51 protein-coding genes and 3 tRNA genes (1 of these 54 running past the window's edge) are annotated in these 55,328 nt (G+C 71.0%); 35 read left to right on the top strand and 19 right to left on the bottom strand.

The window, feature by feature from the left end; genetic code table 11:
* The 3 genes from FBZ83_RS19350 to dctP all read left to right on the top strand — a co-directional run.
* On the top strand, positions 1-623 hold the 3' portion of the coding sequence (locus FBZ83_RS19350) for an HpcH/HpaI aldolase/citrate lyase family protein (protein ID WP_145687108.1). 274 nt of this gene lie to the left of the window's left edge; the window shows 623 of its 897 coding nt (coding positions 275-897); its start codon lies beyond the left edge, outside the window; it ends in the stop codon at positions 621-623.
* A gap of 53 nt (positions 624-676) precedes the next feature.
* Positions 677-1,879: an MFS transporter gene (locus FBZ83_RS19345; RefSeq protein ID WP_186466135.1), complete on the top strand. Its 1,203-nt coding sequence runs from the start codon at positions 677-679 to the stop codon at positions 1,877-1,879.
* A gap of 131 nt (positions 1,880-2,010) precedes the next feature.
* On the top strand, positions 2,011-3,042 hold the full coding sequence (gene dctP, locus FBZ83_RS19340; protein WP_145677815.1) for a TRAP transporter substrate-binding protein DctP: 1,032 nt from the start codon (positions 2,011-2,013) through the stop codon (positions 3,040-3,042).
* A 79-nt stretch (positions 3,043-3,121) separates the two neighbouring features.
* Here the strand turns inward: dctP and FBZ83_RS19335 are convergent, their stop codons facing one another.
* From FBZ83_RS19335 to FBZ83_RS19325, 4 genes are all read right to left on the bottom strand, one after another.
* On the bottom strand, positions 3,122-3,823 hold the full coding sequence (locus FBZ83_RS19335) for an SDR family oxidoreductase (protein WP_211101678.1): 702 nt from the start codon (positions 3,821-3,823) through the stop codon (positions 3,122-3,124).
* A 140-nt stretch (positions 3,824-3,963) separates the two neighbouring features.
* Positions 3,964-4,089 (bottom strand): hypothetical protein, encoded by a 126-nt coding sequence (locus FBZ83_RS32370; RefSeq protein WP_257722163.1) that lies wholly within the window; start codon positions 4,087-4,089, stop codon positions 3,964-3,966.
* A gap of 207 nt (positions 4,090-4,296) precedes the next feature.
* Positions 4,297-5,427 carry a glycosyltransferase family 9 protein gene (locus tag FBZ83_RS19330; RefSeq protein ID WP_145687102.1) on the bottom strand — a complete coding sequence of 377 codons (1,131 nt, stop codon included), beginning with the start codon at positions 5,425-5,427 and terminating at the stop codon, positions 4,297-4,299.
* A complete protein-coding gene (locus FBZ83_RS19325) occupies positions 5,424-8,063 on the bottom strand; it encodes a tetratricopeptide repeat protein (RefSeq protein WP_145687100.1) in 2,640 nt (879 codons plus the stop codon). The genes FBZ83_RS19330 and FBZ83_RS19325 overlap by 4 nt, the downstream gene beginning before the upstream one ends.
* Positions 8,064-8,311: 248 nt before the next feature.
* Between FBZ83_RS19325 and FBZ83_RS19320 the strand changes: the two genes are divergently transcribed.
* The 3 genes from FBZ83_RS19320 to FBZ83_RS19310 are packed head-to-tail and all read left to right on the top strand — an operon-like array spanning position 8,312 to position 9,776.
* Positions 8,312-8,884 carry an RNA polymerase sigma factor gene (locus tag FBZ83_RS19320; RefSeq protein ID WP_247888377.1) on the top strand — a complete coding sequence of 191 codons (573 nt, stop codon included), beginning with the start codon at positions 8,312-8,314 and terminating at the stop codon, positions 8,882-8,884.
* Positions 8,881-9,312, top strand: coding sequence for a hypothetical protein (locus FBZ83_RS19315; protein WP_145687098.1), 432 nt, complete (start codon positions 8,881-8,883; stop codon positions 9,310-9,312). Before FBZ83_RS19320 ends, FBZ83_RS19315 begins: the two co-directional genes overlap by 4 nt.
* Positions 9,309-9,776 carry a periplasmic heavy metal sensor gene (locus FBZ83_RS19310; RefSeq protein ID WP_145687097.1) on the top strand — a complete coding sequence of 156 codons (468 nt, stop codon included), beginning with the start codon at positions 9,309-9,311 and terminating at the stop codon, positions 9,774-9,776. Before FBZ83_RS19315 ends, FBZ83_RS19310 begins: the two co-directional genes overlap by 4 nt.
* On the opposite strand, the gene FBZ83_RS19305 is transcribed toward FBZ83_RS19310, so the two are convergent.
* Together FBZ83_RS19305 and gcvA are read right to left on the bottom strand one after the other, a co-directional pair.
* Positions 9,773-10,303 carry an ankyrin repeat domain-containing protein gene (locus FBZ83_RS19305; protein ID WP_145687095.1) on the bottom strand — a complete coding sequence of 177 codons (531 nt, stop codon included), beginning with the start codon at positions 10,301-10,303 and terminating at the stop codon, positions 9,773-9,775. The two genes, FBZ83_RS19310 and FBZ83_RS19305, sit on opposite strands and share 4 nt — an antisense overlap.
* Positions 10,304-10,332: 29 nt before the next feature.
* Positions 10,333-11,265: a transcriptional regulator GcvA gene (gcvA, locus tag FBZ83_RS19300; RefSeq protein WP_247888376.1), complete on the bottom strand. Its 933-nt coding sequence runs from the start codon at positions 11,263-11,265 to the stop codon at positions 10,333-10,335.
* 105 nt (positions 11,266-11,370) lie between these two features.
* Here gcvA and FBZ83_RS19295 point away from each other — a divergent pair, with 105 nt between their 5' ends.
* Positions 11,371-11,583 carry a DUF1127 domain-containing protein gene (locus tag FBZ83_RS19295; protein ID WP_145687090.1) on the top strand — a complete coding sequence of 71 codons (213 nt, stop codon included), beginning with the start codon at positions 11,371-11,373 and terminating at the stop codon, positions 11,581-11,583.
* A gap of 13 nt (positions 11,584-11,596) precedes the next feature.
* On the opposite strand, the gene FBZ83_RS19290 is transcribed toward FBZ83_RS19295, so the two are convergent.
* Together FBZ83_RS19290 and FBZ83_RS19285 are read right to left on the bottom strand one after the other, a co-directional pair.
* Positions 11,597-12,526, bottom strand: coding sequence for an MBL fold metallo-hydrolase (locus FBZ83_RS19290; protein ID WP_145687088.1), 930 nt, complete (start codon positions 12,524-12,526; stop codon positions 11,597-11,599).
* A gap of 102 nt (positions 12,527-12,628) precedes the next feature.
* Complete coding sequence (locus FBZ83_RS19285) at positions 12,629-13,024, bottom strand: hypothetical protein (protein WP_145687086.1); 396 nt, start codon at positions 13,022-13,024, stop codon at positions 12,629-12,631.
* Between the two features lie 191 nt (positions 13,025-13,215).
* Here FBZ83_RS19285 and FBZ83_RS19280 point away from each other — a divergent pair, with 191 nt between their 5' ends.
* The 3 genes from FBZ83_RS19280 to FBZ83_RS19270 are packed head-to-tail and all read left to right on the top strand — an operon-like array spanning position 13,216 to position 15,831.
* Positions 13,216-13,611 carry a VOC family protein gene (locus tag FBZ83_RS19280; protein ID WP_145687084.1) on the top strand — a complete coding sequence of 132 codons (396 nt, stop codon included), beginning with the start codon at positions 13,216-13,218 and terminating at the stop codon, positions 13,609-13,611.
* Between the two features lie 53 nt (positions 13,612-13,664).
* Complete coding sequence (locus tag FBZ83_RS19275) at positions 13,665-14,231, top strand: Twin-arginine translocation pathway signal (RefSeq protein WP_247887884.1); 567 nt, start codon at positions 13,665-13,667, stop codon at positions 14,229-14,231.
* A 28-nt stretch (positions 14,232-14,259) separates the two neighbouring features.
* The gene (locus FBZ83_RS19270; protein WP_145687082.1) at positions 14,260-15,831 is read left to right on the top strand and encodes a GMC family oxidoreductase; all 1,572 of its coding nucleotides are present in this window, start codon (positions 14,260-14,262) and stop codon (positions 15,829-15,831) included.
* 83 nt (positions 15,832-15,914) lie between these two features.
* On the opposite strand, the gene FBZ83_RS19265 is transcribed toward FBZ83_RS19270, so the two are convergent.
* Positions 15,915-16,307: a ribbon-helix-helix domain-containing protein gene (locus FBZ83_RS19265; protein ID WP_145687080.1), complete on the bottom strand. Its 393-nt coding sequence runs from the start codon at positions 16,305-16,307 to the stop codon at positions 15,915-15,917.
* Positions 16,308-16,882: 575 nt separating this feature from the next.
* Between FBZ83_RS19265 and glf the strand changes: the two genes are divergently transcribed.
* From glf to FBZ83_RS19245, 4 genes are all read left to right on the top strand, one after another.
* A complete protein-coding gene (gene glf / locus FBZ83_RS19260; RefSeq protein WP_145687078.1) occupies positions 16,883-19,198 on the top strand; it encodes a UDP-galactopyranose mutase in 2,316 nt (771 codons plus the stop codon).
* A gap of 161 nt (positions 19,199-19,359) precedes the next feature.
* Positions 19,360-20,523: a beta-glucosidase gene (locus FBZ83_RS19255; protein ID WP_145687076.1), complete on the top strand. Its 1,164-nt coding sequence runs from the start codon at positions 19,360-19,362 to the stop codon at positions 20,521-20,523.
* A complete protein-coding gene (locus FBZ83_RS19250) occupies positions 20,520-22,286 on the top strand; it encodes an ABC transporter ATP-binding protein (RefSeq protein WP_145687074.1) in 1,767 nt (588 codons plus the stop codon). The genes FBZ83_RS19255 and FBZ83_RS19250 overlap by 4 nt, the downstream gene beginning before the upstream one ends.
* 220 nt (positions 22,287-22,506) lie before the next feature.
* Positions 22,507-25,461 (top strand): PAS domain-containing protein, encoded by a 2,955-nt coding sequence (locus FBZ83_RS19245; RefSeq protein ID WP_145687072.1) that lies wholly within the window; start codon positions 22,507-22,509, stop codon positions 25,459-25,461.
* Positions 25,462-25,530: 69 nt separating this feature from the next.
* On the opposite strand, the gene FBZ83_RS19240 is transcribed toward FBZ83_RS19245, so the two are convergent.
* Complete coding sequence (locus FBZ83_RS19240) at positions 25,531-26,841, bottom strand: solute carrier family 23 protein (RefSeq protein ID WP_145687070.1); 1,311 nt, start codon at positions 26,839-26,841, stop codon at positions 25,531-25,533.
* A 266-nt stretch (positions 26,842-27,107) separates the two neighbouring features.
* On the opposite strand from FBZ83_RS19240, the gene FBZ83_RS19235 reads away from it, so the two are divergent.
* Entirely contained in the window at positions 27,108-28,124 is a 1,017-nt protein-coding gene (locus FBZ83_RS19235) for a sensor domain-containing diguanylate cyclase (protein WP_145687068.1), read from the top strand.
* A 21-nt stretch (positions 28,125-28,145) separates the two neighbouring features.
* Here the strand turns inward: FBZ83_RS19235 and FBZ83_RS19230 are convergent, their stop codons facing one another.
* Positions 28,146-28,625 carry a hypothetical protein gene (locus FBZ83_RS19230; RefSeq protein WP_145677789.1) on the bottom strand — a complete coding sequence of 160 codons (480 nt, stop codon included), beginning with the start codon at positions 28,623-28,625 and terminating at the stop codon, positions 28,146-28,148.
* A gap of 566 nt (positions 28,626-29,191) precedes the next feature.
* Between FBZ83_RS19230 and FBZ83_RS19225 the strand changes: the two genes are divergently transcribed.
* Positions 29,192-30,259 (top strand): Ldh family oxidoreductase, encoded by a 1,068-nt coding sequence (locus tag FBZ83_RS19225; RefSeq protein WP_145687066.1) that lies wholly within the window; start codon positions 29,192-29,194, stop codon positions 30,257-30,259.
* 37 nt (positions 30,260-30,296) lie between these two features.
* Complete coding sequence (locus FBZ83_RS19220) at positions 30,297-31,637, top strand: amidase (RefSeq protein ID WP_145687064.1); 1,341 nt, start codon at positions 30,297-30,299, stop codon at positions 31,635-31,637.
* Positions 31,638-31,688: 51 nt separating this feature from the next.
* Here FBZ83_RS19220 and FBZ83_RS19215 read toward each other — a convergent pair whose 3' ends face one another.
* The 7 genes from FBZ83_RS19215 to FBZ83_RS19185 form a co-directional block, all read right to left on the bottom strand.
* The gene (locus FBZ83_RS19215) at positions 31,689-33,272 is read right to left on the bottom strand and encodes a gamma-glutamyltransferase family protein (protein WP_145687496.1); all 1,584 of its coding nucleotides are present in this window, start codon (positions 33,270-33,272) and stop codon (positions 31,689-31,691) included.
* Positions 33,273-33,305: 33 nt separating this feature from the next.
* Positions 33,306-33,563, bottom strand: coding sequence for a hypothetical protein (locus FBZ83_RS19210; protein ID WP_145677783.1), 258 nt, complete (start codon positions 33,561-33,563; stop codon positions 33,306-33,308).
* A gap of 116 nt (positions 33,564-33,679) precedes the next feature.
* A complete protein-coding gene (locus tag FBZ83_RS19205) occupies positions 33,680-34,819 on the bottom strand; it encodes a DUF1513 domain-containing protein (protein ID WP_145687062.1) in 1,140 nt (379 codons plus the stop codon).
* Between the two features lie 3 nt (positions 34,820-34,822).
* On the bottom strand, positions 34,823-35,935 hold the full coding sequence (locus tag FBZ83_RS19200; protein ID WP_247888375.1) for an imelysin family protein: 1,113 nt from the start codon (positions 35,933-35,935) through the stop codon (positions 34,823-34,825).
* A gap of 33 nt (positions 35,936-35,968) precedes the next feature.
* On the bottom strand, positions 35,969-37,225 hold the full coding sequence (locus FBZ83_RS19195; protein WP_145687060.1) for a di-heme oxidoredictase family protein: 1,257 nt from the start codon (positions 37,223-37,225) through the stop codon (positions 35,969-35,971).
* 181 nt (positions 37,226-37,406) lie between these two features.
* On the bottom strand, positions 37,407-38,687 hold the full coding sequence (locus FBZ83_RS19190; protein ID WP_145687058.1) for an imelysin family protein: 1,281 nt from the start codon (positions 38,685-38,687) through the stop codon (positions 37,407-37,409).
* A gap of 174 nt (positions 38,688-38,861) precedes the next feature.
* Positions 38,862-40,031 (bottom strand): cytochrome-c peroxidase, encoded by a 1,170-nt coding sequence (locus FBZ83_RS19185; RefSeq protein ID WP_145687056.1) that lies wholly within the window; start codon positions 40,029-40,031, stop codon positions 38,862-38,864.
* Positions 40,032-40,751: 720 nt separating this feature from the next.
* Here FBZ83_RS19185 and FBZ83_RS19180 point away from each other — a divergent pair.
* The 17 genes from FBZ83_RS19180 to FBZ83_RS19100 all read left to right on the top strand — a co-directional run bounded on the left by FBZ83_RS19180 (position 40,752) and on the right by FBZ83_RS19100 (position 53,568).
* Positions 40,752-40,967, top strand: coding sequence for a Flp family type IVb pilin (locus tag FBZ83_RS19180; RefSeq protein ID WP_145677766.1), 216 nt, complete (start codon positions 40,752-40,754; stop codon positions 40,965-40,967).
* A 36-nt stretch (positions 40,968-41,003) separates the two neighbouring features.
* Entirely contained in the window at positions 41,004-41,576 is a 573-nt protein-coding gene (locus tag FBZ83_RS19175) for a prepilin peptidase (protein WP_145687054.1), read from the top strand.
* Complete coding sequence (gene cpaB / locus FBZ83_RS19170) at positions 41,567-42,445, top strand: Flp pilus assembly protein CpaB (protein ID WP_211111505.1); 879 nt, start codon at positions 41,567-41,569, stop codon at positions 42,443-42,445. The genes FBZ83_RS19175 and cpaB overlap by 10 nt, the downstream gene beginning before the upstream one ends.
* Before the next feature lie 31 nt (positions 42,446-42,476).
* Positions 42,477-43,919, top strand: a complete 1,443-nt coding sequence (locus tag FBZ83_RS19165; protein ID WP_145687052.1) for a type II and III secretion system protein family protein — start codon at positions 42,477-42,479, stop codon at positions 43,917-43,919.
* Between the two features lie 23 nt (positions 43,920-43,942).
* Positions 43,943-44,623 (top strand): CpaD family pilus assembly lipoprotein, encoded by a 681-nt coding sequence (locus tag FBZ83_RS19160; RefSeq protein WP_247888374.1) that lies wholly within the window; start codon positions 43,943-43,945, stop codon positions 44,621-44,623.
* Positions 44,620-45,831 (top strand): AAA family ATPase, encoded by a 1,212-nt coding sequence (locus tag FBZ83_RS19155; RefSeq protein ID WP_145687048.1) that lies wholly within the window; start codon positions 44,620-44,622, stop codon positions 45,829-45,831. The genes FBZ83_RS19160 and FBZ83_RS19155 overlap by 4 nt, the downstream gene beginning before the upstream one ends.
* Complete coding sequence (locus FBZ83_RS19150) at positions 45,828-47,228, top strand: CpaF family protein (protein WP_186466134.1); 1,401 nt, start codon at positions 45,828-45,830, stop codon at positions 47,226-47,228. The genes FBZ83_RS19155 and FBZ83_RS19150 overlap by 4 nt, the downstream gene beginning before the upstream one ends.
* A 16-nt stretch (positions 47,229-47,244) precedes the next feature.
* Positions 47,245-48,210, top strand: a complete 966-nt coding sequence (locus FBZ83_RS19145) for a type II secretion system F family protein (protein WP_145687046.1) — start codon at positions 47,245-47,247, stop codon at positions 48,208-48,210.
* A complete protein-coding gene (locus tag FBZ83_RS19140) occupies positions 48,207-49,229 on the top strand; it encodes a type II secretion system F family protein (protein WP_145687043.1) in 1,023 nt (340 codons plus the stop codon). The genes FBZ83_RS19145 and FBZ83_RS19140 overlap by 4 nt, the downstream gene beginning before the upstream one ends.
* On the top strand, positions 49,226-50,074 hold the full coding sequence (locus tag FBZ83_RS19135) for a tetratricopeptide repeat protein (RefSeq protein ID WP_247888373.1): 849 nt from the start codon (positions 49,226-49,228) through the stop codon (positions 50,072-50,074). Before FBZ83_RS19140 ends, FBZ83_RS19135 begins: the two co-directional genes overlap by 4 nt.
* A gap of 9 nt (positions 50,075-50,083) precedes the next feature.
* Positions 50,084-50,653, top strand: a complete 570-nt coding sequence (locus tag FBZ83_RS19130; RefSeq protein WP_145687041.1) for a TadE/TadG family type IV pilus assembly protein — start codon at positions 50,084-50,086, stop codon at positions 50,651-50,653.
* Between the two features lie 5 nt (positions 50,654-50,658).
* On the top strand, positions 50,659-51,267 hold the full coding sequence (locus tag FBZ83_RS19125) for a TadE/TadG family type IV pilus assembly protein (RefSeq protein WP_145687039.1): 609 nt from the start codon (positions 50,659-50,661) through the stop codon (positions 51,265-51,267).
* A complete protein-coding gene (locus FBZ83_RS19120) occupies positions 51,264-52,721 on the top strand; it encodes a TadE/TadG family type IV pilus assembly protein (RefSeq protein ID WP_145687036.1) in 1,458 nt (485 codons plus the stop codon). The genes FBZ83_RS19125 and FBZ83_RS19120 overlap by 4 nt, the downstream gene beginning before the upstream one ends.
* Before the next feature lie 154 nt (positions 52,722-52,875).
* Positions 52,876-53,250 (top strand): response regulator, encoded by a 375-nt coding sequence (locus FBZ83_RS19115; RefSeq protein ID WP_035682866.1) that lies wholly within the window; start codon positions 52,876-52,878, stop codon positions 53,248-53,250.
* 82 nt (positions 53,251-53,332) lie between these two features.
* Positions 53,333-53,408: transfer RNA gene (locus FBZ83_RS19110), tRNA-Asn, on the top strand.
* Between the two features lie 4 nt (positions 53,409-53,412).
* A tRNA-Asp gene (locus FBZ83_RS19105) sits at positions 53,413-53,489 on the top strand.
* A gap of 4 nt (positions 53,490-53,493) precedes the next feature.
* Positions 53,494-53,568, top strand: a tRNA-Gly gene (locus FBZ83_RS19100).
* Positions 53,569-53,665: 97 nt separating this feature from the next.
* Here FBZ83_RS19100 and FBZ83_RS19095 read toward each other — a convergent pair.
* Complete coding sequence (locus tag FBZ83_RS19095) at positions 53,666-54,433, bottom strand: AraC family transcriptional regulator (RefSeq protein WP_145687034.1); 768 nt, start codon at positions 54,431-54,433, stop codon at positions 53,666-53,668.
* 83 nt (positions 54,434-54,516) lie between these two features.
* Here FBZ83_RS19095 and FBZ83_RS19090 point away from each other — a divergent pair, with 83 nt between their 5' ends.
* The gene (locus FBZ83_RS19090) at positions 54,517-55,143 is read left to right on the top strand and encodes an MSMEG_1061 family FMN-dependent PPOX-type flavoprotein (RefSeq protein WP_145687032.1); all 627 of its coding nucleotides are present in this window, start codon (positions 54,517-54,519) and stop codon (positions 55,141-55,143) included.
* Positions 55,144-55,328: the final 185 nt, after the last annotated feature.

Raw genomic sequence — 55,328 nt, 5'->3', positions numbered from 1 at the left:
ACATCCTCGCGCTGACCGATCTGCCGGACGGCGCGGCGCCGCGCTGGGCGGGAATCCTGCTGCCGAAGGTGGACGGGGCCGAGGACGTCCGGCTGGCCGCCGGGCTTCTCGACGAGCGCGGCCTGCCCGGCGCGCTCGGCGCGCTGATCGAGAGCGCCGACGGGCTGGAGAACGTCATGGCGATCGCCGCGGCCTCCCCCCGCCTGTCCTTCCTGATGTTCGGCGGGGGCGACCTGTCGGCGGAGCTGCGCGTGCCGCTGTCCTGGGAGCCGCTGGTACAGGCCCGCACCCGGATCGTGCACGCCGCCGCCCGCTTCGGGCTGGACGCGCTGGACATGCCGTGGATCGCGCTGGACGATGAGGAGGGCTACCGCCAGGAGCTGGCGCGCAGCGTCCTGCACGGCTTCACCGCGCGCTCGGCCATCCACCCCAAGCAGATCGCCGCCATTCACGACGCCTACACCCCGTCGCCGGAGGCGGTCCTCCGCGCCGGGCGGGTCCTGGCCGCCTTCGAGGCCGCGGGCGGCGGGGTCTGCGTTCTGGACGGCAAGCTGGTCGAGCGGCCCCTGGTGCTGGGGTCCCATCGAATCCTGGCATTGGCCCGCCGCGCCGGAATGCTGTAGCCAGGGATTGCCCGTTCATGCGCCCCGCGCCATCGCCACTTGTCCGGACTCCCATGACCACGCAAGAAACCCCGCCCGCCCCCTTTCCCCTCCTGCTGGCGGAGGTGACCAGCGTCCAGACCGTCGCCACCCTGTCGGTCCTGACGCTGGCGACGGTCGCCCCGCTGGCCGCGGCCTCGCTGGGGGTGGGGTCGGAGGCGGTCGGCTACCAGATCAGCGTCATCTACAGCGCCGCCGCCCTGGTGTCGGCCTTCGCCGGGCTGGTGGTCCGCCGCTGGGGCGCCGGGACGGTGGGCGTCCTGGCGCTGGCGCTGGGGCTGATCGGTTGCCTGGGACTCGCCACCGGCTATTTGTGGGTCGCGGCGCTGGCGTCGGTGCTGCTCGGCATCGGCTACGGGCTGGTCAACCCCTCCTCCTCCCACCTGCTGAACCGCTTCACCCCGCCGGCCCGGCGCAATCTGGTCTTCTCGCTGAAGCAGACCGGCGTGCCGCTGGCCGGCGTGCTGGCCGGGCTCACCCTGCCGGGGATCGGCGAGATCGCCGGCTGGCGGGGAGCGGCGCTGGCGGTGGCCGCCATGTTCGCCCTGCTGCTGGTCATCTTCGCGCCGGGCCGCCGGGTGTGGGACGACGACCGCAGCCCCGGCCTGCCGATTCGCGGCAACCTGATGGAGGGGCCGAGGCTGGTCTGGCGGGTGCCGGCGCTGCGCGGCTTCGCCCTGATGGGCTTCTTCTTCTCGGCAATCCAGCTGTCGCTGATGGCCTTCACGGTGAACATGCTGGTGCACGATCTGCACTGGTCCATCGTGTCCGCCGGGCTGGCCGTGTCGGTGATGCAGGCGGCGGGGGCGGCCGCGCGAATCGGCTGGGGGCTGCTGGCCGACCGGCTGCGCTCCGGCGTGGCGGTGCTGGGCGGCATCGGCGGGCTGTCCGCCGCCTCCGCCCTGGCCACCGCCGGCCTGGGGCCGAGTTGGCCGGTGCCCGCGGTGATCGGCGTACTGACGGTGTTCGGCGTCGCCGCCATCGGCTGGAACGGCGTGTTCCTGGCGGAGGTGGCGCGGGTCGCGCCGAAGGGCACGGCCAGCACGGCGACGGGCGGCGCCTTGATGTTCACCTTCTCCGGCGTGGTCGTCGGGCCGGCGCTGTTCGCCACCCTGTTCAACACCGTCGGCAGCTATGGCGAGACCTTCGCCCTGATGATGGCCTTCCCGCTGGCCGGGGCGGCGGCCGTCCTGTTCTGGTCGCGCCGCAAAACATAAGGGCGGCGCGGGATCAGCTCATCGCGCCGAGTTGTCCGTACAATAATGTTGGCGTACCGCACAGTTTTCCCCTATGATCGTTCGGACAAGCGGGCCAGAAGCGTCCGAACGCAATCATGGGAGGGAAGCCGATGTTCAATCCGTCACTGTTCAGGCCGTTCTGGGCGAAGACGCTGCTGGTCGGCATGACCGTGGCCGGGCTGGCCGCCGGGACGCCGGGCCAGGCCCGCGCGCAGGCGGCGCCGGTCGAGATGGTGATGACGGACGAGATCGCGACGTCCCACTGGACCGCCAAGATGATGGACGAGTATGCGGCCCTCATCGAGGAGCGCTCGCAAGGCCGCATCAAGCCGAAGGTCTTCCATTCCGGCACGCTCTACAAGGACAAGGACGCCGTCGCCGCCCTCGGGTCGGGCGCCGTGCACATGGTCTGGCCGGTCAGCGTGCAGCTTGAGAGCATCGCCCCGCAGTACGGCGTGGTGAACCTGCCCTTCGCCGTCACCGACGCCGCGATGTCCAAGCCGGAAACCGCGCAGGAGGTCTCCAAGCTGCTGTCCGGGCTGGTGTCCGACAAGGGCATCCGCGTCATGGGGCTGATGCGCACCGCCGACCTGATCTTCCTCTTCAAGGACAAGGAGGTCGACTCCGTCGGCGACCTGAAGGGCAGCAAGATCCGCCTGACCGGCGGCCGCGTCCTACAGCTTCTGATGCGCGACTTCGGGGCCAGCCCGGTGTCGATGCCCGCCTCCGAAATGGCGGCTGCGCTGATGCAGGGGGCCATCGACGGCATCTACACCTCCGCCGGCGGCTGGGAGATGGTCGGCACCAACGCCGCCAAGGTCGCCTCGCTGGTGCCGGGCATGAGCCTGCTCACCTACTCGGTCCTGGTCGACGACAAGTGGATGAAGGGCCTGCCCGACGACCTGCGCCAGGTGGTGGAGACGACCACCAACGAGATCATCGCCAAGCAGTGGCAGCGCGCCATCGACGCCGACAAGAAGACCATGGACCAGATGATCGCCCAGGGCGGGCGTCTGGCCGTGGCCCCCGAGGCCGAGCAGGCGAAGTTCCGCGAGATCGCCAACAAGGTCAACCAGGACTACGTCCGGCGTTACCCTGAGATCTGGAAGCAGTATCAGGCCATCGTCGGCAACAAGAGCTGAGGCGATCCCCCTCGCTTCACCTCGCGGTGCGGGCGGCGTTCCGGAAGGAGCGCCATCCGCACCGTTTTTTTATGCGTGCTCAGACCGACCGCATGAGGCCGCCGTCCACCCGGATGTTCTGCCCGGTGATGTAGCCGGCCCCGTCGGAGGCGAGGAAGGCGACGGTCGCCGCGATCTCCTCGCTCTTGCCGTAGCGGGCCATCGGCACGCCCTGGCGCCGCTCCTCGGTCGCCGGCAGGCTGTCGATCCAGCCGGGCAGCACGTTGTTCATCCGCACATTGTCGGCGGCGTACTGGTCGGCGAACAGCTTGGTGAAGGAGGCCAGCCCGGCCCGCGCGACGGCGGAGGTCGGGAACATCGGGCTCGGCTCGAAGGCCCAGGCGGTCGAGATGTTGATGATCGTCCCGCCCTTCTGCCCGACCATGACCGGGGTCACCAGCCGCACCGCCCGGACGACATTCAGGAAATAGACCTCGATCCCCTTGTGCCAGTCCTCGTCGGTCAGTTCCAGCAGGCCTTTTCGCGGGCCGTGGCCGGCGCTGTTCACCAGCGCGTCGATGCGGCCCCAGCGCTCCATCGTCCGGGTCACCAGACGCTCCAGATCCTCGGCGGACTGGTTCGAGCCGGTCACGCCGATCCCGCCCAGTTCCTCGGCCAGGGCCTCGCCCTTGCCGGAAGAGGACAGCACCGCGATCTTGAATCCGTCCGCCGCGAGGCGCCGCGCCGCCGCGGCCCCCATGCCGCTGCCGCCCGCGGTGATGATGGCAACCTTATCGCCCATGATTCGTCATCCCTCTCCTGCCGGAACGGTTCGTCCGTTCCTTCTCTCCTTCTGTATCGCACCGGACGCAGGACGGGGCCAAGGGAAGCGTGCGTGTGGCTTCGGGCGCCGATCAAGGACAGCGCCGGATTCAGGGCCGGTCAGAGGGTGAGCAGGAAAGCCAGAGACGCGACCGGAGCCGCCGTGACGAAGCCGACGGCGACGAAACGCTCGACCGGGCTCCAGGACGCCCAATCCCGCTGAAGCGAGGACAAGAACGACTTCATGATCCCTCACGGACCGGCTGATGTTGCAATGCATATAAGATACGGTTTCCGAGGGCGTTCGTGCCAGGGGCGTGGCTTCCGTATCGCGAAATATCGGGGGGTGATGCAGCCCTGCCACAGGCCGGAAAGCGGCACTCCAAAAGGGCTTCGCCGAGCCGGCGCCGTCAAAGGTTGCCCATCGGCCACAGGGACCGAGGGGCGGACAAATCACGGCGACGCCCCGCCGCTCTCGCCGAACAGGGCGAGAATGCGCGCCGCCGCCTGCTCCGGCGGGATCGAGGCGATGCAATGCGCCTCCGCCGCCGTGCAGCTTTCCGGTGGACAAGGCGGAAGCGCCGCCGCGGGCCGCAACACCAGCGCCCGCGCGCACCAGGGGCGGAAGCGCTCCGGCGCGTGGAAGTGGTTGGGGTCCCCACCTTCCGGATGGCAGGAGAAGACGGCAACCGGCACGCCCATGGCGGCCCCGAGATGGGCCGGGGCGGAATCCATGGCGATCAGCCCCGCCGCCCGCTCGATCACCGCTGCCGCCAAGCGCAGGCCGGTCCGCCCGGTCAGGTCGATCACCCGCCCCGGCAGGGCCGAGGCGATCCGGTCCGCCGCCGCCCGCTCCAGCTCCGTGCCGAGAACCGCCACCCGCGCGCCGAGCGCGATCGCCACCACGGCGACCACCGCCGCCAGCCGCTCCGGCGGGTATTCGCGGCGGACAGCGGCGGCCCCCGGCGCCACGGCGATGATCCGCTCCCCCACCGCATCAGCCAGCCGACGGGCCGCCTCCTCCCGGTCCTCCGCGGTCAGGCGCAGTTCCACCCCGTCGCCGTCCGGTTCACCGCCGGCGAAGCGCAGCAGGGCGAGGGTCTGCTCCACCTCGTGGCGTCCCGGCGGGGGCGTCAGCCGGTGGGTGTAGGCGCGGTCGAAGCCGGCGTTGCCCGACGCCTTCCAGGGCGTGACCGTCTCGGAGAATCCAACAACGGCGCGGGCGCGGCTGTTCGCGGCGAGCGCCGTGGCGCCGTGGCGGTCGAAATCGTAGCGGGGGACCAGAGTCAGGTCGAAGCCGGCGCGGAACGCCTCCGCGAAGGCCGCCGCACCGCCCGGCGTGACGCCGCGCAGGTCGATGCCTCCGCCCGGCTTCGGCTGCGGCGCCACCACCGCGTCGACGTGCGGGCAGGTCTCGGCGAGGTCGGCGACGGCGGGGCGCACCGCGAGCAGGATGCGCGCCTGCGGCGCCGAAGCCCGCAGCCCGCGCAGGAAGGGTGTGGCGAGCACGAAGTCGCCCGCCTCGTCCAGCTTGACCACCAGGATGCGCCGGGCGGACGAAAGGTCGAACACGGCGTCCGTCATGCCGGGCTCATGTCGATGCGGGCGGGCGGCAGGCCGGCGCACCAGCGCCGCCACGCCAAGCGGTAGCCGGCTTCGACCGCCCGGACGTACCCCGCCTCGTCCATCAGGGGGGAGCGCGCCATCCGCTCGCGCAAGCCCGCGCGCTGCGCCGCCAGGAAGGCGCGGTCGGTGGCCAGCCGGACGGCGAGCGCCACGTAATCGTCCTCGCGCTCCACCACCAGCCCGCCCAGCCCGACGCTGCCGAGCATGGTGGCGCCCCAGCGGGAGATCATCGCCTCCCCGGCGATGGACAGCACGGGAACCCCCATCCACAGCGCGTCGCAGGTCGTCGTGCCGCCGTTGGCGAAGACGGGGTCCAGCGCGCAATCGAGCAGCCGGTAATCCTCGTAGGGGTCCGGGGCGGTGCCGCGCAGCAGCAGCCGCGACTCCTCAACCCCATGGGCGGCGAAGGCGTCCAGCACCCGCCGCGCCACCCCGCCGCCGGACAGCCCCCGCCATTTCAGCATCAGCCGCGCCTCCGGCACCGCCGCCAGCACCCGCCCCCACAGCGCCAGCGTCGAGGCGTTCAGCTTGGTCAGGTTGTTGAAGGAGCCGAAGGTGAACACCCCCGCCATCTCCACCGGCGGACGGTCCGGCGGTGTCACAGCGGACTCCGCAGGGCGGTAGCACAGCACGCTTCCCGGCAGGCGGATCAGCGTCTCGGTGTGCAGGGCGTCGGCGTTCGCCGCGGCGAAGCGGTGGTCGGAGAACTGGTAGTCCATGGCCGTCAGCCCCGTCGTGTTCGGGTAGAGCGGCAGGCTGACCTGGACCGGCGCCGGGCGGCGGATGAACAGCGGCATGCGGTTGCGCGACATGTGCCCGCCGCAGTCCACCAGCACGTCGATGCCGTCCGCCCGGATCAGCCGCTCCAACTCGCCGTCCGGCAGGGCCGCGACGGGGCGCCAGCGGTCGGCCAGCGCCGCGAAGCGGTCCGTCGCCGCGTCCTTCGGCAGGTCGGCGTAATAGCAGGTCACCTCCACCGCCGACCGGTCGTGGCGCTCGATCAGCGGCAGCAGGAAGTGATAGCCCGGCCCCGGGTAGCGCTGGAAATCCGGCGACAGGTAGCCGACGCGCAGGCGGCGCTCCGGGTTGCGATTCACCGCGTCGAAGCGCGGAACGGCGGGCGGCAACGGCATCACGGCGCGCTCGAACCGCCGGTGCTCGTCGAACACTGCGCCGAGGTCGGCCTCTTCGGCGAAGCACAGGCAGAACAGCAGGTTGGAACGCACCTCCGCGTCCTGCGGCGCGCGGTCCAGGGCGGCGCGCAGGGCGGCCACCGCCTCGCCGTGGCGGCCCAGCGCCATCAGGGCGACGCCCAGGTTGGAGCTGGCCAGCGCCTCCCGCTCCGCCGTGCGCAGGGTCAGCGCCCGCCGCAGCAGGGTCAGCGCGTCGTCGAAGGCGCCCGCGTCGATGGCGTGGGATCCGAGGTTGGTCCAGCCGGCCGCGCCGTCGGGCTGCAGGGCCAGCGCGCGGCGGAACCACGCCCGCGCTTCCTCGGGACGCTTTGCCCGGTGCTCGACGGCCCCGGCGTTGAGGGCATGGCCGGCCTCCTCCGGGTCGGCGCGGACGGCGCGGCGGGCAGCGATCATGGCTTCCTCCATCGCACCCAGGGCCGACAGCGCCATGCCCAGCCCGGTCAGCGCCGTCGCGGAGCCCGGGGCGAGCGCCAGGGCGCGCCGGTAGCAGCGCGGCGCCGCCGCGGGATGCCCCCGCTCCTGCCAGAGGTTGCCGAGCACCAATAGAGCGTCGGGAGCCGGAGCCAGCACCGCCGCCCGCTCCAGCCACGCCGCCCCCTCGCGCCACGGCCCCGCTGCGGCCAGCGCCGCGCCCAGGATCTTCGCGCCTTCGCCATGGCCCGGCTCCAGCGCCATCAGCCGGCGCCCGGCCTCGACCGTGCCGCCCATGTCGCCCAGCGCGTGGCATAGGCCGGTCACCTGCTCCTGCGCCTGGACCAGCAGCGGCGCCAGGGCGGCGGCGCGGCGGAAGGCGGCGAGCGCGTCGCGCGGACGCACGGCATCGCGCAGCGCCGCCCCCTGGTTGTAGACCGCCAGCACCTCGCCGGGGGCAAGCGCCGATGCCCGCCCGTACCAGTCCGCCGCCAAGCCGGGCCGCCCCAGATCATACAGCGCGTCGGCCAACGCGTTTACGGCCTCGCCGTCTTCCGGCGCCAGCGCCAGCAGGCGGCGGAAGGCTCGTGCTGCGGCCTCCGCACGGCCCAGCTTGGTTTGGGCGGCGGCCTCCAGCCGGTGATGGTCGGGGACCAGCGGGGCGAGGCGGGCGGCGTGGCCGTAGGCATCCGCGGCATCCGCCCAGCGCCCGACAGCCTCCAGCACCCGGCCCAGGTTGAGGCGGAAGACCGGCTGGGCGCCGTCCTGCGCCACCGCCTTGCGGATCAGCGCGATCCCGGATTCCGGATCGCCGGTCTGCGCCGTCAGCAGGCCCAGCAGATGCAGCGCGTCGCTCTGCTCCGGCATCTGGCGCAGCACCCGCTCGTAGAGGGGCCGCGCCTCTACCAGCCGTCCGTTCTGGTGGTGGGCGACGGCCTGCGTCAGCGTCTTCTGGAGCGTGGCGGGGGAAGAATCGCGGCTGGCGCTCATGACGGTCCGTGTGTCTGGCCCGCTGACGGGATTGGGGGGACGGTGTTTCGGGACGCGCAGTGTAGCGCGCCCACGCGGCCGCGGGTACGAATGCCTTGGCGTCGCCGGGATCGACCGGCCGCAAATTTTCGCTCCGGACCGCGCAGGAGGTCCCAAGCGCCCGCGTATCACCACCAGCAGGGTTCCTGGAGCCGGCCGGACGGCCCCGGATTCAGGCCAGGGCCCGGGAAGGAGCAGAGGATGGCCGCGTGGCGGTGATCGACGAGGATGACGACGAATCGCTGATGGCCGAAACGGCCGCGGGGAACCGGGCGGCCTTCGACCGGCTGACCCGCCGTCACCTGCGCCGGAGCCTCGCGCTCGCCCACCGGGTGGTCGGCAACGCGAGCGACGCGGAGGAGGTCGTGCAGGACGCCTTCCTGCAGATCTGGACGCACGCCGACCGCTGGCGCGGCGACGGCACCCGCTTCTCCACGTGGCTTTACCGGATCGTCGTCAACCGCTCGATCGACTACCGCCGACGCAGGAGCTTCCAGCCCTTGGACGACGCGGTGGAGGTGGCCGACCCGGCCATCGGCGCCGACGGGCTGCTGGCGGAGCGCCAGCTCGGTGCGGCGGTCGACGCGGCGATCGCCGCCTTGCCGGATCGGCAGCGGGCGGCGCTCAGCCTGTGCTACTACCAGGAGATGAGCTGCGCGGAAGCATCGGAGGTTCTGAAGGTCTCGGTTTCGGCCATGGAAAGCCTGCTGGTCCGGGCGCGGCGTATGGTCCGCACCCGTCTCAACTCCCTGATCCGTCAGAAGGACGGCGACGAGAAATGACACTCAAAGAGTTTAAGCGCTTCGCCGACCTCTACGGCGGCGACATCGACCGCTGGCCTGCGACGGACGGCGTCGATGCCCTGACCCTTCTTGAAGACTCCGCCGAGGCACGGGCCATCCTGGCCGACGCCGCGGTGCTGGACGCCCTGCTCGACCGCGCCGCTCCGGCGGTGGACGAGGACAGCGTGCGGCGGGTGATGGACGGCATCGCCGCGCGGCTTGACGCGCCGCCGGTGGAGCGTGCCCCCGCTCCCTGGACCCTGTCGGCACCGCCCATCCGCTTCTGGCCGGCCGCGGGATTCCTCGCGGTCATGGGGATGACGGGATTCCTTGCCGCCGCCCAGGGAGTCCTGCCGGTGCAGAGCGCCCAGGCGAACGGTTACGCGGAGGTGGTGGTGAACAGCAGCTATCTGGGGGCGATCCGATGAGCCGTCCCATCGCCGGTCCAGCCGCCCCGCGCCGCTGGCCCTGGTACCTGCTGGTCGGCTCGCTCGGCATGAACATGCTGTTGGGCGGCATCCTGGCCGCGCAGGCGCTGCACCTCATGCCCCCACCGCCGCCGCCCGATCCCGGCCAGGGAATCGCACGCTTCGTCGAACGGGCGGAGCGCGCGCTGTCGCCTGCCGACGCGGCGATCCTGCGGCGCGGCTACGAGGCGGAGCGCACGTCGATCGAGCGCATGCATCAGAACATGGAGGCGATGCGCCACCAGATTCGCGAGAGCATAAAAGCCCCAATCTTTGACCCGGACGGCCTGCGCCTTTCGCTCGAACAGGCCCACGCGACGGAGGCCGAATTGCGCGGCCGGATGGACAGCCGCGTGATCGAGGTGCTCGGCCAACTGTCGCCCGAGGGGCGCCGCAAGCTGATGGACATGGGGCCGCCCCGCTAAACGGGCTGTCCGCCAAGCGTCAGACGGGCGGCGGCGTTGGCGGCGCCCATGGCGAGCGCCGCCTCACGGGCGGTCAGGCCGCGGGCGTCCCGTGCGTCGGGATCGGCGCCGCGGGCCAGCAGGAACTCCACCATCGCGACACGGTCGAACATGGCGGCGGTCATCAGCGCCGTCCGCCCGTCCGGCCCGCAGCCGTCCACGGCGGCGCCTTCCTCCAGCAGAACCCGCAGCACCGCCTCATCCCCCTTGAAGGCGGCGGCGGCCAGCGGGGTCTGCCCGCGGTCGTTCGCCAGCTCCGGATCGGCGCCGTGGCGCATCAGGTTGCGGGCCAGCTCGGCGTGGCCGTGGTAGCTGGCCAGCATCAGCAGGCTGTCGCCCTTGTCGTTGCGCAGGTTGGCCGGCAGGCCCATCTCCAGCAGTTCCGTCAGCTCTGCGGTGCCGCCGGAGCGCGCCCAGTGGAACAGCTTGCCGGCGAAGGCGATGGTGTCCTCGTCGAGTTCCCGGCGCGGCTCTCCCTGCGCTCCCATGGCGGCGCTCCCCCGGTCAAGGTTTCGGCTCAAACCGGGGAAACAGCCGCCGCAGCGCTTTGTTGCATTGTCCCATCGCGCGCCTCCTCCAACAGCCAGCCGCGGAAGGCGGCGACGGCCGGACGATCCTGCATCCCCTCCGGGCAGACGAACCAATAGCTGCCGGACGACGCCTCGATCTCCGGGAAGGGCAGGACGAGCCGCCCGGCCGCCACATCCTCGGCGCACAGCATGCGGTCGGCGACGGTGGCGCCCATGCCGGCGGCGGCGGCCTGCATCGCCGGGTCCATGGCGTCGAACACCGCGCCCTGGCGCAGCGCCTCGAAGAAGGGCAGCCCCGCCGCGGCCAGCCAGGCCCGCCAGTCCTGCCCCTCCGAACAGCCGTGCAGCAGCGGGATGGCGCCGAGGTCCATCGGCACCCGCAGCCGCTCCGCCAGAGCCGGCGGGCAGACCACCGTCAGGCGTTCCGGCAGCACCTCCACGGCGGAGACGCCGGGCGGCACCTCCCGGCAATAGGGGATGGCGGCGTCGAACTCCTGCGGGTCGAACTCAAGCCCGCTGGTCCAGGCGACGGTCACCCGCACCTGCACGTCGGGGTGGCGCGCCTGGAAGCGGACCAGCCGCGGCATCAGCCAGCGGATGCCGAAGGAGAAGGCCACCCTGATCCGCAGGTCCCGCCCCCGCGCCGCCAGCCGCGCCGCCGTGCCGGCGATCCGGTCGAAGGACTCCGACAGCACCGGCAGCAGGGCGCGCCCGTCGTCGGTCAGCTCGACCCGGCGGGTCAGCCGCCGGAACAGCGGCACGCCCAACCACTCCTCCAGCCCCATGATCTGCCGGCTGACCGCGCCCTGCGTCACGCACAGCTCGTCCGCCGCCTTGGAGAAACTCTCGTGGCGGGCCGCCGCCTCGAAGGCGCGCAGGGCGTGAAGGGGCGGCAGGGCGCGCCGCATCGGATGCTCCATGGATGACTTTCGCTCATCCATCTTATGAGAAAGCATGGTTTGTCGTCCACGCACCGACGCGCGATTTTCCGGCTTCGAGGAATGACCGACCGGCGGGAGGGCCGCATGACGAGCATGAGCGGAACGCACGACAAGCGGCGCAGCGGAGCGACCGCCGACCCCACCGCCGGCTCCTGGCTCGCCCGCCTGACCGGCTGGCGGGAGCGGCGGGCGCTGCGCCGTGCCTTGGCCCGCATGGACGCGCATCTCTGGGCCGACCTCGGCTTCGACGAGGCGGCGGCGCGCGAGGAGATGGACAAGCCCTTCTGGAAAGGATGAGCGGACCGACGGATCAGGGCGGCCGGTAGGCGCTGCCGTCCTCGGCGCGAGCGGGGGCGTCGACGTAGGTCCCGTGGTCCGGTACGGCGATCCGGTCGAAATCGCGGGCAAGCTCATGGAGCGCCGCCCGCATGCCGCCGCCCCGCATGGCGGGACCGTGGCCGGTGACCACACGGTCGGGCTCCAACCCAGCCAACACAACCACAGAGTCCCCCGCCTTCTGCCAATCCGTCGTGTAGTACATGGGCGGGCCGTGCATCTCCGGGTCCTGCATGGCCACGGCGTAGGCGGATTCCTGGCGTGTCGTGATGAAGGCGTCGCCCGCGATGAGGCTGCGGTCCGCCGCACGCCAGAAGGAGACGTGTCCGGGGCTGTGCCCCGGCGTCGCGAGCCAGCGCCATCCCGGCATGCCCGGCACGCTGCCGTCCTCCGGAAGGCGGCGCAACCGGCCGCCCACATTCACCGGTCCGCGGGGGTAGAGCGGCGCCATCAGGGACATCAGGCCGCCGCCGACCGACGGATCGGGCGGTGGGTAGGACGCGCTGCCGTCGAGATAGGGGTGCTCCAGCCCATGGGCGTAGACCGGCGCGTCCCAGCGCTCGGCCAGTTCCTCAAGGGCGCCGACATGGTCGAAATGCCCGTGGGTCATCACGATGGCCGCGGGCCGCGAGTCCGGCCCGAACCGCTCCGCCGCCGCCTTGGCGATGAGACCCGCCGTGCCCATCACGCCGGCGTCGATCAGCACCCATTGACGGTCATTGCCGGGTCGGTCGCTGTTGGGCCGGTCGCCGGACCCCGGCGCACCGACGAAGACCACGTTGACGATGGCGAGCCGCCGGTAGGCCAGATCGGGGGCGATCTCGTGCGTGCCGTCGTCGCGCGCCCGGTCCCGCTCCGGATCGTCGGCCCGCCCCGCGGAATCGAGAGGGATCTGCCGCGCCATGCGCCGTCCTCCGTGCTGCGATGGGTGAGGGTCGGCACCGCTCACCATTCGTAGGCAAACTGAAGGTGCCGACGATGGTTCCCCAACGCAGGGTGGCGGCGGCTACTCCATCGGCTGGTCGAGCGGGCGGCCCATCGCGCCGCCCGCCGCAGCGCCTAGGGCGCAGCACAGCGCCGCGGCCGGGCCGGTCGCCGGCAGGGCGGCCCCGCCGGTCGCCGCCCCCGCCGCAACGGCGCCCGTCGCCCCCATCGCACCGCCTGCCAGACAGCCGAGCGTCAGCCCCGCCACCGTATGCCGGTTCTGGTACAGCAGGGCACCCCCGAGGATGATCGCGCGCTCCGCCCCGTCGCGCAGCCCGCCCGCGCCGTCGGACAGCCAGCCACGCCATTCCGCCCGCCCCTCCGATGCGGGCGACGCGGCATTGGCCGCCGGCGCGGCCATGACCAGCAGCGAGGCGAGGCCCGCCGCAGCGAGGGTTCGGCCCGTCCTGTGTCGCATGGGACGCTCCTTTTCCAGGCCGTGAGGATACGCCATCGCGGCTGGAACGCCGTCCCGAAAGCAGGGATGAGCGGACGCCGTCCGGGCTACCCCCTTCGCGTCCGGCCTGTAGTAGATACTTACTGCCACACGGACAATCCGCATCACTAACATTCACACTGGAGCCACCAACCGGAACGGAGCCAGCCCCCATGGCCAAGGCCATCCACATGATGATCCGGGTCCTCGACGAGGAGCGGTCGCGGGACTTCTACGCGCGCGCGTTCGGCCTGGAATGCGCCGACCGCTACGCCTTCGACGGCTTCACCCTGGTCTATCTGCGCAACGCCGAAAACGACTTCGAGATCGAGCTGACCATCAACCACGGCCGCAGCGAGCCCTACGCCCACGGCGACGGCTACGGCCATCTGGCCGTCTGCGTCGACGATCTGGACGGGGAACACCGGCGTTTCACCGCGCTCGGCTACGGCCCCAACCCGATCAAGGAGTTCGCGCGGGACGGCGCGCTGATGGCCCGCTTCTTTTTCGTCCAGGACCCCGACGGCTACAAGATCGAGGTCCTCCAGCGCCACGGCCGCTACCGCTGACACGGGCGCGGCCCCTTCGAAGCAAAAATCATAATCGGTCTTGGGAGGAAGCCATGCGTTCTCCGACGAGCACAACAGCAAAACCCACCTCCAATCACACCATGCACCGGCGCGCCTTCCTGGCGGCCTCGGCCACCGCCGCCGCGGCGACGGCCATCCTGGTGTCGGGCGGGGCGATCCTCTGCCCGCGCGAGGCCTGGGGGTATGAGACCAAAGCGCTGGCGCCCGACACCATGCGCTCGCTGATCCGGGTGTCGCGGGACATCTACCCGCACGACCGGCTGGCCGACCGCTTCTACGCCGTCGCCATGAAGGCCCAGGACGAGAAGGCGGCCGCCGACGCCGCGCTCAAGGAGCTGTACGAATCCGGCATGGCGAAGCTCGACCGGCTGGCCAAGGCCAAGCACGACGCGCCCTACGCGGAGGTCGGCTGGGAGGCCGACCGGGTCCGGCTGCTGCATGAGATCGAGGCCGATCCCTTCTTCCAGACGGTGCGCGGCGGGCTGGTCACCGGGATCTACAACAACCAGGAGGTCTGGCCGCTCTTCGGCTACGAGGGCGAGAGCGCGGCCAAGGGCGGCTACATCGACCGCGGATTCAACGACATCGAGTGGCTCTGACCACCGTCCCAGGAAGGATGTTTCAGCCATGGCAGCGAAATTCGACCTGAACGACGACAGCGTCGTGGTGATCGTGGGCTCCGGGGCCGGCGGCGGCACGCTGGGCACCCAACTGGCGCTGAAGGGCATCAAGACGGTGATCCTGGAAGCCGGCGGCCGCCACAACATGGAGGATTTCCAGAACGACGAATGGGCCAGCTTCGCCCAGATCTCCTGGCTCGACCCGCGCACCACCTCGGGAAGCTGGCGGGTGTCGCGCGACTTTCCCGGCCTGCCGGCCTGGATCGTCAAGGCGGTCGGCGGCTCCACCGTGCACTGGGCGGGTGCGGCGCTGCGCTTCCAGCCGCACGAGTTCAAGACGCGCACCGCCTACGGCGAGGTCGCCGGAGCCAACCTGCTGGACTGGCCGATCACGCTGGAGGAGCTGGAGCCCTGGTACGCCAAGGCGGAGGACCGCATGGGCGTCACCCGCACCAACGGCATCCCCGGCCTGCCCGGCAACAACAACTTCAAGGTCCTGAAGGCCGGCGCCGACAAGATGGGCTACAAGGAGTGCCACACCGGCAACATGGCCATCAACTCGGAGCCCCGCGACGGGCGCGGGAGTTGCCAGCAGATCGGCTTCTGTTTCCAGGGCTGCAAATCCGGGGCGAAATGGTCGACCCTGATCGCCGAGATCCCCAAGGGCGAGGAGACCGGCAAGCTGGAGGTCCGCGCCAACGCCCAGGTGCTGAAGATCGAGCATGACGCCAAAGGCAAGGTGACCGGCGTCGTCTACGCCGACAAGGACGGGGCGATCCAGCGCCAGAAGGCCCGCATCGTCGCGGTGGCCGGCAACTCCATCGAAAGCCCCCGGCTGTTGCTGAACTCCGCCTCCTCGCTGTTCCCGGACGGTCTCGCCAACTCCTCCGGCCAAGTGGGGCGGAACTACATGCGGCACATGACCGGCTCGGTGTACGGCGTATTCGAGAAGCCGGTGCGCATGTACCGCGGCACCACCATGGCCGGCATCATCCGCGACGAGGCGAAGAACAAGCCCGACCGCGGCTTCGTCGGCGGGTACGAGATGGAGACCCTGTCGCTCGGCCTGCCCTTCATGGCCGCTTTCCTCGACCCCGGCGCCTGGGGGCGGGAATTCACCTCGGCGCTCGACGGCTACGACCATATGGCCGGCATGTGGCTGGTCGGCGAAGACATGCCGCAGGAGAGCAACCGCATCACCCTGCACGCCGACAAAAAGGACAAGCACGGGATGCCCGTTCCCAACGTCCATTTCGACGACCACCCCAACGACGTCGCCATGCGCCAGCACGCCTACCGCCAGGGAATGGCGCTGTATGAGTCGGTGGGGGCGACCCGCAGCTTCCCGACGCCGCCCTACCCGTCCACCCACAATCTGGGCACCAACCGGATGAGCGAGAAGGCGCGCGACGGCGTGGTGAACAAGTGGGGCCAGACCCACGACGTGGCGAACCTGTTCGTCTCCGACGGCTCGCAGTTCACCACCGGCGGCGCCGAAAACCCCACCCTGACCATTGTCGCTCTGGCGTTGCGGCAAGCCGACTACATCGCCGGCCAAATGGCCAAGAACGCGATCTGACCCTGTACTGTCCCATTATTCGGGACGCCGCGCGGATTACAGCCCCTCTCTTCCGGACGGAGGAGGGGGGCACTCTTTTGCGCTCAGGCCGTCTCGCGTTCTTTTTCCGGGGCGGTGACGGCGGCCGGAATCCGCGCCGGAAGACCGGCGGCGGCCACCGCGGCGAAATCGGTGCGCGCCTCCCGCTCCAGCTCCTCCACGCAGGGGCGGTGGCCCTTCACCTCCTGGGCGTAGGTCAGGCAGGCGCAGCGCAGCAGGCCGGCGAAGTTGCGCCGCTCCACCCCGCGGGCCAAGACTTCGTCGTGCAACTTTGACAAGAAGCGGCCCAGCGAGACGCCCTGCATCGCCGCGATTTCCTCCAGCGCGTCCCAGAAGGCCGCCTCCAGACAGACGCTCGTCGAGTGACCGCTGAGGCGGACCCGCCGGGTTACCATGCGGAAGCGCTCCGGGTCCTGACCGGCAAAAATTCGGCACATCCCTCGTCTCCTTCCAAACTTCCCCGACTCCTTGAATGCACTATGAACGGAAAATCCGTCATGCGCATTAATTTCCGAAAGTTGGCACCCGCTCAGGTGTAGTGAAGGGAAAGAAACGTCACCGTTTCCGCGTGCGTCGAAAGACAGCGGAGACGCACAGTCCTCCCCAACCATCGCCCCCGCCCGCTGAAATATGCGCTTACCCCAGCCAACCCGGCGCAAAAGAACGAGCGGTGAGAATTCGGGGAACCGTTTCCGCAGCGCATTTCTGTCACGGAACCCACCCCGGCCGACCCCGTTATTGGTTTCCGGTTTTCGACGCCATTCCGCTGCGCCGCAAAAATCCACTGTATTCGTGGCGAATTCCCGGCGGCAACCCGACGATACGTCATTGATGAGAGGATGGAAACATGAGTTGGGCCGGCCAACACCAGTTCCCAATCGGCAGAAACCGAAAAAGAACACGTCCGACCGCCGACTCTCCACACTCCGAGATCACCGCTCCACCCTCGCAGACCCTGATCTGCTTTTCGCACCTGCGCTGGAGCTTCGTTTATCAGCGTCCACAACATCTTATGTCGCGATTCGCGCGTGACCACCGCGTGCTGTTCGTCGAGGAGCCGATCCACAACGACACGCCCGAGCCCTGGCTGGACGTGCGCGAGGATGAGGGCGTCCTCGTCCTGGTGCCCCGCCTGCCCGCCGGCCTGGACGGCGAGGCGGCCGTCACCGCCCAGCGCCAGCTTCTCGACCGCTATCTGGCCGAGGAGGGGGTGACCGACCCGATCCTCTGGTACTACACGCCGATGAGCCTCGGCCTGTCCGGGCATCTGCGCGGGGCGCTGGTGGTCTACGACTGCATGGACGAGCTTTCGGCCTTCCACGGCGCGCCGCCGGAACTGGTCGAGCGCGAGCGGCAGCTGATGGCGCGGGCCGACGTGGTGTTCACCGGCGGCGTCAGCCTCTACGAGGCCAAGCGCACCCTGCACCCCAACGCCCACCCCTTTCCCAGCAGCGTCGACGTCGCCCATTTCGCCGCCGCCCGCGGCATCGTCGAGGAGCCCGCCGATCAGGCGGCCATCCCGCACCCGCGGCTCGGCTTCTACGGCGTCATCGACGAGCGGCTGGACATCGCCCTGCTCGACGCCGCCGCCGCGGCCCGGCCCGACTGGCAGTTCGTCCTGGTCGGCCCGGTGGTGAAGATCGACCCGGCCGATCTGCCCCACCGTCCGAACATCCACTATCTCGGCCCGAAGAGCTACGACGACCTGCCGCACTATCTGGCGGGCTGGGACGTCGCCCTGATGCCCTTCGCGCGCAACGAATCCACCCGCTTCATCAGCCCGACCAAGACGCCGGAATATCTGGCCGCCGGGCGCCCGGTCGTCTCCACCTCGATCACCGACGTGGTGCGCGGCTATGGCGACAGCGGGGTCGTGCGCATCGCCGACGCGCCGGAGGATTTCGTCGCCGCCGTCGCGGCCGCCCTGGCCGACGCCGCCGACCCGGAACGGCTGCGCGCCACCGCGGACCATGTCCTGCGCGACATGTCCTGGGACAAGACCCAGGGCCGCATGAAGACGCTGATGGAGCAGGCCCGCCAGCGCGGCCGCGCCGCGCCGCCGGCCCACCGCCCGGCGCCGGCGATCCATCCGTCCAGGCATCCGGCCAAGCACGCCAACGGGCGCGCCGCCGGCCGCCGCTCCGGCTTCGACTATCTGATCGTCGGGGCGGGCTTCGCCGGCAGCGTGCTGGCGGAACGTCTGGCGGCGGGGTTGAACAAGCGCGTCCTGCTGATCGACCGGCGTCCGCACATCGGCGGCAACGCCTACGATCATTACGACGATGCCGGTGTGCTGATCCACCGCTACGGCCCGCACATTTTCCACACCAACGCCAAGCCGGTCGCCGACTATCTGTCGCGCTTCACCAAGTGGCGCCCCTACGAGCACCGCGTCCTGGCGCGGGTGGACGAGCGGCTCGTCCCCATCCCGATCAACCGGACGACGGTCAACCAGCTCTACGGGCTGGACCTCGACGAGGCCGGCGTCGCGGAGTTCTTGAAGAGCCGGGCGGAACCGGTGGCCGACGTCCGCACCTCGGAGGACGTGGTGGTCGGCGCGGTCGGGCGGGAGCTGTACGAAAAGTTCTTCCGCGGCTACACCCGCAAGCAGTGGGGCCTCGACCCGTCGCAGCTCGACAAGGCGGTGACCGCCCGCGTGCCGACGCGGACCAACGACGACGACCGCTATTTCGGCGACAGCTTCCAGGCGATGCCGCTGAACGGCTACACGCGCATGTTCGAGAGCATGCTCGACCACCCGAACATCAAGGTGATGCTGAACACCGATTTCGACGACGTGCGCGACGAGATCGCCTACGACCGCATCGTCTTCACCGGCCCGATCGACGAGTATTTCGGCCACCGCTTCGGCAAGCTGCCCTACCGCTCCCTGACCTTCCGGCACGAGACCGTTGACCGGGAGTGGTTCCAGCCCGCCGCCGTGGTGAACGAGCCGTCGGAGGCGGTGCCCTACACCCGCGTCACCGAGTACAAGCACCTGACCGGGCAAAGCCACCCGAAGACCAGCATCACCTACGAGTACCCCTCCGCGCAGGGCGATCCCTACTACCCGATCCCCCGCCCGGAGAACCAGGAGCTGTTCCGCAAGTACCAGGCGCTGGCCGACAACACCCCGGACGTGATCTTCCTGGGCCGGCTCGGCACCTACCGCTACTACAACATGGACCAAGTGGTAGCGCAGGCGCTCGCGGTCTACGCCCGCCTGGAGAAGGAGGAGCAGCAGAGCCGCGGTCTCGCCGCCGCCGCGCGGGCCTTCGGCTCGCTGGGCGCGGAGCGGGAGGTGCGGGTCGCGGGGATGGGGGATTAGGCGCACCCTTGCCCCCACCCTTCCCACGGCTTCGCCGCGGGCCCCTTCCCTCCCCCGCTGCGCGGGAGAGGGAGCTTAATCCCCTCCCCTGCGAAGCGGGGGAGGGTTAGGGAGGGGGCAATGCCTTCCCAACTCCCCGCCTTCTACAAAGAGCACCCCCCATGCACACCCCCACCCTGTTCGACAGCGTCTTCCTCGGCGGCTTCGAATGCTCGACGCACCGGCGGCACGACGGGCGCCGGCTCGACCTGATCGCGGCGACCGGCCACGACCGGCTGGCCGCGCAGGACTATCAACGCATGGCCGCGCACGGCCTGCGCAGCGTGCGCGACGGCGTGCGCTGGCACCTCATCGAAACCACGCCGGGCCACTACGACTGGTCCAGCCTGCTGCCCATGGTCCGCGCGGCGCGGGAGGCCGGGGTCCGGGTGATCTGGGACCTCTGCCATTACGGCTGGCCGGACGACATCGACGTCTGGCGCCCCGCCTTCGTGGAGCGCTTCGCCCGCTTCGCCGGAGCCACAGCCGCCCTGCTGCGCGACGAGGGCGTGGAGGCGCCCGCATATTGCCCGGTCAATGAAATCTCTTACTGGGCCTGGGCCGGCGGTGACATGAAGCGCTTCAACCCGATGGCCGAGCGCCGCGGGGCCGAACTCAAGCACCAGCTCGTCCGCGCCAGCATCGCGGCAATCGACGCGATCCGCGCCGCCGACCCGCGCGCCCGCATCGTTCAGGTCGATCCGGTCATCAACGTGCTGCCCCGCCCCGACCGCAAGGGCGACGCCGGGGCCGCGGAGGAGGCCCGGCTGGCCCAGTACGAGGCGTGGGACATGATCGGCGGCTACGCCTGGCCGGGGTTGGGCGGCAAGCCGGAGTATCTGGACGTCATCGGGGTCAACTACTACTCCGACAACCAGTGGTTCCTGAAGGGCGGCACCATCGGGCGCGACGACCCGCGCTACCGCCCCTTCGCCGACATCCTGGCGGAGGTGCACCGGCGTTACGGCCGCCCGGTCCTGGTGGCCGAAACCGGCGCCGAGGGCGACGCCCGCGCGCCCTGGCTCGACTATGTGACGGGGGAGGTGATCGCGGCTCTGAAGGCCAATGTGCCGGTGGAGGGCGTCTGCCTCTACCCGATCCTCGACTATCCCGGCTGGGCCAACGACCGCCATTGCGAGACCGGACTCTACGGCCTGTGCGACGAGGATGGCGGGCGTTGCCTGTATCAGCCGCTGGCCGCCGCCCTGGAGCGCGCGCAGGCCCGCGTCGGCGCGCTGCTCAGCCAGCCGCAATCCACCCGGCCGGAACTCCAGGCGGCTCAATGAGCGGTTCCAACACGGACACCATCCCGGACCGTCCCGGCCGCTTCCTGCTGCGCTACATCCGGCGGCGGCCCTGGTCGTTCGGCGGGCTGTTCTCGGTGATCGTGGCGGCGGCGGGCTGCGCGGTCGCCGTGCAGTACGGGATGAAGCTGCTGATCGACGCCATGGCCTCCCCCGACCGGGCGGCGGCGGACGTCTGGACTCCGCTCGGCCTGTTCTTGGGCTTCATCGCGGCGGAGAACGTGCTGTGGCGGCTGGGCGGCTGGCTCGGCTGCCGGACGGTGCTGGCGACCGGCGTGGACATGCGGCTGGACCTGTTCCGGCACCTGACCGGCCATTCGATGCGCTACTTCTCGGAGCATCTGGCCGGGTCGCTCGGCAACCGCATCGCCGCCACCGAGAACGCCGCCACCACCATCTTCCGCACCCTGACCTGGAGCATCGTCCCGCCGGTCACCGATTTCCTGGGGGCGGTGCTGGTGCTGCTGACCATCCATTGGGGGATGGCGGCGGCGCTGGTGATGTTCGCCGTGGTGGTCGCCGTCGCCATCGTCGGGCTGGGGCTGCGCGGCCGGACGGTGCACCACGCCTTCGCCGAACAGTCCGCCCGCACCAATGGCGAGCTGGTCGACGTGGTGTCCAACGTCTGGACGGTGAAGGCCTTCTCCGCCCGCGGGCGCGAACGCGAGCGCCTGCGGCAGGCCTTCACGGTGGAGGCCGGGGCGCACCGCCGGAGCTGGATGCATCTGGAGAAGACCCGCGTCGTCCACGACATCTGCCTCTGGGTGATGGCCGGGTCGATGCTGCTGTGGGCGCTGCTGCTGTGGCGGGACGGCACGATCACCACCGGCGACGTGGTGATCGTCAGCGCGCTGACCTTCCGCATCCTGCACGGCTCCCGCGACCTCGCCTTCGCGCTGGTCACCGCCACCCAGCAGGTCAGCGCCATCGACGAGAGCCTGCGGGTGATCGCCCGCCCGCACGACGTGCTCGACCCCGTGCCGGCCGAACCCGCCAAGCCCGGCGGCGGCGCCATCGCCTTTGACCGGGTCTCCTACCGCTATCCCGAAGGGCGCAAGGTGCTGGAGGACTTCAACCTGACCATCCCGGCCGGGCAGAAGGTCGGGCTGGTCGGGCCGTCGGGGGCCGGCAAATCCACCCTCATCAGCCTGATCCAGCGGCTGGACGACGTGCAGCGCGGCGACATCCTCATCGACGGCCAGCCGCTGACCGCGCTCGCCCAGGACGACCTGCGGGCCAAGATCGCCGTGGTGCCGCAGGACATCGCGCTGTTCCACCGCCCGATCCTGGAGAACATCCGCTACGGCCGCCCCGACGCCAGCGACGAGGAGGTGTTCGAGGCAGCCCGCCACGCCTTCTGCGACGGCTTCATCCGGCAGTTGCCGGAGGGCTACGGCACGCTGGTCGGCGAGCGCGGCGTGCGGTTGTCGGGCGGGCAGCGGCAGCGGCTGGGCATCGCCCGCGCTTTCCTGAAGAACGCGCCGATCCTGATCCTCGACGAGGCGACCTCCGCCCTTGACACCCAGTCGGAGCAGGAGATCCAGGCGGCGCTGGCCGATCTGGCCCAGGGGCGGACCGTGGTCGCGGTGGCGCACCGCCTGTCCACCGTGTCGGCCTTCGACCGCGTGCTGGTCCTGGTGGACGGCCGCATCGCCGAGGACGGCCATCCCACGGAGTTGCGGCGGCGCGGCGGCTTGTTCAACTCCTTGTGGCAACTCCAGGCGCAGGGCTTCGCGGCGGAATAGACAGGGCCTGCCGGGCGGCCTCCGCACCGTGGCGCGGAGGTCGCATCAGCCGGATCGGTTAGGGAAGACCACCCTTCGACGGGCTATCTTTCCGCGCGTCGTGTGTTAAGACACCAGACGCAACCTCGCCTCGGCCCGAAAGCTCGATGAAAGCCACGACCGACGATAGCACTCCCAAACAAAGCACATCCATTTCGCGAAAAACCCGTGGGGCAGGCCCATGACGGACCTGCCGGTGATGGGCGGCGACCTCGATTTCCTGTCGGGCGGCGGCGAGATGGGGGAGCGGATGCGCTCCCACGACTGGGCGTCCACGGCGCTCGGCCCGCCGGAGGGCTGGCCGCAGAGTCTGCGCACCATCGTCAGCGTCGTCCTGTCCTCCCGCCAGGCGATGTTCGTGGCCTGGGGGCCGGAGCTGTCGTTCCTCTACAACGACGGCTATGTGCCGATCTTCGGGTCCAAGCATCCGGAGGCGCTCGGCCGCCCATTCGCCGAGGTGTGGTGGGACATCTGGGACCAGATCAAGCCGCTGGTCGACCGCACGCTGGCCGGCGAGGCGTCCTGGTACGAGGATTTGCTGATCCCGATGGAGCGCCGGGGCTTCCGCGAGGACGCCTGGTTCACCTTCTCCTACACCCCGGTGCGCGGCGAGGACGGGCGTATCCCCGGCATGTTCTGCGCCGCCATCGAGACGACCTCGCAGGTGCTCGCCGCCCGGCGCACCGACTTCCACCTGAAGCTGGAGGCGCGGCTGCGCCAACTCGCCAACCCGTTCGCCGTGGCCGCGGCGGCGGAGGAGGCTCTGGGCCGTCACCTGGGGGTCAGCCGCGTTGGTTACGGCGTGGTCGACGAAACCGCCCGCTTCTTCACGACGGAGCGGAACTGGACCGACGGCAGCGTCGACCATCAGGCCGGCACCCATGACCTGCTGAGCTTCGGACCGGAGCTTCTGGACACGCTGCGCAGCGGCGGGACGCTGACCATCCACGACGCCGCGGTGGACTCGCGCTTCGCCACGCCGGACCGGCAGGCCGCCTTGGCCGCGCTGAACATCGCCTCCGCCGTCACCACCAGCCTCGTGAAGAACGGGCGGATGGTCGCCCTCCTCTACGTCCACGACCGGAAGCCCCGGCACTGGCACCCCGACGAGGTCCGTCTGGTCGAGGAGGTGGCGGAGCGCACATGGTCGGCGCTGGAGCGCGCCCAGGCGGAGGAATCGCTGCACCGCGCCAACGCCCGTCTGGCCGCGGAGGGGGAGCAGATGCGCAACCTCTTCCGGCAGTCGCCCAACTTCATGTGCGTGCTGCGCGGCCCCGACCATGTGTTCGAGCTGGCCAACGACTCCTACCGGCAACTGGTCGGCGACCGACCCCTGATCGGCAAGCCGGTGCACGAGGCCATGCCGGAGGTCGCCGGCCAGGGCTTCTTCGAGTTGCTGGGCCGCGTGTACGACGGCGGGAAGCCCTTTGTCGGACACGCCCTGCCGGTGCGCGTCGCCCGCCACCCCGGGGCGCCGGTGGAGGAACGCTTCATCACCTTCATCTACCAGCCGATCAAGGACGCTGTCGGGCGGGTGACCGGGATCTTCTGCGAAGGCAGCGACGTCACCGAGGCCAAGCATGCCGAGAACGCGCTGCGCGATCTGAACGCCACGCTGGAGCAGCGCGTCGCCGAGCGCACCGCCGACCGCGACCGCATGTGGCGCCTGTCCACCGACGTCATGCTGGTGGCGCGCTTCGACGGCACCATCACCGCGGTGAACCCAGCCTGGACCAGCCTGCTTGGCTGGACCGAGGAGGAATTGGCGGCGCGCAGCTTCTTCGACTTCGTGCATCCGGACGATCTGGAGCGCACGCGGGCCGAGGCGGCGCGGCTGGGCGCCGGGCACACCACGCCGCGCTTCGAGAACCGCTACCACCACAAGGACGGTCATTACCTCTGGCTGTCCTGGGTCGCCGTGCCGGACGACCGCTTCATCCACGCCGTGGGCCGCGACATCACCGCCCAGAAGGAGGCCGACGCCGCCTTGCGGCAGACCGAGGAGCAGCTTCGCCAGGCCCAGAAGATGGAGGCGGTCGGCCAGTTGACCGGCGGCGTGGCCCATGACTTCAACAACCTGCTCCAGGCGTTGGAAGGCTGCCTGTCGATGATCGGGCGCCGCACCGGGGAGCCGCAGGTCCATGTCCTGCTCGACGCCGGCCAGCAGGCGGTGGGGCGCGGGGCCAAGCTGGTGCAGCAGCTCATGGCCTTCGCCCGGCGCGACAGCCTGCGCCCGGAATCCATCGGCGTGCGCGACCGGGTGCTCGCCATGTCGGCGCTGCTGGAGCGGGCGCTGCGCGCCGACATCGCGCTGGAGCTGCGCCTCGGTGACGATCTCTGGCCCGTCGAGGTCGACCCGACCCAGTTCGAGCTGGCGGTCATCAACCTCGCCGTCAACGCGCGCGACGCCATGCCGTCCGGCGGGCGGCTGACGGTGGAGGCGGTCAACAGCGTGTTTGCGGCCGGCGATCCGCGGGGAGTGGAGGGTGACTTCCTGCACCTGTCGGTGTCGGACACCGGCTGCGGCATGCCCGCCGCGGTCGCCGCCCGCGCCTTCGAGCCGTTCTTCACGACCAAGGACCTCGGCAAGGGGACGGGGCTGGGGCTGGCCCAGGTCTACGGCCTCGCCCGGCAGGCCGGCGGCACCGCCTGGATCGACAGCGCGCCGGACCACGGCACGACGGTGCATCTGCTGCTCCGGCGCTCCGGCGTGGCTCCGGCGGTGGAGCCCGCCCTTCCCGTCGCCATCGTGCCGCCGTCGGGCGGCGCGCGGCGTCATGGCCGCGTCCTTGTGGTGGAGGACGATCCCATCGTTGCCATGACCGTCAGCACCGCACTGGAGGACGCCGGGTTCGCCGTGCTGTCCGCCGCGAACGCCGAGGAGGCGCTGCCCCATCTGGCGGACGACGGGGTCGACGTGCTGCTGAGCGACGTGGTGATGCCCGGTGGAATGAGCGGCATCGATCTGGCCCGCGAGGCCCGCGAGCGGCGGCCCAGCCTGCCGGTCATCCTGGCGACCGGCTACAGCGAGGACATCGCCCGCGCCACCGGCATCCCGGTGCTGGCGAAGCCCTACCGGATCGACGAGCTGGTCGGGCGGATCGACGCGATCCTGATGGGCCAAGCAGAGGAATAAAGAGGCCGGGAAATAAAAAAGGCGGAGCCCCCGGGAGGGCTCCGCCTTGGCCGGCCGCGATCCGGTTGCTCAGATGTGGTCGGAGGACAGGATGGCCTCGGCGTCGCCGCCGGTGCCGCGGCCCGGCAGGACCGCGTTCAGGACGACGCCCATCAGCGCCGACAGCGCCATCGAGGAGACGACGAAGCCGCCGTCGCCGAACTTCAGCGACGCCCCGCCGATGCCGATCACCAGGATGGTCGAGGAGATCAGCAGGTTGCGCTTGTCGCCCAGATCGACCTTGCCCTCGATCAGCGTGCGGATGCCCGAGGAGGCGATGACGCCGAACAGGGCGATGGACACGCCGCCCATCACCGCCGTGGGGATGCTCGACAGGAAGGCCGACAGCTTGCCCACGAAGCCCAGGATGATGGCAAGGGTCGCCGCCCCGCCGATCACCCACACGCTGAAGACGCGGGTCACCGCCAGCACGCCGATGTTCTCGCCGTAGGTCGTCGCCGGGGGTCCGCCCAGCACACCCGCCACCATGGTCGCCACGCCGTCGCCGAACACCGAGCGGTGCAGGCCCGGATCGGCGATGAAGTTGCGGCCGACGACACGGCTCAGCACGATCTGCCCGCCGATGTGCTCCGCGATGGTGACCAGAGCCACCGGCGCCACCAGCAGGATCATCGCCCAGGCCGACACGCCCTCCTTCATGCCGGAGAACAGCAGGTGGAAGTCGGGCATACGCAGGAAGGGCGCGGCGGCGACCGGCCCGAAGTCCACCATGCCGAAGACCACGCCCAGAACATAGCCGGTCAGGATGCCCAGCAGGATCGGCACCACCGTGAAGAAGCCGCGCAGCACGATGGAGTAGAGGAAGATGCTGCCCAGCGTCGCCAGCGCGAGCAGGAAGTGCGGCAGGCTGTATGCGCCGCCGCCCGCGGTGTTCTGCGCCATGCCCACGGCGACCGAGGCGAGGCCGAGGCCGATCACCACGATCACCGGCCCGACGACGATGGGCGGTAGGATGGCCAGCAGCCAGCGCACGCCGAAGGCGCGGATCAGCAGGGCGACCGCCACATAGACCGCCCCCGCCGCGCAGGCCCCGACCAACGCGCCGCCGGTTCCGCCGATCTGGGTGGCGGCGACGATCGGGCCGATGAAGGCGAAGGAGGAGCCCAGATAGGCGGGCAGCCGCCACTTGGTGAAGGCCAGGTAGATCAGGGTGCCCAGGCCGCTGGTGACGAGCGCCACCGACGGGTCGAGGCCGGTGAGGATCGGCACCAGCACGTTGGCGCCGAACATGGCGAACAGGTGCTGGAGGCTGAGCAGGAGGAAGGTGGCCGGGGGCGGACGGTCGTGGACGTCCAGCACCCGGTCGCGCGGGGCTGTCATGAACTGCGGTTCCCGTGTCGGTGGTTGCGCGGCAAGGGTTACTCCGCGACGGCCTGCCCGGTCAAACGCCACCATGCGGAATTTTTCGGCAGATGCCCCCGCCAAGGCCCGGCGGCACCGCCAGGGACGTGAAATCATTCAACTGTTGCCCAAGCCATAGGCCATTCGTTAGTATGATGCCCAATAAAATTCCCGTGGATGGACATGAAACTGCGTTCCTGCACGCATTGCGGGTTTGAGCGCTTGCCCGCAGAGTGAATGGACGCATGGCCGACGAACTGTTTGCACAACTTACAGACACCCTGTCGTCGGCGAAGACCGTGGAGGAGCTGACCCGGCCCCTGCTGTCGCTTCTGGAGCTGGTGACGGAGCTGGAGGCCACCTACCTCACCCGCATCGAACTGGAACACGGAATCCAGCGTATTCTCTTCTCCTGCAACACCAAGACCCTGACGATTCCCGAAGGGCTGGCCGTTCCGTGGGAGGGCACGCTGTGCAAGCGGGCGCTCGACGAGGGGAAGCTCTACACCGACGACGTGCCCAGCTGCTGGGGCGACTCCGAGGCGGCGGCGGCGCTGGGCATCCGCACCTATGTCAGCACGCCAGTCCATCTCGACGACGGCAGCCTGTTCGGCACGCTCTGCGCGGCCAGTTCGGAGCAGAAGCCGCTGACGCCCAAGGGGGAGCAGGTGCTGCGCCTGTTCGCCTCGCTGATCGCCCTCCATGTGCAGCGCGAACAGCTTCTGAACCAGTTCCGCGACCTGAACGCGGCCCTGGAATCCTATTCCTACACCGACGCGCTGACCGGCCTGCCGAACCGGCGCGCCGTCGTCGCGGAGCTGCACCGGCTGTTCGCCCTGGCCGAACGGGCCGGACAGAGCGTGCTGATCGGCTTCATCGACCTCGACGGCTTCAAGGCCATCAACGACACCCACGGGCACGAGGCCGGCGACGAATTCCTGACCGAGGTGGGGCGGCGCATCGGCACCGGACTGCGGGCCGGCGACACGCTGGGCCGGCTGGGCGGCGACGAATTCATCATCGTCGGCATGGGCGCCACGCCCGGCGCCGAGGGGGATGAGGCGGCCGACGCGCTGCGCGAGCGGGTGGAGCCGCTGATCCGCGGCGCCTACCGGCTGGGCGGCTGCGCCTTCGACTATCCGGGGGCGAGCGTCGGCGTGGTCAGCGCCGACCCGAGCGCCACGACGCCGGACCACGCGCTGCGCGCCGCCGACGCCGCCATGTATGTCCAGAAGAGGATCCGGCGGGCCGCCCGGGCCTGACGCCGTTTTCGGCGAAGCTTTTTACGGGCCGCCGGCCACGCTCCAGGGATCGGGAGCGGTCACTTCGTAGGGCTGGGCGATGCCGCCCATCGACAGCGCGTGGACCGAATTGCTGGAGAAGCCGCAGGCCTGTTCCGGATTCACGGCGGCGTTGGGACGGAAGGCGTAGGGCCGCGGCGCGTCGGGCGACACCGAGGTGGCCTTGGTCCGCACGACCAGTCCGTGGCCCGTCGGAACGCTCTGCTCCACCCAGATCCAGAGAACGTCCGGGTTGTCGCGGAAGCGGGCCAGCAGGGTGGACAGCGCCTCCGTGCAGGCGGCGTGTTCGAGCTGGTGGGCACCGCGGTCGATGATGGCCGAGGCCGGCCCGGACGAGGACGCGTCCGCGGGATTCCAGGTGAACGCCATGAGACCGGACAGAGCGATGCCAGCGATGGAGGTTCCCCAGAGAACCCCGGCGTCGAAACCGGAATCACCGTGACGGCTGGAATGATCGCGCATCGTGGCCCCTCTGATAAAACACTCAACCGCGGCAACCGGCGTCTGCAATGTCCCCGTCTGTTTGACAGGAACGCAGGCCCGTGACCTTGATCCAGAACAAGCACTTTATAAGCTCGTCCGGTTCATTGCTTATTGTGCACCGCAACATCTGTCCGTCAACACCCGCCGGAAGCATGGCAGGGCTGATTCCGCGCGCTTTCACGCCCGCGTGGCGATGAACGCGGCAATTTGCCGCTCCTCCGTGCCGGAGCACCGTGACGACCGGCGGATGCGCCGTTGGCCGGCAGGCTCCCAGACAACGGTCCCGGCGGCGACATGGTTCCCGTCGCCGTCCGATTCGCCAACAAAGTCAGTTGGTTATACTTACGCACATTCAGGATTACAAACGAAGCCCGCCCTTCAATCCCACGCCGCCGGGTCGATTGCGGAGACCCGGACGCCATTCCCTTTCGCCCGTGCCGCCGCGGCGCGCTATGGTGCGCCCGGTGGTCACCGGATCGCCAAGAGTCCGGGACGCCCGCAAGAAGAGCACGAGACAAAGAACACAAGAACCGGAAGGGACGAGCATGAGTGACGAGACCCCCAGCCGCCGCGCCGCCGCGGCCTTCGCCCAGACCGCGGACGCCGCGACGCCGGTCGCCTTCGCCGATCTGGTGGCCCTTCTGGAGCGCATCTTCCTGCGCCACGGCGCGTCGGAACGGGTGGCGGCGATCCTTGCGGAGAACTGCGCGTCCTGCGAGCGCGACGGCTCCACCAGCCACGGCGTGTTCCGCATCCCCGGCTATGTCGGCTCGCTGAAGAGCGGCTGGGTGGACGGGCGGGCCGAACCGACGGTGGAGGAGGCCGGTCCCGCCTTCCTGCGCGTCGACGCCGCCAACGGCTTCACCCAGCCCGCCTTCCTGGCCGCCCGCGACCGCTTCCTGGAGATGGTGCGCGACAACGGCGTCGCCGTGATGGCGATCCGCAACTCCCACCATTTCAGCGCCCTGTGGCCGGACGTCGAGCCCTTCGCGCGGGAGGGGCTGGTGGCGCTCTCCTTCGTCAACAGCTTCGCCTGCGTCGTGCCACCGGGCGGCAAGGCCGCGGTCTACGGCACCAATCCGATGGCCTTCGCCACCCCGGTGGCCGGCGGCGACCCGATGGTCTTCGACCAGGCGGCCAGTTCCATGGCCAACGGCGACGTGCGCATCGCGGCGCGCGAGGGGCACGCCATTCCCGCCGGCTCCGGCGTGGACCGCGACGGCAAGCCGACCACCGACCCCAAGGCCGTCCTCGACGGCGGCGCCCTGCTGCCCTTCGGCGGCCACAAGGGCGGCTCCATCGCCTTCATGATCGAGGTGCTGGCAGCGGCGCTGACCGGCGGCAAATACTCGCGCGAGGTCGACTGGTCGGCCCATCCCGGCGCCGAGACGCCCTGCACCGGCCAGCTCTTCATCGTCATCGACCCGGAGCGCGGTGGGACCGGCGCCTTCGCCGACCGCGTCGCCGGCCTCATCGGCGAGGTGAAGGAAGCGGGACAGGACCGCATGCCGGGCGAGCGCCGCTACGCCCGCCGCGCCCGCACCCTGCGCGACGGCATCCCGCTGGCCCCCGCCCGGCTGGCCGAGCTGCGCGCTCTGGCCGGCGACGCCTGATACCCCTTCCCTCCTTCAAACCCGGTCGGTTCCCGCCATGACGACGCCCACCATCGCCACCCTGTCCCGCCGGCTCGACGACGACGCCACCACCAGCCGCCGGCTCATCGACGCCGCCCTCGCCGCCATCGCGGCCGGGGGCGAGGAGGCGCGCAAGACCTACACCGCCCTGCACGCCGATCCGGCCCGCGCGGCGGCGGACGCCCAGGACCTGCTGCGCCGGGCCGGGCAGCACCCCTCCCCGCTGGCCGGCCTGCCGATCTCGGTCAAGGACCTGTTCGACGAGGCCGGCCACGTCACGCGGGCCGGGTCGCGGGCGCTGGAGGGCGCCGCCCCCGCCAGCCGCGACGCCGACGCGGTGGCCCGGCTGCGCGCCGCCGGGGCGGTGGTGGTGGGGCGGACCAACATGACGGAGTTCGCCTTCTCCGGCGTCGGCATCAACCCGCATTACGGCACCCCCGGCAACCCCGCCGATCCCGCGCGCATCCCCGGCGGTTCGTCGTCGGGCGCCGGGGTGTCGGTGGCGGCGGGCCATGTCCCGCTGGCGCTCGGCACCGACACCGGCGGCTCGATCCGCATCCCGGCGGCGCTCTGCGGCCTCGTCGGCTTCAAGCCGACGCAACGCCGGGTGTCGCTGCGCGGCGCCCTGCCGCTGTCCTGGTCGCTCGATTCCATCGGGCCGCTCGCCCGGACGGTGGAATGCTGCGCCATCGCCGACGCCGTCCTGGCCGGCGAGGCGGAGTGGGTGCCGCCGCCGGTCGGGCTGGCCGGGCTGCGCTTCGCCGTGCCGCAGACGGTGGTCCTCGACGGCATGGAGGACGCGGTGGCGAGCGCCTTCGACACCGCCTGCCGCCGCCTGTCCGAGGCCGGGGCGCGCATCGTCGAGAGTCCCATGGCGGAGTTGGCGGAGATCGGCCCGGCCAACGCCAAGGGCGGCCTGCCCGCGGCGGAGGCGGCCCACTGGCACCGCGACCTGCTGGCGGAGAAGGGCGACCTCTACGACCCGCGCGTCCGCGTGCGGATCGAGCGCGGCCGGACCATGAGCGCCGTCGATTACATCGAGGTGGCGCAGCGTCGCGCCGACCTGATCGCCCGCACCGACCGGACCACGGCGGACTATGACGCGCTGCTGATGCCGACCGTGCCGCTGCTGGCGCCGCGCATCGACGCCTTCGCCGAGGACGCGGAGTTCACGCGGCTGAACCTGCTGCTGCTGCGCAACTGCGCCCTGTTCAACTTCCTGGACCGCTGCGCCATCAGCTTGCCGATGCAGCGCGCCGGCGACCTGCCCAGCGGCCTGATGCTGGTCGGCGCGGCCGGGGCCGACCGCCGCCTGCTGTCCATCGCCGCCGCGGTGGAGCCGGTGGTGGGCGCCTGACGCGAAGGGGGCGGGCGGGGAGCGGCGCACCGGCCCCCGTCAGCCTCCCCGTCAGAACCCCAGGGCGCAGCCGTCCTTGCGGTGGTCCGAGCCGGCGATCAGCAGGCCGGCCGCGTGGTCGATCCAGATCGCCTGCCCGCCGCCCATCGGCTCGTCCCGGCGGACCACAGCATGGCCGCGGCGCGCCAGCTCCGCCGCGGTGTCCTCCGCCACGGTGGGCTCGATCTCCAGAACGCCGTTGAAGGCGAAGCTGCGCGGCTGGTCGATGGCGGCCTGGACGTCCAGCCCACGGTCGAGGACCGCCGACACGAAGGCGCCATGCCCCGCCGCCTGATAATGGCCACCCATCACGCCGAAGGGGCAGACCGCGCGCCCGTCCTTGCGGATCAGGCCGGGGATGATGGTGTGCAGCGGGCGGCGCCGCGGCGCCAGGGCGTTGGGGTGCCCCTCGGTCAGGCGGAAGGAGGTGCCGCGGCTGTGCAGGAGGACGCCGGTCGCCGGGTCGAGCTGCACGCTGCCGAAGCTGTGGAAGATCGAGTTGATGAAGGAGATGGCGTTGCCGTCGCGGTCGACCACGCTGAGGCAGACCGTGTCCTTGTGCTCTGCCTCCGTCCACAGGGCGTGGGCCTGGGCGCGGGTCGGGTCGATGCGGCGGCGCAGCGCCGCCGTTGCCTCCGCCGACAGCAGCGTGGCGACGGCGTCCGGTCCGCCATCCCCCACCAGGACGTCGCGATGGTGGTAAGCGAGCTTGGTCGCCTCGGCGTGCAGATGGTGGCGGTCGGCGTCGCCGACCGACGGCGACAGGTCGAAGCCGCCCAGCGCGTTGAGGATCATCAGCGCAGCGAGGCCCTGGCCGTTCGGCGGGCATTCCAGGATTTCGTGGCCGCGGTAGTCGGTGGCGATGGGCGTCACATACTCCGCCCCGTCCTGCGCCGCCGCGAAGTCGTCCAGCGTGTGCAGCCCGCCGCGGGCGCGCAGGAAGCCGACCAGCGAGTCCGCCGTTGCCCCCGCGTAGAAGGCGGCCGCTCCGTGGGCCGCGATGTCCCGCAGCCGTTGGCCGAGCCGCGGCTGGGCGTGGCGTTCCCCGGCGCGCGGGGCGCGGCCGCCGGGCAGGAAGACGGCGCGGCAGCCCTCGTCCGCCGCCAGCAGGGGGACCGCCGCCGCCCAGTCCTGGGCCACCCGCGGGGAGACGCCGTAGCCCTCCTCGGCGTAGCGGATGGCGCGGAGGAAGACCCGGTCGAGCGGCAGCCGCCCGTGGTCGGCGTGCAGCCGCGTCCAGGCGGCGACGGCGCCCGGCACGGTGACCGCGTGGCCGCCGTGGCGCGGGATCTCGCCGGTGACGCCCAGCCCGGCCAGACGCTCGACGCTTGCGGCGGCGGGAGCGCGCCCGCTGCCGTTCAGGGCGACCACCGGCCCGTTCGCCGGGGCGTAGAGGGCGAAGGCATCGCCGCCGATGCCGGTCATGTGCGGCTCGACCACGCATTGCACCGCGACGGCGGCGATGGCCGCGTCCACGGCGTTGCCGCCCGACGCCAGGATGTCGAGCGCCGCCGCGCTCGCCAGCGGGTGCGAGGTGGCCACCGCGGCCTCCGTCGCCACCAGCGCCGACCGCCCGGGCCGGCAGAAGTCACGCATCACGACGGGGCGCCCTCCGGAACGGGAAACGGGTCAGTGCGGGTCGCGGCGCAGGGGAATGACGCGGCGGTTCCGGGTCTCCGGCTCCTTCGCGTCGTGGATCTGCACCTTTTTGAGCTGGATGACGTACCGCTCGGCGCCGTTGACCATCACGGCGATGACGGTCGGCCCGTTCGCCCAGTCGCTGGGCACGAGGTGAAGTTCCTTGATGCGCGCGGTTCCGGCGGTCAGCTCCGCCAGGTCCAGAACCTCGTCCCCGGCGCGAAACCCCAGATATTCATCGACGATCATGGCGTCCGGCGGCAGTGTCTTGGCAGTGATCCCAAGCCTACCAGCACCGCGGGCGGCGGGCCACATTGCAGGCCGCCGCCCGGCGCTTTTTCATAGGGGGACTTACGGACGGCGCGTCAGGTGGCAAAACGCGTCATATGATTGTCCCAGCGGAAGTCGGCCAGCCGCAGCCCGTCGCCCGGCAGGTCCGGCGCCGCGCCGACCGTCCGGAGATTGCCGAGCCCGCTGCTCGCCAGGAAGCCGTCGCCGTCCGGGGCGATGCCGCAGCCGTCGGGCAGCGCCGCCGACCCCAGCCACGCGCCGGTGGCGTCGTCCCACAGCCCGATGATGCCGCCCTTGGGCGAGCTGGCCGCGACCTTGCCCTTGTCGGCCGCGACGCTGCCGATGTAGCCCTCGAAGCGGGACAGCTCGTCGTCCGGAGTCTCGAACAGGCGCACCGCGCCGCCGCCCGGACGGTGCGTGCCGGTCAGCGGCTGGAGCATGCCAACGGGCCGCTCGTCCTGCGCGCCGAAGGCGATGCCGCCGTCGGCCAGGGCGGCGATGTGGCGGATGCCGAGGTTGGCGTGCTCCTCCGGCAGGCGCACCTGGTCGAGCAGCTTCCCGCTCGCCACCTCGACGTAGGTGATCGAGGAGTCCATCTCGTCCAGGTTCAGCTTGGCCCGGCCGGTGTCCGGGTGGGTGATGACGCCGCCGTTGCCGACCGCCAGCACCGTGCCGTCCGCGATCATCAGAAGCTCGTGCGGCCCCAGCCCGTGGGTCGGCATCGCGCCGACGCGGCGATAGCCGTCCATCGCGTCGTAGACGCCGATCGACCCGGTCTCGCGCGGCACATCGTCCTCCGCCACGTAGAGCAGCCGCCCGTCGGTGGAGAAGGCGCCATGGCCGGTGAAGCGGCGGTCCTCCGGCGCGCGGATCACCGGCCCCGGACGCCCGTCAACCAACGACATCGGCATGAACCAGCGCCCCGGACGGCGGGCGAAGGCGACCGCCTCGGCCCGCGTCGGGTGAACGACGATGCCGTGGGCGCGCCCCGGCGTCGGGGTGGTGAAGCGCACGCCACCGACCCCATCCAGCGCTGCCACGCCATAGTCCGGCGAAGCCGCCGCGGTGGCGTAGGCGTTGAGGAACAGCGTGCCACCGGCGGTCTCCGCCCGCGCCGGCCCCAGGAGTGCGCCGAGAAGGCCGCCCCCGAGGACGCTGCCCCCAAGCAGGCCGCCGCCAATCAGGAGCAGGGTGCCCCGGCGGGTCGCGTCCATCGCTCAATCTCCATCCAGTTCGTTGAAGCCGATGCTGATGTCCAGCAGCGGCGCGACGGTGCCGGTCAGCAGGTTGCGCAGATCCTTGGCCCGTTGCAGGGTGGCCTCCACGGTCTTGCGCTTGGCCGGATCGGCGACGGCGACGTTGATCGGCGCGGGGATCGCCTCGGCGGCGCGGACCGCGGCGGTGAAGCCCTCCTCCAGCGCGCGGCGGGCTTGGGCTCCGGCGTCGCCGGCGGGCAGCAGCGCGGTCAGGCCGGGCCCGCCGCCCTCGCCCAGCAGCAGGGCGCGCAGCGCCTCCAGGTTGATGCGGACGTTGCGCGCCGACTGGCCGCTGCGCAACGCCTCGGCCACCGCCGGCTTGGCCTCCCCGGCGTTGGGGCCGAGCGGCGCCAGAAGCTTCTGGTCGGCGACCACCTGCAGGGCGGTGAGCGATCCGGAGAAGAGGGTGTTGACCGCGGAGCCCGCATCAGGTCCCAACGCGGTCGCCTCCCCGGCGGTCAGCGGCGCCTCCAGCGCCTTCCAGCCGTCGCGGACCTCGCGGGCGATGGTGAGGACGTTCTGCGCCACCGCGGCGGCCAGCGCGCCGCGGAAGCGCCCGGCCTCGTCGCCCTGGAACGACGCGGCGGTGAGGCCCTCGTCGAACAGCAGCCGCTCCAGCGCGGTCAGCCCCTGCACCGCGGCGCTCTGGCGGGCCAGCCCGCCCGGCTCCAGCAGCTTCGGATCGCGGTTCTTCAGCATGGCCAGGATCTGGCGCTGCACCACCCCGGCCCGCTCCGGCCAGAAGGCGATGCGGTCGGCCCGCAGCTCCATCGACAGCGGCCCGGCGCGCAGGTGCTGGACGCCGGCCCAGGCGTCGTAGACGGCGCGGTGGGCGGCGCGGCAACTCTCCAGCCCGTCCGCGGTCGGCGCCGCGGCGAACTGGGCCAGCCGCTCCGCGGAGATGCCGGCGGCACCGGCCAGCGCGTCGAAGCGCGGCAGGGCGTGGGTTCGGACCAGACCGCCCAGCACGGCGGCGTCCCCCGCCGGCTCCCGCGCCGCCAGGGCGAAGCGGCCCGGCAGAAGGATCGACAGGGCGGCGGCCGACATCAGGCCGATCATGCGGCGGCGTTGCATCTCATCACCTATGCCATTCAAACCGTGTGGACTTTAGAGCCCCAGAACGAAACGCACCAACTTTTCGCGGTCGCCGCGCGGCAGGGCCATGAAGGCGCCGCGCGCCTTGCTTGCTTCGCCGCCGTGCCACAGGATGGCCTCGGTGACGCTGCGCGCCCGCCCGTCGTGGAGCAAGGCGAGTTTGCCGTCGGACTCGGCCAGCCGCTTCATTCCCCACAACGGCGTCGTGCGCCAGTCGCGGCCCCGCGCCTCGCCCATCGCCACGCCGTCGGCCAAGCCGTCGCTTAGGTCGTGGAGCAGCAGGTCGCTGTAGGGGAAGATCGTCCGGCGGGACAGCGCGGGATGCGCCGCGTCCTCCGCCGTGGTGAAGGAGGGGCGGTGGCAGGACGCGCAGCCGGTGGAGGCGAACAGCGCGCCGCCCGCCGTGTCGCGCGGCGCCTCCAGCCCGCCGTCGGGCGGCAGGGTGCGCAGATAGCCGTCGATCAGCCCGATCACCGTGGAGGGGATCTCCAGCCCCTCATACTGCGGGGAGTCGCCGTGCGGGGCGTTCCGGCATTCGGTCTGCGCCGGGGTGCAATCGCCCCAGGGCTCGGGATAGGCCGGGGTGGACATGCCGATGTCGAGGCTGAAGGCCTCCGAATTCTGGCGGTGCAGCGTCGGGTGGACGGCCTTCCAGCCGAAGCGTCCGAGCTGCCGCGTGCCCTCCGGCGCCACCCAGTTGGGGCGCCCGGCGATGCCGTCGCCGTCGCGGTCCTCCGGATCGGCGCCGGCCAGGATGTCGGCCTCGGGGATGCGCTCCAGCAGGCCCATGCCGCGCACGGACGGGGCGATGCGGGCGGAGATCGCCGTCGCCTCGGCCAGCGGCCCGTAATTGAGGTCGGTGACCGTCACCACCGGCCGGCGCAGCGTCGCCGTGTCGCCGTCGGGAAAGCGCACCGTCTCCTCGCGGTAGCTCAGGGACGGCTTGCCCTCGATGGCGAAGCCGAGCACCGCGTTGGTCTGGATCTGCCGGCCATAGACGGGGTCGCCGCTGAGCTTCAGCGCGTAGCCGACGCCGCGGTCGTCCGGCGTGTCGGGATCGGGCGGCCGCCCCTGGCGGGCCGCCGGGTGGCAGGCGGCGCAGGAGCGGGCGTCGTAGAGCGGCCCCAGCCCGTCGTTGGCGTGCGTCACCGTCGGGGCGCTGACCCACATCCGCCGGAACAGCTTCTCGCCGATCCGGGTGTCGAGGTCGCCCGCCACCGCCGGCAGGGCCGGCAGCAGGGCGAGCAGGAAGGCGAGGCGGGCTTTCATCGGTCGGGCGGGCATCGGTCGGGCGGAAGGCCCCATTCTATAAAGTTCAAAAGGCCGGGCCGCGGCCCCTCCCCCGCGCGGGCGGTCGGCGGGGAGCGGACAACGCCGCCCCACGCGGGAAGGAAAGGACCGCGGCCCGTGGTCCGTCGGCTTGCTTGCCGCCGGATTGTTTGCCGACGTCTTACTTCCCGACCGCCGACGGGTTGTCGAGGCTGTTCGAACCGGCCAGTTCGACCGAGACGCCCAGGGCGGCGACGACGCCTTCCAGGGCCTTCTTCTGGTCGACCAGACGGTCCACCGCGGTCGAGATGATCGCGTTGCCTTCGGCGTTGTCGGGGCCGATCATCTGGTCGTAGGCCATCTTGCCGCTGTCGGCGGTGTCCTTCATGACCTTCATGGCGGCGGTGGTGGCGGTCATCGCCTCCTTCACCTTGGCGTCGGCCTCCGGCGCGGTGGCGGCGACAAGCTGCGACAGCGACGGGCCGGTCACGACCTTGCCGTCCACGCGGGTGTAGCGCCCGTTGTAGACGTTCACCATGCCGACCTGGTCGTAATAGTGCGAGTTGTGCGTGTTGTCGGAGAAGCAGTCATGCTCCTCCTCCGGATCGTGCAGCATGAGGCCGAGCTTCATGCGCTCGCCGGCCAGCTCGCCGTAGCTCAGGCTGCCGAGGCCGGTCAGGATGCGGGCGACGCCCTCCGACTCCTTGGCCTTGGCGATGGAGGCGCGGGCCTTGCCCTTGGCGCCCCAGGACTTGGCCATCTCCTCCAGATCCTCGACCAGCATCTGGGTGGCGACGGTCAGGAACTGGGCGCGGCGGTCGCAGTGGCCGTTCGTGCAGTCCTTGCCCTTGGCGTAGTCGGTCGCCTTGCGGTCGCCGGCGCCCGGGCCCGTGCCGTTCAGGTCCTGGCCCCACAGCAGGAACTCGACGGCGTGGTAGCCGGTCGCCACGTTGGCCTCGACCTTGCCGGCCTCGTGCAGCTTGTCGGCCAGCAGCTCCTTGGTGATCTTGCGGGCGTCGATGGTCTTGTCGCCGGCCTTGATCTTCGGGTTGGCGATCACGTTGGCCTTGGCGAAGGGGTTGCTGTCGCCCCCGGCGTAGCTGTCGTCGACATAGTCGATCAGGCCTTCGTCGAGCGGCCAGGCGTTGACCTTGCCCTCCCACTCGTCGACGATCGGGTTGCCGAAGCGGAAGGCCTCGGTCTGCATGTAGGGGACGCGGGCGTTCAGCCAGGCCGTGCGGGCGGCGGACAGCGTCGCCTCCGACGGGTTGGCCACCAGCGCGTCGACGGCCTTCTTCAGCGCCTTGGCGGTGCTGGCGGAGTCCTCGTAGCTGGCCTGGGCGATGTCGGCGTAGGTCTTCACCACGTCCTTGTAGGCGGGCTTGGACGACTGGGCGTCGGCGGCGAGCGGCGCCAGCGCGATGAGAGCCGCGGCGGCAAAGCCGGAGGCGTGCTTGAACATGAAGGTCTCCTCAAGCGTCGGTGATCGTTGGCGTGAGAGCCATGAAAGTGCGAAGCATTCTCAACATGCGCCGCTAATCACTCTCATTGTCAAGATGCAATCGCAATGCGACGGCGGGTTGGCCGCATTTGCGGCGGGCGACGGGGCCATGAAAGCGATCCCGCCCGCCCACGCTCACTTCAGAAGCGGTTCGTAACGGGCGTCGGTCAGCGTCTTCATGAAGGCGACCAGCGCCTTGATTCGGCGGTCGTCGAGCGCCGGCCCCTCCTCCAGCTCCTTGATGGAGACGGTGGCGGCGATTTCCGGATTGCCCCAGGGCTTGCCGGTTTCCGGGTTGATCTGGTCCGCCGGCTTGCGGCTGTTGTACTTGTTGTAGAAGCGGACGACGGTCTCCAGGTCCTTGAAGACGCCGTTGTGCATGTAGGGGCCGGTCACCGCGACGTTGCGCAGGGTCGGCGTCTTGAACTTCCCCTCATAGGCCTTCTGGCCCTTCAGCGCCGGATTCTCGGCCAGCCCGCGGTCGATGTGCGTCGCCGCCACCCCGTTGGCCGCCCGCAGCTCCGCGTTCACCGGCACGCCGATGTTGTGGTACTCGTAGTTGGTGAAGACCTCGTTCGTCGCCGCCGGCATCGCGTTCAGCTTGTGGCAGACGTTGCAGTTGGTGAACTGCTGCGAGAAGAACAGGGTCATCCCCAGTTCCTCCTCGCCGGTCATCTTGTAGTCGCCGCGCAGATAGCGGTCGTACTTGGAGTCGAAGGGCGAGAAGACGTCGGTCTTTTCGAAGGCGGCGATGCTGTCGGTCATCGCGTCGTAGGCGCGGTCGGCGTCGTCCAGCACCCCGGCGCCGTAGAGGGCGACGAAGCTGCGCGCGTAGTCCGCGTTCTCCTTCAGCCGCCCCTGCACCTCCGCCTTGGAGGCCATGCCCATCTCGGCGGGGTTCAACGGCGGCCCGCCGGCCTGCTCCTGAAGGGTGGCGGCGCGGCCGTCGTGGAACTGCCCGCCGAAGGGAACCCCGCTCGCCTTGAAGCCGAAGCGCGGGGCGAGATGGGCGTAGGCGGCGGTCGGCGCGTTGCGGTCGCCCAGCGACTTGCCGTCCGCGCCCAGCGAGGCCGCACCGCGCGGGTCGGCGAAGCCGAATTCCGGGTTGTGGCAGGTCGCGCAGGACTGGCTGCGCGTGGAAGACAGGTTGTTGTCGAAGAACAGCGCCTTGCCCAGCTCGGCCTTGGCCTTCTGCAGCTCCGCCTTCTGCAGGTCCGCTGGATCGGCGGCCATGCCGGACGCGCTGGCGATCAACAGGGCGGACAGCGCCGCGGCCGGCGCAACATATTTGCCGAACAATGACATCCTGACTCTCGCTCCTTGACGGCGGTGGCCCATGGCCGCAATCCATGGCGGGGGACCGCCGGCAGTATCCATGCCCTTCGGCCTGGATGATAGTTATTCTCATTATCACGAAGGTGCGACCTATTGCCACTGGTCGTAGAACCGGCGGGATTAACTCCCCGCCCCGTTCGTCCGGCGCCGCTCCCGGACGGTCGATCCGGTCCGGGCGCTTCGGCCCGACGGAAAAGGGTACCCCGACCCGGCTACCGACTCTGCTTCGCCATCCGGAGAGCGCGCCGCCATTCCGGAGAACGCGACACCACCGTCGGAACTCCAAATGTTCCGCGCGTCGCGAAGGGAGTGACGGCCCCAGTGACGGCACAATCCCGCCATAACCCGATAATCACTTCAATTTCTAACGATTTCCTTTCAAAGCAATCCGACCGGCATTCAACTCTCCGCACGGCGCATTTCTTCCCGTTTCTTTGATACAGCGCCGCCGAGCACGGCGGCTTCCGCGCTTTGCCTGAAGACGGCGCGAAAAGTTGCGTTGCACATCGCGAAGACAACGGCACAGGCCCGCCGGACTACTCCTATCGATAGGTTTATTAAAATACCGTGTTTCGCCATCCTTCAAATCACAGACGCCGTGCATTCCCCGAAAATCAGTAATCGAACCTCTTCGCTTCATCTTCCCGAAGCGAAAACCCTTCGCATCACAATTATCAACGGAGACAATCAATGACCCTGTTCGCCAACATCCGCGCCATCATTTCTCCGGTCCAGGCCGCGACCAAGGACCGCAAGGGCATCACGGCCCTCGAATACGGTCTGGCGGCGGCCCTGGTCGCGCTCGTCATCATCGGCGGCGCCCGCACCTTCGGCACCAACGTCAGCACCCTGTTCACCGGCATCGGCACCACGGTCAGCGGCACCTCGACGACCATTCCGAAGTAAACGCCGCAAGCCCCCCTCCCACGCGAAGCTCCCGCCATGGATACGATCGCTCTCTTCGATCCCCTCTCCCTGGCACCGCCCATGGCGGGGCTTGCGCTGGGCTGGGCGGCGGCGGACGACCTGTGCCGGCGCATCATCCCGGACACGGTGTCGATCCTCCTCGCCACCCTCGGCCTCGCGCTTCCGCTGTGGCAGGGCTCCCCCTTTCCCTGGGTCAGCCTTGCCGCCGCCGCCACGCTCTTCCTCGTCCTGTGCGCCCTGCACCGCCGGGGCTGGCTGGGCGGCGGGGACGTGAAGCTGGCCTCCTCCATCCTGCTGCTGGTCGGGGTGGAGCGGGCCGCGCCCTTCGCAACCGCGACCGCGCTGGCCGGCGGGGCGCTCTCCCTCCTCTATCTCGCCGGGTGGCTGGCCCTGCGCAAGGCACGCCCGGCGCGCCGGCTGCTGCGCCGCCGCGGCGGACGCTCCACGCCGGTCCGCCTTCTCGCCCATCTCCTGGCGGCCGAGGCGCACCGCGTCGCCACCCGCCATTCCGTGCCCTATGGCGTCGCCCTGGCCGCCGGCGGGCTGATCACCCTCTCCAACCCCACCGGAGGAGCGGCATGGTTCTGAGAGTGCTATTCCTGTCCCTGCTGCTCGTCGGGCTGTCGCTGGTGGGCTACGTGTCCTTCTCGATGCTGCCGGCACCGACCGCCGCCGTCGCGGTCCCGGCGCCCGCGGCGCCCATGGACTCCGTGCTGGTCGCCGCCCGCCCGATCTCCACCGGCATGCTGCTGCGCGCCGAGGATCTGCGCTGGGAGCCCTGGCCGCCGGGCCGTCTCGGCGACGGCTACATGGTGCGGGGCCGCGTCGCGGAAAGCGCCTACAGCGGCGCCGTCACCCGCCGGTCCTTCGCGGCGGGCGAGCCGATCATGGCCGGCCACATCGTCGCGCCGGGGGAGCGCGGCTTCCTCGCCGCCGTCCTGTCGCCGGGCAGCCGCGCCGTGTCGGTGGCGGTGGACGCGGTCAGCGCAACCGGCGGGCTGATCTGGCCCGGCGACCGCGTGGACCTGATCCTGACCCAGAATTTCGAATCCCAGGCGGGGCGCGACCTGCGCAGCCGGGCGGTCGGCGAGACCGTCCTGCAGAACCTGCGCGTCATCGCCATCGACCAGCAGCTCGGCGAGGCCGGCATGCTGAAGAACGGGCCGGATGGCCGTGTTCCGCGCACCGTGACGCTGGAGGTCACCGCCCGCCAGAGCGAGACGGTCACCGTCGCCGCCGCCATGGGCAAGCTGTCGCTGGCGCTGCGCAGCCTGCTCGCCGACGAGACCGCCCTCGCCGCCGGGGCGGCGGAGCCCGCTTCCGCACCCACCTGGGCCGAGGACGTGTCGCCCGCCCTGCGCCAGCTTCCCACACCCCACAGCGCGGAGGCGCCCGCCGCCCGCCGCCCGCCGCTGCTCATCATCCGCGGCTCCAAGACGGAAACGCTCGAACGCTGAACCGGCGCGCCGACCCAGGGGGGACGAATTCATGACGACGACCATCACCACCACAATCCGGGTCGCGGCCTTCAAGATCCTGACGGCCCTCCTGGCCGGGCTGTTCGCGGCGCTGGCCGCGGCACCGGCCCAATCCCAGCAGCGCCCCCGCGAGATCACGCTGGAGGTCGGCGGCGGGCAGCCGGTCAACCTGCCGGCCCCGGCGGCCAGCGTCTTCACCTCCGCCCCGGAGATCGCGGACGTCCAGGCGTCCGGCCCGCAGGCCTTCTTCATCGTCGCCAAGACGCCGGGCCGGGCCAGCGTCTACGCCCTGTCGGCGGACAACAAGCCGCTGGCCTCCTTCAGCGTCGTCGTCACCATGCCGGTCGGCGACCTGCGGTCCAAGCTGGTCGCCCAGGTGCCCAACGCCGCCATCGACGTGCAGAGCACCGGCACCGGCATCACGCTGACCGGCACCGTCTCCTCCCCCGCCACGGCGCGGCAGATGGTCGAGCTGGCCGAGCGCTACGTCGGGCAGGGGCAGACCGTCACCAACCGCCTGACCGTCGCCGCCCCCGCCCAGGTCAACCTGCGGGTCCGCGTCGCCGAGGTGTCGCGCCAGGTGACCAAGGAGTTGGGCGTCAACTTCGAGAGCATGTTCAACATCGGCTCCTTCGCCTTCGGGATCGCCACCGGACGGACCATCCTGGACGCCGCCGGCAACCTGATCCGCGCCGCAGCGCCGACCAACTCCATCGGCGGCAGCTACCGCTCCAGCAACGGGCGGGTGGACATCAACACGGTGGTCGACGCGCTGGCCGAGGACGGTCTCATCACCGTGCTGGCCGAGCCGAACCTGACCGCCCTGTCCGGCGAGACCGCCAGCTTCCTGGCCGGCGGCGAGTTCCCCATCCCGGTCGCCCAGTACGACCGCACCACCACCATCCAGTTCAAGAAGTACGGCGTCAGCCTGGACTTCACCCCGACCGTGCTGGGTGGCGGCCAGATCAGCATGCGCGTCCGCCCGGAGGTCAGCGAGCTGACCAACAACGGCGCCGTCGTGGTCGACTCCATCCGCATCCCCGGCCTGTCGGTGCGCCGCGCCGAGACGACCATCGAACTGGCCAGCGGGCAGAGCTTCGCCATCGCCGGCCTGCTCCAGAACAACACCTCGGCGACGCTGGACGCCGTGCCGGGGCTGGGCGACGTGCCGGTGCTGGGGGCGCTGTTCCACTCCAGCAAGTTCCGCCGCAACGAGACCGAGCTGGTCATCGTCGTGACCCCCTACCTCGTCCGCCCGGTGTCCGCCGCCAACGCGCTCTCCGCCCCGACCGACGGCTTCGTCGCGGCGACCGACGTGGAGCGCATCTTCCTGAACCGCGCCCAAAGCCTGCAGCCCCCGGTGGGCGGCAACAGCGCGGCCGGCACCGCCCCGCTGGCGATCGGGCCGGGCGCCGCCCGCCTGCACGGCGACGCCGGCTTCAGCCTCCAATGACCCCCTTCGCGGAGCACAGCGCCATGACCAGAGCCACGCCGCCCAGAGCCATGCGAACGCCGATGCTGCTTCTGCCACTCCTCACGGGTCTGCTGGGCGGCTGTGCTGTGCCGCAGACGCCCCCGCCGATGCCCGCCGCCCAAGTGCCCGCCGTGAGGGCGCTCAGCAACGCCGTCCCCTTCGCCATCGACCCGCGCAGCGGCGCCATCACGGCGCAGGAGCGCGACCGGGTGATCCGCACGGTGGCCGGGCTCGGCCGCGACACCACCCCCCACGTGACGGTCACCGGCCCGGCGCTCGCCACCCCGGCGCAGGCCGCCACCGTCTCCCTGCTGGGCGGGGCCGGCGTGCCGGCGGAGAACGTCACCTTCGCCCCCGACCAGACCGGCGCCCCGGCGCTCCAGGTGACCAGCTACGTCGCGCTGGCCCCGGACTGCGCGGCGTGGAGCGACATCTACAGCGGCTGGTACCAGAACAGCCCGACCGCGGCGCTGGGCTGCAGCAACCAGCGCAACCTCGCGCTGATGCTGGCCGACCCGCGCGACCTGATCCAGGGCCGCGACACCGTTCCCGCCGACGGCCAGCGCATGGCCGGCGCCGTCCAACGCTACCGCGCCGATCAGGTGAAGCCCTTCGTGAAGGGCAACACGTCCAGCGCCTTCGTGCTGGCCCCCGCCCTGAACGGAAGCCAGGAGGACCAATGAGCCTGCTCGCCACCCTGCTCGGTGAAGCGCCGTCGCCGGCCGACGCCGCCCGCGGCGCCGGTCCCCGCCTGCTCGCCTACGTCGCCGACACGGCCAGCGCCGCCTTGCTGACCCGCACCGCTCCGTCCCTGCTGCCCTGCGAGGTGCGGACCGGCGACATCCGCAGCGCCGCCCGCGATCTGGCGCGCCAGCGCTCGCCCGACCTGCTGCTCGTCGACCTGTCCGGCATCGCCGAGCCGCTGGCCGCCATGGAGGCGCTGGCCGGGGTCTGCGACCCGTCGGTGCGGGTGATCGCGGTCGGCGACAGCAACGACATCGGCCTCTACCGCGACCTGCGGCGGATCGGGGTCACCGACTATCTGTTCAAGCCGCTGTCCCGCGACCTGCTGGAGGGGGCGCTGCGCGCCGCCGGCGCTGGCGCCGTGGCCGACGAGGCGGCGGGCCGGCTGGGCAAGCTGGTGGCGGTGGTCGGTGCGCGGGGCGGCGTGGGGACGACCACGGTGGCGGTGCATCTCGGCTGCTGGCTGGCCGACGGGGCGCGCGGGCGCACGGCGCTGGTCGATCTCGACCTGCAGAACGGCACGGTGGCGCTGGCCCTCAACCTGCGGCCCGAGCCGGCGCTGCGCGAGGCGGTCGAGGCGCCCGACCGGGTGGACGACGTGTTCATGGAGCGCGCCATGGTCGCCGCCTCCGACCGGCTGTCCGTCCTGGCGGCGGAGGAGCCGGTGGAGGATGTGATCGACATCGCGCCGACCGCCGCCCTGTCGGTGCTGACCCGCCTCCAGGCCCGCCACAACTACGTCGTCGTGGACGCCGGCCGCGCCCAGGGCGGGGCCGCCCGCGCCGCGCTGGAGGCGGCGTCCATCGCCGTTCTGGTCGGCGACGCCAGCGTCGCGGGGTTGCGCGATCTGGTGCGGCTGCGCGCCGCCATCGCGCGCCGGGCCGGCGGCGGGCGTCTGGTCACCGTCCTGAACCGGCGCGGCGCCCCCGGCGAGCTTCCCGCGGCGGACCTGATGCGCACGCTGGGCGACCCGCCGGAGCACGCCCTGCCCTACCGCCCGGTGCCGCTGGCCTTCGCCGCGGGCGTCGGCGAGCCGGCCTTCCGCCATTGCCGCCGCTTCCGCGAGGCGATGGAGCGGCTGGGCGCCGACGTCGCCGGTCAGCCCGCCGCCCAGGACGGCCTGTTCCGCCGCTGGGTGCGGCGATGAGCACGTTGTTCGGCCGCAAGGCGGCCCCCCCCTCCCTGGCGGTCGCCAGCCCGCCCGCCGAGGAGCCGAAGCCCGCCGCCGCGCCGGCCCAGGCGCCGGCGGCGTCCGCCGCACCGCCGCCGCTGGCCGCTGTCCGCCCGGTCAACCGCTCGCTGAACGACATCCGGTCGCAGGTGCTGGCCCGCATCGACCCGGCGACCATCGCCGACATGCCGGCCGAAACGCTGCGCCCGCTGGTCGAGCGGCTGATCGACGACATCGCCACCACCAGCCGCAGCCAGCTGAACGGGCGCGAGCAGGCCACGCTGGCGACGGAGCTGGTCCACGACATGATCGGGCTGGGGCCGCTGGAGCCGCTGCTGGCCGACGACGCGATCACCGACATCATGGTCAACGGCCCGTCCCGCACCTTCGCCGAGCAGCGCGGCAAGCTGGTGGAGATGCCGGTGCGCTTCCGCGACGGCGGGCACCTGCTGAACATCGCGCAGCGCATCGCCTCGGCGGTCGGGCGGCGGGTGGACGAATCCAGCCCCATGGTCGACGCCCGGTTGGCCGACGGCAGCCGCGTCAACATCATCGTGCCGCCGCTGGCGCTCGACGGCGCCTGCATCTCCATCCGCAAGTTCGCCCGCCGCACCATCGGCTTCCGCGAGCTGGTGGAGTTCCGCAGCATGTCCGAACCGATGGCCCGCGCGCTGGAGATCATCGGGCGCTGCCGGCTGAACGTCATCATCTCCGGCGGCACCGGCTCGGGCAAAACGACGCTGCTCAACGCCATGTCCCGCCCCATCGAGGCGACGGAGCGCGTCATCACCATCGAGGACGCCGCCGAGCTCCAGCTCCAGCAGCCCCACGTCGTCCGGCTGGAGACGCGCCCGCCCAACCTGGAGGGCCAGGGGCAGGTGACGCAGCGCGACCTCGTCCGCAACGCCCTGCGCATGCGGCCCGACCGCATCATCATCGGCGAGGTGCGCGGGGCGGAGGCCTTCGACATGCTCCAGGCCATGAACACCGGCCATGACGGGTCGATGTCGACCATCCACGCCAACAACCCGCGCGACGCGCTGAGCCGCGTTGAGAACATGGTGCTGATGGCCGGGATGAACCTGCCCAGCCGGGCCATCCGCCAGCAGATCGCCGGGGCGGTCAACGTCATCGTCCAGGTCCAGCGCATGCGCGACGGCGTGCGCCGCATCACCCACGTCACCGAACTGGTCGGCATGGAGGGCGACGTGATCCTGACCCAGGACCTCTTCACCTTCGAGTTTCGCGGCGAGAACCGCGATGGGATCCTGGAGGGGCGCTACGCCGCCACCGGCCTGCGCCCGCGCTTCGCCGAACGGCTGGCCTATTTCGGGCAGGAGGCGGCCTGGAACGCCGCCACCACCGGCCAGTAACGGGGAAGGACACGCGATGGACCGCATCCAGGCCCTCCAGCTCGCCACCCTGCTCCTCGGCGTCGGGACGCTGCTCTTCGCCCTGTCCACCCTGCGCGCCTTCCGCCGCCGCAAGGCGCTGCGCCGCCGGCTGGCCGCCCTCTCGGCCGAGGCAAGGGCGGTGGTCGAGGACGGCAGCCCCGACATCACCGGCGCCGGCGCCCTGACCCTCGCCGACCGGGTGAAGCGGCGCATGTCGCGCTTCTACGCGCGGCGCCAGACCGTCTATCTGCCGCCGGGCATCCGGCTGTGGCGGGCGCTTCTGTACGCCGTGATCGCCGCCGGCCTGTGCTGGTGGCTGGGCGGGCCGGTGATGGGCGACGCGGGCGCCACGACCGCCGCCGCCGTGGCCCTGCTGGTCACCCCGCGCCTCGTCTTCGCTTCCAGCCGCCGCAAGACGCTGGAGGCGCTGATGAACCAGCTCCCCGATGCGATCAGCCTCGTCGTCCGCGCCACCCGTGCCGGCATCCCGGTCTCGGAAAGCCTGCGCATGGTCGGCACCGAGTTGTCCGAGCCGATCGCCCCGCTGTTCCGCCGCATCGTCGACGAGACGGCCATGGGCATCGACCTGGAAACCGTGCTGGCCCGCGCCGCGGCCAACGTCCGCCTGCCGGAGTTCCGCTTCTTCGTCGTCACCCTGCTGCTGCAGCGGGAAACCGGCGGCAACCTGACGGAGCCGCTGGAGAATCTGGCCGACATGATCCGCCAGCGCCGCCGCGTGCAGATGCGCACCCGCGCCCTGACCTCGGAAGCGCGCAGCTCCGCCGCCGTGCTGGCCGCCCTGCCCTTCCTGGCCGGCGGCGGCATGGCGATGCTGAACCCCGACTACGCGTGGCGGCTGATCGATGAGCCGAGCGGCCAGACGATGCTGGCGGTGGCCGGCGGGCTGCTGCTGGTCGGCGTCGGCTCCATGCAGCTCCTCATCCGGAGGACCCTGTCATGAGCGGCGGCGTGATGGGCGGCCTGATCCCGCCGCCGGTCCTTCTCGGCTTCGGCGTTCTGATGATCCTGACCGGTGTGGCCGGGCTGCGCTCCTGCGTGCTGCGCGAGCGGTTGCTGGCCCGGCTGGAGCGGCTGCGCGCCGGAACCGCGCCCGCCGCCCTGCCGGAGACCGAGCGCCGCAGCCTGCTGAGCCGGATCGGCGCCGGACTGGCCCGCACCCCGCTGATCGGGTCGGCCGACCGGGAGCGGATGCGCAAGAGCCTGATCGCCGCCGGTTACTCCCAGCCCGGCCACCTCTATTCGCTGCTCGGCATCAAGCTGCTGTGCATCGGCGCCGGGATGGCGCTGGTCCCGGCGGCGGCCGGCGACCTGCTGCCGTCGCTGATCGGCGCGCCGGGTGCGGCGGCGCAGGTGGTGGCCGGCGCCCTGCTCGGCTGGCGGCTGCCCGATCTGGCGCTGGGCCGGATGCGCGACCGCCGCCTGGAGGAGGTGCGCAACGGCCTGCCCGACGCGCTCGACCTGCTGGTGATCTGCGGCGAGGCCGGCCTCGGCCTGGAGGCGGCGGTCGACCGTGTGGCCCGCGAGGTGGCGACCGCCTACCCGGCGCTGAGCGCCGAGCTGTCGGCCACCGCGGCGGAGATGCGCGTGCTGTCCGACCGCGGCGGCGCCCTCAACAACTTGGCCGCCCGGCTGGACATGGAGGGCGTGCGCGGCATGGCGACGACGCTGATCCAGGCCATGCGCTACGGCACGCCGCTGGCTCAGGCGCTGCGCGTCCTGGCCGGGGAGATGCGCGCCCAGCGCCTCGCCCGGTTCGAGGAGAAGGCGGCCCGCCTCCCGGTGCTGCTGACCCTGCCCATGGTGGTCTTCATCCTGCCCTGCGTCTTCATCGTCGTCGGCGGCCCCGCCATGCTCGACGTCTCGCGCAGCTTCGACAGCGCCGGCAGCAGCCAGCAAGCCCATTCCAGCCAAACCCGTTCGAACCCGCCCCACAGCCAGACCAAGGGAGGTCAGCCATGATCGCCACCCCGTCCCCCCTCCCGTCCCGCCAGCGTACGACCCGCAAGCGCCTCTCCGGTCTGGGCCGTGCCGCGGCCGCCGCCCTCCTGCTGCTGTCGGTCAGCGCCTGTGCCAGCGCGCCGGGCGGCGGACCAGTGGGGTCGAAGAGCGGCCCGACCGCCAACGCCACGCTGGACGACAAGGCGCGCGTGCAGCTCCGCCTCGCCCGCGCCGCGCAGGAGGCCGGCAACACCGGCTCCGCGGTCCGCTTCTACCGGGCGGTTCTGGATCAGGCGCCGGGCCATGTCGGCGCCCTGCTCGGGCTGGGCGAAACCCTGTCGGAGAGCGGCTCCGCCGCCGACGCGGTGGTCGAGCTTCAGAAGGCCGCCGCCGCCGTACCCGACAATGTGGAGGTGCAGACGGCGCTGGGCCGCGCGCTGGTCCGCGCCAATCGGCCGGCCGACGCGCTGAACCGCTTCGACGCCCTGCTCCGCCGCAACGACGACGACCTGCGCGCCCGCCTGAACCGCGGCGTCGCCCTCGACCTCGCCGGACGGCACGCGGAGGCCCAGGGCGAATACCGCCACGTGCTGAAGGCCGAACCGAACAACGCCACGGCCATGGCCAACCTCGGCCTGTCGCTGGCGCTGAACGGCAGCGCGGAGGGCGTGGCGATCCTCGAAGGCCTCGTGCAAGGCGGGGTCGACTCTCCCCGCGTGCGCCAGAACCTCGCGCTGGCCTACGGGCTGAAAGGCGATCGGGAGGCGGCGGCCCGCGTGGCCCGGCTCGACCTCGACGACGCCAACGTCCGCTCGAACCTGGCCTTCTACGAGACGGCGCGCCAGTTCGTCGCCTTCAAACCGTGAGGCGGCCCCATGCGCAGCGCCCGCCGCAGCCGCCCCTTCCTTCGCCCCCTGCGTGACCGCCGGGGCCTGACCACGCTGGAGTTGGCGATCGTCTCCCCGGCGCTGATCGCCGGCATGATCGCGCTGGCCGAGGTGTCCTACTCGCTGACCGTGGACGGCCTGCTCAACCACGCCGCCCGCGCCGCCGCCCGCAGCGGCTTCACCGGAGAGCTGGCGACCGGCTTCACCGACCGCCGCGCCCAGGTCTGCGACACGGTGTACCGCTTGACCAGCCGGGTGCTCGACCAGAGCCGCCTGTCGGTGCGCAGCCACAGCTACGCCTCCTTCACCACGCTGGGCCAGATCAACGGCGGGGTTCCGCCCTCCACCTCGCTCACCGACCTGAATTGCGGCTCCACCGACTGGGACGCCAATCAGACCGGGACGGCGCTGGGCGGCAGCGGGCAGGTGGTCGTCTACACGCTGCGCTACACCCAGCCGGTGCTGACCGGGCTGGGCGCCACGGTCCTGGGACGGGCGGAGCTGATCCACGAGGCCCGGCTGGCCGTGCGCAACGAACCCTTCATGGTGGGGGAGTGACCGTCATGATGGAGACACAGGTCCCGAAATCCCGGCGCCGGCCCCTGCCACGCGACCGCCGCGGCGTCGCGGCGCTGGAGATGGCGCTGCTGGCGCCGGTCCTTCTGCTGCTGGTCACCGCCACGGTGGACGTGGTGCGCTACGTCAGCATCACCCTGACCCTGAACCGCACCGCCGCCAACGTCAGCGACATCGCCACCCAGTTCGACAAGCTGCGCGCCGGCATGACCGTGGTGAAGGGGAACGAGGTCGGCGTGCTGTTCCTCGCCGCGACGGAGGTCGCCCAGCCGCTGGACCTGATGGCCGGCGGTCAGGTGATCGTCACCTCGGTCGCCAACATGGGCCAGGGATCGCGGGTGATGTGGCAGGAACGGGCCGGCACCGGCTCCGCCATCAGCCACTACGGCGCCGCGGGCGGGGCGGCCACGCTGCCGCCCGGCTTCACCCAGCGGCCCGGCGACAACGCCATCTTCACCGAGCTGTTCTACCGCTTCACCCCCTATCTGCTGAGCGGACCGTGGCTCGGCGACGCCGGGACCTCCACGACGCTCTACGCCAGCGCCGTCTACCAGCCCCGGCTCGGCACGCTCACCACGCTGGAGACCGGGCCATGAGAACACGCCTCCTGACCGCCGCCCGCCTGCTCGCCTCACTGGGCGCCATCTCTCTGGGCACGGTGACGCGGGACCGCCGGGGCGCCACCGCGCTGATGTTCGCCGCCGCCGCGGTGCCCCTGCTGGGCATGGTCGGGCTGGCGGTGGATTACGGGCGGGCCTTCCTCGTGCAGTCGCGGCTTCAGACCGCCATCGACGCCGGGGCGCTGGCCGCCGGCAAGATGCTGAACTCCACGGCGGACGCGCAGAGCGACATCGCCATGTTCGTCGCGGCCAACCTGCCGCCGGGCTTCCTGGGGGCGGCCATCGGCACCCCGGCGGTGACCCTGGACCAGACGAACCAGCGCGTCGGCGTGTCGGTCACCGCCACCCTGCCGACGACCTTCCTGCGGGTCCTGCAGGTGAACGAGCTGACCATCTCCGTCACCAATCAGGTGCAGCGCGCCAACGCCGGGCTGGAACTGGCGCTGGTGCTCGACGTCACCGGCTCCATGGCGACCAACAACCGCATCGGGGAGTTGCGCAGCGCCGCCACCGACCTCGTCAACATCCTGTTCGGGCCGGGCAGCACGCCGCCGAAGAATCTGTGGGTCTCCATCGCCCCCTACGCGGCGGAGGTCAACATCGGCAAGACCCGAACCAACTGGCTGGCGGCGGGCAGCTACGACGCCACCAAATGGGCCTCCCAGGGCTGGCGCGGCTGCGTCCTGGCGCGCACCCAGCCGCAGGACCAGACCGATACCCCGCCGGCCTCCGCTCCCTTCAAGCCCTTTTGGTACCCGAACAACCAGTACAACGGGACCAACAACGACAACCCCTGGACCCCGAACACCATCACCGACGACGGCACCTACCGCCAGACCAACGACATGGCCGGACCGAATCTCGGCTGCCCGCCGCCGATCATGGCGCTGACCAACGACCGCTCGGCGCTGCTCGCCAAGATCGCCGGGCTGAAGCCGGTGAACCGCGGCGGCACCATGGCGAACCAGGGGCTGCAGGCGGGATGGTTCACCCTGTCGCCGAAGTGGCGCGGCTTGTGGGGCGGCACGACGCCGGACACGCTGCCGCTCGATTACGGCATGCCCGACATGTCCAAGGCGGTCGTCCTGCTGACCGACGGCAACAACGAATGGTTCAAGTACAAGCCGCAGGGCGACTACACCAGCTACCAGCGCCTCAGCGACGGGCTGCTGGGCACCACCGACACCAATCAGGTGACGACGGCGATCAACAACCGCATGCTGACACTGTGCAGCAACATGAAGGCGGCGGGGATCACCCTCTTCACCATCACCGTCGGCGACAGCGCCAGCAGCGCCACCCGCACCCTCTACGAAAGCTGCGCCTCGCCCGGCCCGAACCATTATTTCGACAGCCCGACGCCGGCCGACCTGCAGGCGGTGTTCCGCACCATCGCCGGCCAGCTCAGCAACCTGCGGATCATCCAATGACCGGGATGCCGATGAATGGGGGACGCTGAACGGCCGGCACCATGGCCGTGGGCGGTATGGCGGAGACAGCGGTTTATGACCTATTGCGCATTGGTCCGCTGCCGCCCGATGGGCTACAGGACTCAGGACCGTGCAGACAAGAGGCCCGCCCGTCATGTCCCAGACCTTCCCCCAGACCTTTCATGTGATCGTTGCCGAGGATGACCCCGTCGTCGCGGTCACCATTGCCGAAACCCTGGAGGAACGCGGCTTCCGCGTGACCATCGGGCGCAACGGGTTCGATGCCTTCAAGATCGACCAGAACGATCCCGCCGACATCCTGATCACCGACCTGCGCATGCCGCACTTCGACGGCACCAGCCTGATCGCCCGCATGCAGGAGCAGCGCCCCGAGCTGCCCATCCTGGTCACCACCGGCTACAGCGACAACCTGCCCAAGGAGGAGCCGGGCCAGCTCTCCGTCGTCCAGAAGCCCTTCTCCGAGGACAGCATCGTCCGGGCGGTGCAGAGCCTGCTCGGGGTCGCCTGAGAGGGGGACGCAAAAAACTTCGCCGCCCGGTGAAGTTCCTGCTTGCGCTGCGCCGCTGGGACCCGTATAAGCCGGCCTCCGTTCCGGATTAGCTCAGTCGGTAGAGCAGCGGACTGTTAATCCGCGTGTCGCTGGTTCGAGTCCAGCATCCGGAGCCATATTGCGGGTGTAGCTCAGTTGGTTAGAGCGCCGGCCTGTCACGCCGGAGGCCGCGGGTTCAAGTCCCGTCACTCGCGCCACATTGCGGGCGTAGCTCAGGGGTAGAGCACAACCTTGCCAAGGTTGGGGTCGAGGGTTCGAATCCCTTCGCCCGCTCCAGTTTCGGGGCACGACAGTGTCTGCGGGGGCCGCTTGTTCAGCAAGCGGCCCCTCGTCGTTTCAGGCGTCGTTCGGGACCAACCCCTCCCTGTCCCGCTCAGCCGAAATAGGCCGATGGCGTCACGCCCAGCGTCCGCTTGAACAAGGCGATGAAGGCGCTGACGCTGTCGTAGCCGAGGTCGATGGCCACGGTCGTCACCGGCGCGCCCTCGGCCAGCATCTCCAGCGCACGCATCAAGCGCGCCCGCTGCCGCCAAGCGGTGTAGCTGTGCCCCGTCTCCGCCACGAAACGGCGGCTCAGCGTCCGCTCGGACACGCCCGCCCAGGAGGCCCAGGCGTCCATGCCGCGCCGATCCCCGGGATCGTCGAGCAAGGCCCGGGCGATCCGCAGAAGGCGCGGGTCGCGTGGCATGGGCAGGGTGAAGGGGTCGATGGGCGACGCCCTGAGTTCGTCGAGGAGGACCATGGCAAGGCGCCATTGCGCCTCGTCCATCTCCCACCCTTGCCATCCCGAGGCGCGTATCACCGCCTCGCGCAACAGGCCGGACACCTTGATGATGCAAGGCCGGGACGGCAGCGTCGCGCAGGCGGCTTCCGCGATGTAGCAGCTCCATCCCTCGACGGCCCCGTGGGTGTAGCCGTGGTGCGGCTGGTGGGGCGGAAGCCAGACCGCATGCTCGGCGGGAACCACCCAGGTGTCCGTCTCCGTGCCGATGGTGAGCAGGCCACGGCGCAGACCGGAGAGTTGGCCGCGCGGGTGGCTGTGCAGCCCCAGCGCGCGATGTTCGGCCTGCGTTTCGTAGATGGCGACGATGATCGGGTCGCGCGCATCACCCGCGGCGAAGGCGAACCGCTCCTCGGACATGGCGTCAACCCGCTATCGAATGGCCGCCATAGCTTAGCGCTGCCTTCGGTCGCCCGCTAGACTGCTCGCGACAGGAGAAAGCCATGCCCCCACCGAATCCCCCCTCCCCCACGCCCGACCTCGATCGGCTTTATGACCCGCCCATGGAGCATGTCCAGAAAGCGGTCATGACGGAGTTGGTCTCCTTCCACGCCGATTACCTCGCCAAGGCCACCTTCTTCTGCCTTGCAACCGGTCGCGCTGCGGGTCTGGACGCCTCGCCGCGCGGCGGCCCGCCGGGATTCGTCAGAATGCTCGATGCCAAGACCGTCGCCTTCGCCGACTGGCCTGGCAACAACCGGATCGAGTCCATGCGCAACCTGCTGGAGGACGACCGCTTGGCGATGCTCTTCCTGTTCCCCGGCCTGGACGTCTTCATGCGGATCAATGGGCGCGGCCGTGTTTCGGACGATGCGGATCTCCGCGCCGGCCTCGCCGAGGGGACAAAAATTCCCAAGACGGCCATCGTCGTGAGCGTGGACGAGGTGCTGTTCCACTGCGGCAAGGCGGTGAACCGGGCCAGGCTGTGGGCTCCGGAATCGCGGATCGGGCGCAGCGCGCTTCCAACCCCCGGCCAGATGCTCGCCGCCATGACCAGGCAGGACGCCTCCGCCGCGGAGGCCATCGATGCGCACTACGACCATGCGATGCGAAACGACCTCTACGGCTGAGGCGCAGGGCGACAGAAACGCCCCCGGCCGGACACGACGAAAAGCCGGCGCTTTCCGTTCGGAAAGCGCCGGCTTTGTCGTTCATGAAGCCGATTGTCAAGCGTGTGTGAAACCGTGTCCGTCCGTGTCCGTTTTGGTTTGGCGTGTGCCGTGGTGACCTGGCGGCGACCTACTCTCCCACGTCT

This window comes from Azospirillum brasilense (genome assembly GCF_007827815.1).
Classification (GTDB): Bacteria; Pseudomonadota; Alphaproteobacteria; order Azospirillales; family Azospirillaceae; genus Azospirillum; species Azospirillum brasilense_C.
The sequence above is the reverse complement of the archived record's forward strand: the minus strand, read 5'-3'. Positions and strand labels throughout refer to the sequence as shown.

Excerpts from the sequence above, each read along its gene's own strand:
- FBZ83_RS19290 (WP_145687088.1), bottom strand. The coding sequence starts at position 12,526 with ATGGCGCGGCAGATCCCTCTCGATTCCGCGGGGCGGGCCGACGATCCG.
- FBZ83_RS19095 (WP_145687034.1), bottom strand. The coding sequence starts at position 54,433 with ATGTCCGAGGAGCGGTTCGCCTTCGCCGCGGGTGATGCGCGCGACCCG.
- FBZ83_RS32370 (WP_257722163.1), bottom strand. The coding sequence starts at position 4,089 with ATGAAGTCGTTCTTGTCCTCGCTTCAGCGGGATTGGGCGTCCTGGAGC.
- FBZ83_RS19195 (WP_145687060.1), bottom strand. The coding sequence starts at position 37,225 with ATGAAAGCCCGCCTCGCCTTCCTGCTCGCCCTGCTGCCGGCCCTGCCG.
- FBZ83_RS19315 (WP_145687098.1), top strand. The coding sequence starts at position 8,881 with ATGACACTCAAAGAGTTTAAGCGCTTCGCCGACCTCTACGGCGGCGAC.
- FBZ83_RS19175 (WP_145687054.1), top strand. The coding sequence starts at position 41,004 with ATGGATACGATCGCTCTCTTCGATCCCCTCTCCCTGGCACCGCCCATG.
- FBZ83_RS19270 (WP_145687082.1), top strand. The coding sequence starts at position 14,260 with ATGGCAGCGAAATTCGACCTGAACGACGACAGCGTCGTGGTGATCGTG.
- FBZ83_RS19235 (WP_145687068.1), top strand. The coding sequence starts at position 27,108 with ATGGCCGACGAACTGTTTGCACAACTTACAGACACCCTGTCGTCGGCG.
- FBZ83_RS19185 (WP_145687056.1), bottom strand. The coding sequence starts at position 40,031 with ATGTCATTGTTCGGCAAATATGTTGCGCCGGCCGCGGCGCTGTCCGCC.
- FBZ83_RS19155 (WP_145687048.1), top strand. The coding sequence starts at position 44,620 with ATGAGCCTGCTCGCCACCCTGCTCGGTGAAGCGCCGTCGCCGGCCGAC.
- dctP (WP_145677815.1), top strand. The coding sequence starts at position 2,011 with ATGTTCAATCCGTCACTGTTCAGGCCGTTCTGGGCGAAGACGCTGCTG.
- glf (WP_145687078.1), top strand. The coding sequence starts at position 16,883 with ATGTCGCGATTCGCGCGTGACCACCGCGTGCTGTTCGTCGAGGAGCCG.
- FBZ83_RS19145 (WP_145687046.1), top strand. The coding sequence starts at position 47,245 with ATGGACCGCATCCAGGCCCTCCAGCTCGCCACCCTGCTCCTCGGCGTC.
- FBZ83_RS19250 (WP_145687074.1), top strand. The coding sequence starts at position 20,520 with ATGAGCGGTTCCAACACGGACACCATCCCGGACCGTCCCGGCCGCTTC.
- FBZ83_RS19210 (WP_145677783.1), bottom strand. The coding sequence starts at position 33,563 with ATGATCGTCGATGAATATCTGGGGTTTCGCGCCGGGGACGAGGTTCTG.
- FBZ83_RS19280 (WP_145687084.1), top strand. The coding sequence starts at position 13,216 with ATGGCCAAGGCCATCCACATGATGATCCGGGTCCTCGACGAGGAGCGG.
- FBZ83_RS19230 (WP_145677789.1), bottom strand. The coding sequence starts at position 28,625 with ATGCGCGATCATTCCAGCCGTCACGGTGATTCCGGTTTCGACGCCGGG.
- FBZ83_RS19135 (WP_247888373.1), top strand. The coding sequence starts at position 49,226 with ATGATCGCCACCCCGTCCCCCCTCCCGTCCCGCCAGCGTACGACCCGC.
- FBZ83_RS19140 (WP_145687043.1), top strand. The coding sequence starts at position 48,207 with ATGAGCGGCGGCGTGATGGGCGGCCTGATCCCGCCGCCGGTCCTTCTC.
- FBZ83_RS19205 (WP_145687062.1), bottom strand. The coding sequence starts at position 34,819 with ATGGACGCGACCCGCCGGGGCACCCTGCTCCTGATTGGCGGCGGCCTG.
- FBZ83_RS19325 (WP_145687100.1), bottom strand. The coding sequence starts at position 8,063 with ATGAGCGCCAGCCGCGATTCTTCCCCCGCCACGCTCCAGAAGACGCTG.
- FBZ83_RS19165 (WP_145687052.1), top strand. The coding sequence starts at position 42,477 with ATGACGACGACCATCACCACCACAATCCGGGTCGCGGCCTTCAAGATC.
- FBZ83_RS19275 (WP_247887884.1), top strand. The coding sequence starts at position 13,665 with ATGCGTTCTCCGACGAGCACAACAGCAAAACCCACCTCCAATCACACC.
- FBZ83_RS19240 (WP_145687070.1), bottom strand. The coding sequence starts at position 26,841 with ATGACAGCCCCGCGCGACCGGGTGCTGGACGTCCACGACCGTCCGCCC.
- FBZ83_RS19190 (WP_145687058.1), bottom strand. The coding sequence starts at position 38,687 with ATGTTCAAGCACGCCTCCGGCTTTGCCGCCGCGGCTCTCATCGCGCTG.
- FBZ83_RS19245 (WP_145687072.1), top strand. The coding sequence starts at position 22,507 with ATGACGGACCTGCCGGTGATGGGCGGCGACCTCGATTTCCTGTCGGGC.
- FBZ83_RS19150 (WP_186466134.1), top strand. The coding sequence starts at position 45,828 with ATGAGCACGTTGTTCGGCCGCAAGGCGGCCCCCCCCTCCCTGGCGGTC.
- FBZ83_RS19130 (WP_145687041.1), top strand. The coding sequence starts at position 50,084 with ATGCGCAGCGCCCGCCGCAGCCGCCCCTTCCTTCGCCCCCTGCGTGAC.
- FBZ83_RS19335 (WP_211101678.1), bottom strand. The coding sequence starts at position 3,823 with ATGGGCGATAAGGTTGCCATCATCACCGCGGGCGGCAGCGGCATGGGG.
- FBZ83_RS19330 (WP_145687102.1), bottom strand. The coding sequence starts at position 5,427 with ATGACGGACGCCGTGTTCGACCTTTCGTCCGCCCGGCGCATCCTGGTG.
- FBZ83_RS19265 (WP_145687080.1), bottom strand. The coding sequence starts at position 16,307 with ATGTGCCGAATTTTTGCCGGTCAGGACCCGGAGCGCTTCCGCATGGTA.
- FBZ83_RS19200 (WP_247888375.1), bottom strand. The coding sequence starts at position 35,935 with ATGCAACGCCGCCGCATGATCGGCCTGATGTCGGCCGCCGCCCTGTCG.
- gcvA (WP_247888376.1), bottom strand. The coding sequence starts at position 11,265 with ATGGAGCATCCGATGCGGCGCGCCCTGCCGCCCCTTCACGCCCTGCGC.
- FBZ83_RS19125 (WP_145687039.1), top strand. The coding sequence starts at position 50,659 with ATGATGGAGACACAGGTCCCGAAATCCCGGCGCCGGCCCCTGCCACGC.
- FBZ83_RS19305 (WP_145687095.1), bottom strand. The coding sequence starts at position 10,303 with ATGGGAGCGCAGGGAGAGCCGCGCCGGGAACTCGACGAGGACACCATC.
- FBZ83_RS19295 (WP_145687090.1), top strand. The coding sequence starts at position 11,371 with ATGACGAGCATGAGCGGAACGCACGACAAGCGGCGCAGCGGAGCGACC.
- FBZ83_RS19310 (WP_145687097.1), top strand. The coding sequence starts at position 9,309 with ATGAGCCGTCCCATCGCCGGTCCAGCCGCCCCGCGCCGCTGGCCCTGG.
- FBZ83_RS19090 (WP_145687032.1), top strand. The coding sequence starts at position 54,517 with ATGCCCCCACCGAATCCCCCCTCCCCCACGCCCGACCTCGATCGGCTT.
- FBZ83_RS19120 (WP_145687036.1), top strand. The coding sequence starts at position 51,264 with ATGAGAACACGCCTCCTGACCGCCGCCCGCCTGCTCGCCTCACTGGGC.
- cpaB (WP_211111505.1), top strand. The coding sequence starts at position 41,567 with ATGGTTCTGAGAGTGCTATTCCTGTCCCTGCTGCTCGTCGGGCTGTCG.
- FBZ83_RS19180 (WP_145677766.1), top strand. The coding sequence starts at position 40,752 with ATGACCCTGTTCGCCAACATCCGCGCCATCATTTCTCCGGTCCAGGCC.
- FBZ83_RS19345 (WP_186466135.1), top strand. The coding sequence starts at position 677 with ATGACCACGCAAGAAACCCCGCCCGCCCCCTTTCCCCTCCTGCTGGCG.
- FBZ83_RS19115 (WP_035682866.1), top strand. The coding sequence starts at position 52,876 with ATGTCCCAGACCTTCCCCCAGACCTTTCATGTGATCGTTGCCGAGGAT.
- FBZ83_RS19215 (WP_145687496.1), bottom strand. The coding sequence starts at position 33,272 with ATGCGTGACTTCTGCCGGCCCGGGCGGTCGGCGCTGGTGGCGACGGAG.
- FBZ83_RS19255 (WP_145687076.1), top strand. The coding sequence starts at position 19,360 with ATGCACACCCCCACCCTGTTCGACAGCGTCTTCCTCGGCGGCTTCGAA.
- FBZ83_RS19220 (WP_145687064.1), top strand. The coding sequence starts at position 30,297 with ATGACGACGCCCACCATCGCCACCCTGTCCCGCCGGCTCGACGACGAC.
- FBZ83_RS19225 (WP_145687066.1), top strand. The coding sequence starts at position 29,192 with ATGAGTGACGAGACCCCCAGCCGCCGCGCCGCCGCGGCCTTCGCCCAG.
- FBZ83_RS19285 (WP_145687086.1), bottom strand. The coding sequence starts at position 13,024 with ATGCGACACAGGACGGGCCGAACCCTCGCTGCGGCGGGCCTCGCCTCG.
- FBZ83_RS19160 (WP_247888374.1), top strand. The coding sequence starts at position 43,943 with ATGACCAGAGCCACGCCGCCCAGAGCCATGCGAACGCCGATGCTGCTT.